We start from the raw sequence: 57,671 nt of genomic DNA, 5'->3' as shown, positions 1-57,671 counted from the left end.
CTCCTCACCCTTCAGCTATGCTGCGAATCCTTCGTTGATTACGGCGCTGAATGCACGCAATCTGCCGGCGAGTGGAGCGACGATCGAGGTCTACGGCGCACAGGCGAACCTGAAGACTCCGTACAGCTATGTGTATTCGCTCGAGGTGCAGCGTGAGCTGCCATGGGAGATGGTGATGACCGTGGGCTATCAGGGCAGCACGGGACGGCACTACACGCGGCTGGTGAACCAGAACTTCCTCTACGACAATACGAACACCCCGTTTTATGCCTCGTACTTTGCGCAGTCGGACTCGAACCAGTACTACAACGGGCTGAATGCGCATCTCTCGAAGCGAATGAAGTATGGCTTCCAGCTGGATGCCATTTACACCTACTCGAAGGCGATGGACCAGGTGTCGAATGGCGACCAGGCCGATGCATCGGCGAACCAGACGGACCCGGCGAATAACCGGACGGAGCTTGGTCCTTCGGACTACGACCTGCGGCACCGGGTGACAGTGTCGGGGCTATGGACGATTCCCGGCACTCACGGCGGCAACGGCTTCATCAACGCGCTCACCAATGGGTGGCAGGTCAACGGGATCTACACCTATCACACGGGCTTTCCCTTTACGCCGGTGACCTATGAGCTGCATGGGCTTTCCTCGGTGACAAATACTTCGGAGGTGACGCCGGTGCGGCCGCTGGCCTATTACGGCGGCGCGAAGACAGGCTGCAGCAATGCGCTCTTCGAACCGGGGGCGGGGAATGCTTTTGCCGCGGGCGGGTCCGCGTACTTCGACATCACGCCGCCTGCGAATGGCGCCGGGACGAACCCAGGCATCGGGCGCAACTCTTTCCGCGGTCCCTGCTACCAGGACACGGATATGAGCTTTGCCAAGGAGCAGAAGATTCGCTGGCTGGGTTCGAACGGCATGCTGCGTTTCCAGGCAAATTTCTACAACCTCTTCAACATTACGAATCTGACGCCGTTTGTCTTCTCGACCAATGCAACGACGGTGGAGAGCACGGAGTTCGGCCAGGCGCAATCGGCAGATTCGGGGCGCGTCATCGAGTTCCTCGGACGCATTCGATTCTGATTGCAACGTAAGCATCCGCGAGGCCGGGGCTATCGCCTCGGCCTCTTCTTTTGCCGCGAAGAGCAGGCGGGCATTTGTAGAAGAGCAACAGGTCACCATACGATCGGTGACGAAGAGAGAGGACGGTATCGTGCAGGGACGAGTGACGCGCAGGGGATTGCTGGCTGGATTGGGAGCTGCGGCGGCTACGGCAGGATTGCCGGGCCTGGCGATGGCGGAGAAGAGGGAATCGCGGGATGCGGCGGACTTTCGGCGCGTGCTGGGGCAGCCCGATCTTGCACGCTGCTATGGAGAGTCGCCAGAGCCGATAGGACTGAAGCGGGCGGCGGCTGGAGCGGAGTGGTCGGCCGGGGTGGTGTCCCTGAGCTGCGAGGAGAGCGCGGATGGGTTGCGGCTGAAGCTCAAAGCAGAGCGGGCACCCGTGACGCGGGTGCATCTGCGCTGGCGCCTTGCCGTGCCGGGCGCGGTGCGGGTGCTGGGCGATGCGTGGGAGCGGAGCTATGGCGACCTGGGCTGGCGAGAGATGGCGCCGGAGCGGGCGATGCCGTGGTACTTCCTCGCCTTCGATGGACGGCTTACGCATGGTGTTGGAGTCAAGACAGGCGCGGGTGCATTGGCCTTCTGGCAGTGCGATCCGGAGGGTGTCTCTTTATGGCTCGATGTGCGCAACGGCGGGCGCGGGGTTCGGCTGGGCGAGCGTGAGCTGGAACTGGCGACAGTGGTGGTGCGGCCTGGACATGCGGGCGAGACAGCATTCGCGGCGGCGCGGGCCTTTTGTGCGGTGATGTCTCCGCAGCCGCGCCTGACGACGCCGGTCTACGGCAGCAATGACTGGTATTACGCCTATGGAAAGAGCTCGGCCGAGGATATTTTGCGCGATGCGGATCTGATGGCGGAGCTGTCTCCTGCCGGCGGTGTGCGGCCGTTTACGGTGATGGACGAGGGCTGGGAGCAGAATGCGAAGTTTCCTTCGATGGACGGGCTGGCGAAACAGATCAAGGCGAAGAGCGTGCGGCCGGGAATCTGGGTGCGTCCGTTGCGGGCACGGGCTCTGGATGGTTCCTGGGAGAGCGATCAGCAATTGCTGTTGCCGGTGGAGCGCTTTGGCGCGGGCGTGAAGGCCGAGGATGTGACGGCGGCGTGGGACCCGACGATTCCGGATGCGCGGGAGAAAGTATTGACGACAATTCGTAATCCGGTGAGCTGGGGGTACGAGCTGATCAAGCACGACTTCTCAACCTATGACCTGCTGGGGCAGTGGGGATCGGGGATGGGTGCATCGCCGACGCGCGAGGGATGGAGTTTTCACGACCGGACGCATACGAATGCGGAGATTGTGCGCAGCCTGTATGAGGACATCCGCAAGGAAGCTGGAGATAAGACCGTGCTGGTGGGCTGCAATGTGATCGGGCATCTGAGCGCGGGACTCTTCGAGTTGCAGCGTACGGGCGATGACGTGAGCGGCCATGACTGGGAGCGGACGCGGCGGATGGGCGTGAACACACTGGCCTTCCGGCTGCCGCAGCATGGGACGTTCTTCGCCATGGACCCGGATTGTGTACCTGTCACCGATGCCGTGCCGTGGGAGCAGACGGAGGCGTGGATGAAGGCTGTCGCGACGAGCGGGGCATCGCTGGTGGTGTCGCCGAGCGGAGATGCCCTGGATGAGGACGGGAAAGCGGCCATCAAGCGGGCCTTTGCGATTGCGGCTGCGAATGGGCAGAGCGCGGAACCGGAGGACTGGATGGATTCGCCGTCTCCGGCGGTGTGGAAGAGCAAAGCGGGCGAGACAAGGTATGCATGGCTGCTGCCAGGCGGCGCTTCGCCATTCGGAATTTAAAAGATAAGCAGGCAATGAGAGTGGTTGAGACAGAGATTGTCGTAGTCGGAGCGGGGATGGCCGGACTGGCCGCGGCGCGGCGGCTGGCGGAAGCGGGGCATCACGTCGTGCTGGTGGAGGCGCGGGAGCGTGTAGGCGGGCGGCTGCTGACGGTGCGTCCTGCGGCAGCGGGACTGCCTGTGGAGCTGGGTGCGGAGTTCGTACATGGCAAGCCGGCGGAGCTGATGGCGCTGATCGAGGAAGCGGGGCTGACGCTCTTCGAGCGCGAGGGGGAATTTCTCTCCCACGACGGAGCGCAGTTTACGGATGGCGGACTGGGGGCGCAGTTCGAGGTGCTGGGCGCATTGCCGGAGGAAGGCGATCGCAGCTTCGATGCCTTTCTTGCCGGGGCCGATCTGCCGGAGAAGGTTGCGGCGCAGGCGCGACAGTATGTGGAGGGCTTCAACGCGGCGGATGCGTCGCGCATTGGCACGGCATCGTTGCGAAGACAGCAGGAGGCGGAAGAGGAGATTGAGGGAGATCGCCTGTTCCGCGTGCGCGAGGGGTATGACCGGCTGGCGGAGTTTGTGCGAGAGCGGTTTGAGGCAGCGGGTGGAGAGTTGCGATTGAGCTCACCCGTGGAGGAGATTGCCTGGGAGCGCGGCGCGGTGCAGTTGCGGCTGAAGGGCGGCGAAGAGCTGCGGGCGCAGAAGGCGGTGCTCACTCTGCCGCTCGGTGTACTGCAGGCAGGGACGGTGCGGTTTGTGCCGGAGGTGATGACGGAGCCGGTCGCTGCCATGGCCATGGGCGCGGCTGCGCGGCTGACGCTGGTCTTTGGTAAGCGTTTCTGGGATGCGGAGATGAGCTTTCTGCTGACGGAAGAGCGGCCGCTGCGCGTGTGGTGGACGGCGTTTCCAGATGAGTCGCCGTGCCTGACCGGCTGGGTCGGCGGTCCGCGGACGCTGGAGGTTCCGGTTGACGATATGACGCTGGCGATGGTGGCGCTCGAAAGCCTGGGACGGGTGTTTCAACGGGAGGACCTCGAAGGATTGCTGGTGAGTGCGCATCGCCACGACTGGCTTGGCGATCCGTGGAGCCGCGGAGCATACAGCTATGCCCCGGCGGGCGCGTTGGGCGCAAGCGCGGCGATGGCTGAGCCGGTAGAGGCAACGCTCTACTTTGCCGGTGAGCACACGGATACGACCGGGCACTGGGGGACGGTGCATGGCGCACTGCGCTCGGGGCTGCGGGCGGCAGAGCAGATTCTGCGCGGAGAGTGATCGGGCATGGGCTGCGCATGGCAGTGTAATCTGCGATTGCAATGAGGACGCAGAGTAAGTGGTTGGGCGCGGTGTTGCTGGCACTGCCGATGCACGGTGTGCTTTGGGCCCAGGGGGATGCGAAGTCGCTCGATGAGCAGGGCATGGCGCAGATGCGGGATGGGAAGTTCTTTGCGGCGCAGGAGCTGTTTGAGCAGGCTCTGCGGGCCGGGTTGCCGGATGATGCGGCAAAGGCCATGGTCGAGGCGCATCTGGGCGAGTCGCTTGCGGCACAACGTCTATACGACGATGCGATCAGAGCCTTCGAGTCGGCTCTGGCGCTCGACGCGGGGAATCGAGAGGCGCAGGCGGGCGAGGTGCGGTCGATTGTGCAATCGGCTCTGGCGCTGCGCGCCGCGGGAGATCGGGACGGCGCGCTGGCGAAGCTGGTCGAGGGACGCAAGGCGGTGCCTGCAAGTGTGGAACTGATGCTGGACTTCGGCATTCAGGCCGAAGAGATGCGCATCTACAAGGATGCAGACGCGGCGTTGGCGCAAGCGCACACCCTTGAGCCTGCGAACCTCACCGTGCTGTATGCGCTGGCGCGCGTGGAGCTGGATGAGCAGAAGATGCCACAGGCAGAGACGCATTTCCGCGAGTACCTGAAGGCGAAGCCGGAGGATGCCTCGGCGCATTACGGGCTTGGTCATCTGCTGCACATGGAAATCAAGGACGATGAGGCGAAGGTGGAGCTGGAGCGCTCTGTAACGTTGCAGCCGCGACAGACCGAGGCTTATTACCAGCTGGGGGAGATTGCTCTGGCCATGCATCAGGATGCGGAGGCAAAGGCGGATTATGAGAAGGTGCTGGCCGAAGATCCGCATCATGGAGGAGCCGTGACCGGAATGGGCATTCTCGCCTTTCGAGCGAAGGATAATGCCGCGGCGGAGAAATATCTGAAGCAGGCGGTGGTGGACGCGTCGGATTATCCGACGGCGCATCGTTATTACGCAATGCTGCTGGACCGGCTGGGGGAGCACACGCAGGCGGAGCAGGAGATGACTCTGGCCAGGCAGTTGACCGAGGAGCAGAACCGGCTGGCGCACGGATACGAGATTCAGTCTCCGCAATAAGGCGGCAAGGAAGACGATCCAGAGATCGGTGATGTAGACTTCGCGTGGTCTCTGTTCCGGCATCCGGGACACATCCATTCAGACAGGGAGATGGTGAGTGAAAACGTGGAATCGCAGGCGGATTACTGTGGCGCTGTTTGTAAGCGTTTGCTTTTTGGGGATGCAAGCTGAGGCGCAGACGCCGGGCTCCGCGTCCACCGGTCTTGCGGCCACCCCTCCGATGGGCTGGAACAGCTGGAATCACTTCGCCGGCAAGGTGACGGATGCGGATGTACGGGCCGCTGCCGATGCGCTGGTCGCGAGCGGGATGCGCGACGCGGGCTACGTCTACGTGAACATCGACGATACCTGGGAAGGCGAGCGCGATGCGCAGGGCGTGATTCATACCAACAGCAAGTTTCCGGATATGAAGGCACTCGCCGATTATGTGCACTCGAAGGGGCTGAAGCTGGGGATTTATTCGTCGCCCGGACCGAAGACCTGCGCCGGCTACGAGGGCAGCTACGGGCACGAGGCGCAGGATGCGAAGAGCTACGCCGACTGGGGGATCGATTACCTGAAGTACGACAAGTGCAGCTTCGGCGATGTGATCCGGAAAGAGGCGGGGAACGATCATGCGAAGGCGTTCGCGATGGAGAAGGCTGCTTACAAGAAGATGCATGACGCGCTGGCGGCGACCGGACGGCCCATTGTCTTCAGCTTGTGCCAGTACGGCGACAACGATGTGTGGGAGTGGGGCGCAAGTGTCGGCGGTAACCTTTGGCGCACGACCGGGGATATCAATGACAGCTATCAGCGGATGGCGGAGATCGGTTTTGGGCAGCTGGTGCAGGCGCGGTATGCGGGGCCTGGGCACTGGAACGATCCGGACATGCTGGAGATCGGCAATGGCGGCATGACGGAGGAGGAGTATCGCCAGCACATGACGCTGTGGGTGATGCTGGCGGCTCCGCTGCTCGCGGGTAACGACCTGAGCAAGATGTCAAAGGAGACGCTGGCGCTGCTGACGAACAAGGATGTGATTGCCGTCGACCAGGATGCAGCAGGGATACAGGGCGTGAGGGCCTGGGCGCAGGGGCCACTGGAGGTCTGGCGGAAGCCGCTGAGCGGCGGAGCGATGGCGGTGGCGCTGTTCAATCGTTCTGCGAAGCCGCAAAGCATCACGTTCGACCTGAAGACGGTGTTTCTGGATGAGAATGCGAAGCTGCGCAACCTGTGGACGGGCGAGAACGTCGTGATCTCGGGCGATAAGTATGTAACGACGATACCGGGGCATGGAGCGGTGCTGCTCAAGGGAACGCCGGCGAAGATTCCAGAGGTGGCATGTTCCTCGGGGCCGTGGAACGAGCACCTCGGTCTTCCCTGCGGGCATGCGGCTGGTTCCCGGGCGCAGTAAACGTGAGGGGCACGGCGCCGCGTTGGTTGGGAGTGATGCCGATTGAGGTGCGGATGAACGTAGATGTCGTCTTCATTGGAGCATCGCGTGAATCCGGAGTCTGATCCGTCTTGCAGTATGGACACACAGGCGGTGCTGCGCCGTGTCTCGTGGCGACTGATGCCGTTTCTGTTTGCGCTATACGTGTTTGCGTACCTGGATCGCGTAAACCTGAGCTTTGCGGCGCTATCGATTCGTCGCGAGCTCGGGTTTTCCGACTCGGTGTACGGCGCAGGCGCGGGATTGTTCTTCCTGAGCTATGCGCTGTTCGAGGTGCCGGCAAATCTGGCTCTGCTACGGATAGGGCCACGCCGCTGGATTGCGCTCATCATGACGGTGTGGGGCCTGCTTTCGACGGCGATGGCCCTTGTGCATTCGGCAGAGAGCTTTTATCTCCTGCGCTTCCTGCTTGGCGCGGCAGAGGCGGGGTTCTTTCCGGGGATTCTGCTCTACCTGACCTACTGGTTTCCGTTGCAGCAGCGGGCGCGGGCGGTGGCTCGTTTTATGACGGCGACGGCGGTGGCAGGCATTGTGGGCGCTCCGCTTTCGACCGTGTTGTTGCGGCTGAATGGAGTGGCACACATCGCCGGATGGAAGTGGCTGTTTATTGGCGAAGGACTGCCGTCCATTGTGCTGGGACTGTGCGTGCTGGGTGTTCTCACCGATAAGCCGGAAGAGGCTCCGTGGCTTGCGGAGGACGAGAAGCTCTGGCTACTGGCGGAGGTGCGGGCTCATGAGTCCGGTGCGGCTGCCGGCCACGAAGCCCATTGGCTGCATGCTTTTGGGAATGCGACGGTGTGGGTGCTGGCTTCGATCTACTTCGCCATCTCTGTGGGGCTCTATGGGCTGAGCCTGTGGCTGCCGGTGCTGGTGAAGAGCTTTTCTCATGCGTCGGACCTGAGGGTGGTGCTGCTGACGGCGATCCCTTATGCGCTGGCAGCGGTGACGATGCTTCTTGTCGCGCGGAGCTCGGACCGGACAGGAGAGTGGCGGTCGGAGCGATCTTTGTTTCCGCGGCGGGAGTATGGGGCGGATTCGGGCCGTTCTGGGCGATGCCGACTACCCGGCTACGCGGCGAGGCTGCGGCCGGCGGCATTGCGCTGATCAACTCGGTGGGGGCGGTTGGCGGATTTTGCGGGCCATATCTGATGGGGCGGGTGAGCGATGCCACGCACAGTTTCCGGGCCGGTCTGCTGACCTGCGGCGGTCTGATGGCCGTGGCGGCGGTGATCGCTTTCGGGTTGCGGGAGCGGGCCGATTCAGGGCGGGAAGATCGGCTCCGGCCCTGAATGGGCCGATCGCAAGCCGCTGCCCGTAACAGAATCGATACATCTGCTGATTCGGCAAGAGTTGGGGACCAACCTGTGGCCGCGAGAGTAGAATTGTAGTCGCGATGCAGGACGCGGGCGATTTCGCGTCAGGGCTGGATGATTCCGACGCGCTGTGCGTTCCTGCCAAAGAATCCTATGACTCCGACGAATCTCTCCTCCGACGCTCCTAGTACGCAACCCGGTTCTCAATCTTTTTCGCAACGCCAATACATCTTCGACTCCTTCCGCCGGTGGGGGTACCTCAAGGCCCAGCTTGACCCGCTGGGCCAATATCTTGCTCCGGAAACAGTTGCGGAGCTGGATTTTACCGGTCCCGATGCCGAGGAAGCTGCAGGCTACTACTGCTCGACGGTGGGCGCTGAGTGTATGCATATTCCTTCTGCGGAGCGCCGTCAGTGGCTGGCAGAGCGGCTGGAGACTAACCCGCTGGCGGTGGACGAGGCCGCGCAGCAGCGCATTCTCGAGCTGCTGACCCGCGCAGATATTTTTGAGCAGACAATCCAGTCGCGCTACCTGGGCACCAAGCGGTTCTCGCTGGAAGGTGTGACGGCTCTGATTCCGTTCCTCGATGAGCTGTTCAACCGGGCTGCGGAGTTCGGCGCGCAGAAGTCGGTGATGGGCATGAGCCATCGCGGACGCCTGAGCGTGATGGTGAATACCTTCGGCAAGTCGGCGGCGGATATCTTCTCAAAGTTTGAGGATGTGGACCCACGCAGCATCCTGGGCGGCGGCGATGTGAAGTATCACGTCGGCGCGACGGGGACATTCCTGGCGCGCAACGGAGAGACGGTATCGCTGCACCTGGTCTCCAATCCGAGCCATCTTGAGGCGGTCGATCCGGTGGCGATGGGACGCGCCAAGGCCAAGCAGGCTCGCTATGGCGCGGACGGCGTGTCGCGGGTGCTGCCGGTGATCATTCACGGCGATGCGGCCTTCGCTGGACAGGGCATCTGGGCAGAGACGATGAACCTGGCCTCGATCGAGGGCTATTCGGTGGGCGGCTCGATCCAGATTGTGGTGAACAACCTGATCGGGTTTACGGCGGAACCGGAGGAGTCGAACTCGACGCGCTTTGCGACTGATCTGGCCAAGCGGCTCGACGTGCCGATCTTCCATGTGAACGCGGAAGACGCCGAAGCCGTGGTGCGGATTGCGGCGCTGGCCGCGGAGTACCGGCATACCTTCCACAGCGATGTGGTCGTGGATCTTATCGGCTACCGGAGGCATGGTCATTCGGAGGTGGACGACCCCACCATCACGCAGCCGCTGCGTTATGCGCGGATCAAGAATCATCCGCCGCTTTACGAGATCTATGCGAAGAAGATCGGCGTGGATATTGCTGCACGTGTGAAGGAACTGCAGGCCGAGTTCGGCGACGCGCAGAAGCAGGCCCAGACCATGCAGAAGATGCCGACGCTGGCCAAGATGCCGGAATACTGGTCGGCGTACAAGGGCGGTCCGTTCAAGGCGGAGTATGAAGCTGAGACCGGTATTTCGCGCGAAGAGATTGGCGCACTGACCGCCGGGCTGACGAAGTATCCGTCGGACTTCCATATTCATCCGAAGATTGCGAAGCTGCTCGAGCAGCGTGCCGAGATGGGCCAGGGTAAGCGTCCCTTCGACTATGGCATGGCCGAGGCGCTGGCCTTTGGTTCACTGGTGAAGGGCGGCACACCGGTTCGCCTGAGCGGGCAGGACTCGCAGCGCGGCACCTTCAACCAGCGTCATTCGGTGTTGATCGATATTGAGAACGAGCAGGGCTTTGTGCCGCTGAATCATCTGGCGGAAGATCAGGCTCCATATGAGGCTTATAACTCGATGCTCTCCGAGGCCGGCGTGATGGGCTTCGAGTACGGCTACAGCCGCGACTATCCCGAGACGCTGGTGCTGTGGGAGGCGCAGTTCGGCGATTTTGCCAACGGTGCGCAGATCGTCATCGACCAGTTCCTCTCGGCTGCCGAAGACAAGTGGGGTCTGCTGAGCGGTTTGACGCTGCTCTTGCCGCACGGCTACGAGGGTCAGGGGCCGGAGCACTCGAGCGCGCGCATCGAGCGCTATCTGCAACTGACTGCGCATGACAACATCCAGGTCTGCCAGCCTTCGACGGCCGCGCAGTATTTCCATCTGCTGCGGCGGCAGGCGCTGCGCAAGTGGCGCAAGCCGCTGGTGGTCTTTACGCCGAAGAGCATGCTGCGGCATCCGGATGCGATCTCGCCGATCGAGGCATTCTCGGTGCAGTACTTCCAGAATGTGCTGCCGGAGACGGAGATTAAGGACGCGAAGCGGCTGCTGGTGTGCACTGGTAAGATCGGTCACGAGCTGCGCGTGGAGCGGGCCAAGCGCAAGGACGGAACGACGGGCATCGTCTTCCTTGAACAGCTTTATCCTTTCCCGGAAGCGGAGCTGATCGCGGCGATCGAGGCGCATCCGAATGCGCACGAGATTGTCTGGGTGCAGGAAGAGCCGCAGAACATGGGCGCACATTCGTACGTGATGCCGCGGCTTCGCCGGCTGGCGCGGAATCGCCAGGTGCTCAGTGTGAAGCGTTCCGAGGCGGCAAGCCCGGCGACGGGTTCGGGTAAGGCGCATGAGATGGAGCAGAAGACGCTGATTGAACTGGCGTTGAGCTCGGGGCTGCAGGACAAGGTAGCGAAGTAGCGGTTTCGCGCAGGGCGGCTCACCTTCGCCATATGCTCCCTTTGGTCGCGGTTTGGGTATGTTTCTCTACCCAGGCCGCGACCATTGTCGTTTAGCCTGTTGGTTTGCTGGAGGAACGCGCGTGGGCACGCGCTCGCACGCCTGCAAGGAAGGCCTGCTGCACGCGATTGAAGCTGCGTCCGTGCAGGGCTGCGATGACGATGCTGCGCGTCGCCTGCTTGTCGCTGAGCCGCACATAGCTGCACGCTGCATTTTTATCGATAGCCATCTCGGGAACAAGCGTGATGCCGACGCCTGCGGCTACCATGCCGAGGAGGCTGCTGAACTGGCCGCTTTCAAATGCGATGTTGGGTGTGATGCGCGCGTGCGTGCAGGCTGCAATGCTGAGATCGCGGAAGCAGTGGCCATCGCGCAGCATGACGAAGGACTCCTTGCGAAGTTCCTTGATGGTGAGTGATTCCGCCGCGGCGTGAGGGTGGTCCTTGGGCAGCACCGCGAAGAGCGGTTCGGTGCGGATGGGGTACCAATCCAGATCCTTATGCCGAAGCGGGAGAGCAAGGATCGCGAGATCGATGGAGAGATCGCGCAGGCTCTCGACAAGGACGGGAGTAGTTTCTTCGACGATGCGCAGCTTCGCATCGGGATATTTCTTTGCGAACGCCGCGGCATACCGGGGCATCAGATAAGGCGCAATGGTCGGGATCACGCCGATCGAGACGCTGCCGCGCACATCCGAGCCTTTATCCGCCACGCTCGATCGCGCTGCCTCCATCTGTTCCAGAATCGATCGCGCATGGGGAAGAAAGGCCCGTCCGGATTCGGTAAGGCGAATGCTGCGGCCGAGGCGGTCGAAGAGCTTGGTGCCCAGATTTTCTTCCAGCTTGAGCACCTGCTGCGAGAGCGAGGGTTGGGCGACCTGGCAGCGTTCGGCCGCACGGCTGAAGCTGCCTGTGTCCGCGATTGCACAGACGTAGCGGAGTTGATGGAATTCCATAGGAAAAGACTATACGAAGAATGGGAAATAGGTATTGGAACTATCTATCGCCGCGGTGCTACATTCTGTCTGGTTGAAAGAAATGTCTGGATTCCGTGTGGAATCTCTTCATCGGATTGAAACAAACCGGAGGAACGATGGCAACCGAAGCAAAGTGCCCATTTCATCATGGCGAGAGCGCCCCGCGTACGAATAACGATTGGTGGCCGAACCAGTTGAACCTTAACCTGCTGCATCAGCATTCCTCGTTGTCGAACCCGATGGGAGAGGAATTCGACTATGCCGAGGAGTTCAAGACTCTCGATTATGACGCGTTGAAGAAGGACCTGGTAGCGCTGATGACAGACTCGCAGGACTGGTGGCCTGCAGACTTTGGTCATTATGGCCCGCTGTTTATCCGCATGGCGTGGCATAGCGCGGGTACTTATCGCACCTTTGACGGCCGTGGCGGTGGCGGCCGCGGACAGCAGCGTTTTGCTCCGCTCAACAGCTGGCCGGACAACGTGAACCTGGACCGCGCGCGCCGTTTGCTGTGGCCGATCAAGCAGAAGTACGGCAGAAAGATTTCGTGGGCGGATCTGATGATTCTCGCGGGGAACGTCGCGCTGGAATCGATGGGATTCAAGACCTTCGGCTTTGCCGGCGGGCGGGCGGATGTGTGGGAGCCTGATCTCGATGTGAACTGGGGACTTGAGAACACGTGGATGGGAACGGATAAGCGCTATTCCGGTGAGCGCGATCTTGCGAAACCATTCGGCGCGACGACGATGGGCCTGATCTATGTGAACCCGGAGGGTCCCGAAGGCGTGCCCGATCCGGTTGCTGCGGCTCGCGACATCCGCGAGACCTTTGGCCGGATGGCGATGAACGACGAGGAGACGGTGGCTCTTATCGCTGGTGGGCATACCTTTGGCAAGACGCACGGCGCGGGTGCTGGAACCCATCTGGGGCGTGAGCCCGAGGGTTCAACGATTGAAGAACAGGGCCTCGGCTGGACGAGTGCGTATGCTTCGGGCATCGCAGGCGATGCGATCACCAGCGGTCTTGAGGTGACCTGGACGAGCACGCCGACGAAGTGGAGCAGCAACTTCTTCTGGAATCTCTTCGGTTACGAATGGGAGTTGACGAAGAGCCCCGGCGGCGCGCACCAGTGGAAGCCTAAGGGTGATGCAGGAGCGAACACGGTGCCCGACGCGCACGACCCGTCGAAGCGCCATGCTCCGGCCATGCTGACTACCGATCTCGCGCTGCGCGTCGATCCGATCTATGAGAAAATTTCGCGCCGCTTCTATGAGAATCCCGATGCGTTTGCCGATGCCTTTGCCCGCGCGTGGTTCAAGTTGACGCATCGCGATATGGGACCGCGAGCGCGATATCTTGGACCGGAAGCTCCGCAGGAAGTGCTCATCTGGCAGGACCCTGTTCCGGCTGTGGATCATGCGCTGGTGGATGAGAAGGATGTCGCTGCGCTCAAGGAGAAGATTCTTGCGTCGGGACTCAGCGTTTCGCAGCTGGTTTCAACTGCGTGGGCTTCAGCCTCGACCTTCCGCGGCTCGGATAAGCGTGGCGGGGCAAATGGAGCGCGCATCCGCCTGGCGCCACAGAAGGACTGGGAGGTCAATCAGCCTGAGCAGTTGAAGACGGTGTTGCATGCGCTCGAGAAGATTCAGAGTGAGTTCAACGGTGCTCAGTCGAACGGTAAGAAGATTTCGCTCGCGGACCTGATTGTTCTCGCGGGGAATGCGGGCGTGGAGCAGGCAGCGAAGAATGCCGGCATCAAGGTTACGGTGCCGTTTGCACCCGGGCGCACGGATGCATCGCAGGCGCAGACCGATGTGGACTCCATTGCCGTGCTCGAGCCGGCCGCGGATGGCTTCCGTTCCTATACCAACAGCAATGGGCACTCGCCTGCTGCACCGGCCGAGGTCACGCTGCTCGACAAGGCGCAGTTGCTTACGCTGACCGCACCGGAGCTGACGGTGCTGGTTGGCGGCATGCGGGTGCTCAACACCAACTTCGGGCAGACGAAATATGGTGCCTTTACCAATCGTCCGGAGGCTCTGACGAATGATTTCTTCCTCAACCTGCTTGATATGCGCACGGTGTGGAAGGCGGACTCGGAGGCGAAGGATACGTTCGAAGGACGCGACCGCACGACAGGCGAAGTGAAGTGGAAGGCAACGCGTGCGGATCTTATCTTCGGCTCAAATGCGCAGCTGCGGGCGCTGTCCGAGGTCTACGGAAGCACGGATGCACATGCGAAGTTTGTCGATGATTTCGTGGCAGTCTGGAATAAGGTGATGAACCTCGACCGCTTCGATCTGATCGCCTCTTAGCGATAGAACCAGTCTCTCTCCTGCGTCTCCTCTGGCCTGCTGCTCGTCCTAACGAGCGGGGCCAGAGGAGCGCATTTTTGTTTGCGCTTCTTGCCGTTGCAAACTTATGTCCGTACTCGCGACTGCATATGCGGGGCAGATCATGGAGAATAGAAGTGAGGGAGAGTGCGCATGAATGATGAGGGCCGCAGAGCCTTCCTGAAGTCTTCCGTGGCTGCGGCGTTTGCGGCCGCAGTTCCAGCCTCCACCGCCATGGCCCAGGTACCGGCCACAAGCACTGCACCGCGGCAGAAACCGAATATCATCCTCTATCTGTCGGACCAGTTTCGCTGGGATTTTGTAGGTGCGAATGGTCATAACGGCTCTACGCACACACCGAATATCGATGCGCTGGCTGCGCGCGGCAAAAACTTTACTCACACGGTTACAAATCAGCCGGTCTGCGCGCCGTCACGGTCGGTGCTGTTTACCAGCCGCTATGCGACAGAGACAGGAGTATGGCGCAACGGCAAGGGGCTCGATGAGACTCTGCCCACGCTTGCGACGGAGCTGCGCAAGGCCGGCTATAGCGCAAACCTGATCGGCAAGTGGCACCTTGCGCCGGGTACCGAAGCCGAGGGCGGCGGCCGCGGAGCGGTGAAGGCCGAGCACCGGGGCGGCTTTCTCGATCTGTGGGAGGGTGCAAATTCGATTGAGAACACTTCGCATCCGTATGAGGGAACGATCTGGGATCGCGATAACAAGCCAATTGAATATAAAGATGAATACCGCGTCGATTTTCTGACCGATCGCGCGGAGAAGTTTCTTCGTCAGAAGCAGGACAAGCCGTTTCTGCTCTTTATCTCTCAGCTGGAGCCGCATCAGCAGAACGATATGGGGCAGCCGATTGCTCCGAAGGGGGCGGCGCAGCGCTTTCTCAATGGAACGGTGCCTGAGGATCTGCGCGCCTTTCCGGGCACGTGGCAGGCACAGCTGCCCGACTACTACGGTTGCATCGAGGCGATCGATAACTCGGTGGGCCGCATCCGCAAGGTACTCGAAGAAGAGCATCTGGCCGAGAATACGATCTTTGTCTTTCTCAGCGATCACGGCTGCCACTTCATGACGCGGAACCAGGAGTACAAGCGCAGCACGCATAACAGCTCACTGCGTGTGCCGCTGATCATCGATGGCCCCGGCTTTCGCGGTACGCAGCAGATTCCCGAGCTCGTGGGGCTGATCGATGTGGCTCCGACATTGCTGGAAGCTGCTGGTGTCCCGGTACCTTCGAGCTGGAAGGGGCGCAGCGTGTTGCCGCTGGTCAACGATCCGGAAGCGAGACAGGGCTGGGTAAACGAGCAGTTCATTCAGATCAGCGAATCGATGACAGGGCGCGCGATTCGCACGAAAGACTGGACGTATTGTGTTGCCGATCCGAGCGGCGATGCTACTCAACCGGCTGCGTCGAGCTATCACGAGTACCAGATGTACGATCAGCGCGCCGATCCGCATGAGCTGGTGAATCTGGCCGGACGCAAGGAGTATCGTGCCAAGGCGGATGAGCTGCGTGAGCAGTTGAAGAAGCTGGCCGTTGCGGCTGGAGAGCCGGAGCCGGAGATCGTGGAAGCAAAACTCTATCCGTAACCGTGTTGGTTACAGGATTGTATTGTTGCAAGAAGAAGCCCGGCGATCGCATCGATTGCCGGGCTTCATCTTGTGAATTGCGTTCTTACTTCGTGTATTCATCCCGCAGGCGGGTCTGGCGCGAGACCATGGGGATGGCGTGGCCTTCGATATAGACCTGTTTGACGTCGGTACGGACATCGAGCGGGTCTCCGTTTGCGATGACGACGTTAGCGGTTTTGCCTACATCGAGCGAGCCGAGTTTGTCGGCGACACCGAACATCTCTGCGGGGTTAATGGTGATGGCCTTCAATGCTTCGTCGTAGGGCAGGCCGTAGGCTACGGCGTATCCGGCGGCGTAGGGCAGGTTGCGATCGAAGCCGCCGCTCGGGCCACCGCCCGCGCCTGAGGACGAGAAGGCGATCTTGACGCCACGTTTGTAGAGCTCGGCGGGCAGCGAGTAGACGGCGTCATAGCGTTCGTTCGCGTCGGGGAAGTCGTAGATCGGCCCGACAATGACCGGCACCTTGTAGGAGGCGACCTTGTCGATCACATCCTGCGTGTGCGTGAGGTGGTTGAGTACGACCTTGAGGTGGAACTGCTGCGCGAGCTGCATGGCGACCTCGACCTCATAACCCTGGTCCGCTCCAAGGACAACAGGTTTTTCGCCGCGCAGATAGGGAAGCAGCGCTTCGGACTTCATGTCGATCTTGGGCTCGGTGGGCTTGGGGTCTTTCTTGTCGCCTTTCTCCCACTTGGCGAGCTTGGCCTCGTAATCGGACTTTGAAGCTGCATATTCCTGCGCGTCGATGAGCGTCTGGCGGAGCTGTTCGGCGAGGCCCATACGCGTAGAAGGGAACTTGCCGCGGCGGCGCTGGTCGCCGGAAAAATTGACGGGCAGCGCGACATCCTTGCCGAGGATCATCTGGTCGCGGTCGCGGCCAGCGAGCTGGATGAAGATGTCCTGGCCGGGCATCGAGTCTTCTGAGGCGGGCGCGACGATGGCATTGGTGATGCCATTGAGACGGGTGATGGGGATGTGCTCGGTCTCGGCGTGGAAGGCGTCGTAGACGTGCATGTTGGGGAAGATTTCGTCGCTGGTTTCGACAAGATCGTTCGAGGCTTCATCGGCTTCGATCTCGGAAAGGCCGAGATTCGTCTCGGCGTCAATGAGGCCGGGGTAGACGGTCATGCCGCGTGCGTCGATGACCTGCGCGTTGGAAGGAATCTGCACCGAGGCAAACGGTCCTACGGCTGCGATCTTGCCGTCGGTGAGGATGATAGTTCCGTCGTCGATGGTGCCGTGGGTGATGGTGAGCAATTTGCCGTGAGTGATGGCGACGGCGGGCGCGGGTGTGGCGAGATCGACGACCGGCGCAGACTGGGCATAAAGATGCCCAAACGAGAAGGCCGTTGAAATTGTAACCGTGGCGATGACAGAAAGGCGGTTCCGCATTAGTTGCCTCCTTCGTCGTCGACATTGGCGCCGTCTTCGCCGCCGAAGCCGTGGGCCTCATGCATGGCGCCGGAGAAGTGCGTGGTGCCGAAGCCGGGGAGCGAGTCATCGAAGAAGAGATCGCCGTCGATGTAGACTTTTTCGGCGCGGGCGTAGGTGGAGAGCGGGTCCATGTTCCAGAGGACGAGATCGGCGTCCTTGCCGGTATCGATGGAGCCGACCTTGTCGTCGACGCCGATGATCCAGGCGGGGTTCAGGGTGATCATCTTGAGCGCGTCTTCCTCGCTGACACCGCCGTAGCGGATCATTTTGCCGGCCTCCTGGTTGAGGCGGCGGATGTGGTCGTTGGAGTCGCTCTTGAGGGCGACGCGGATGCCGGCCTTTTCGCTCATGGCGGCATTCCACGGGATCGCGTCCCAGGCCTCGTCCTTGTAGCCCCACCAGTCGGCAAAGGTGGCGATGGCGGTGCCGGTGGGAGCGATCTGGTCGGCGACCTTGTACATCTCAAGCGCGTGGTGGAAGGCGCGAATCTTGAAGCCGTACTCCTTGGCGATGGCCTCTTCGGTGAGGAACTCGTCGGCGCGGTAGCAGTGGATCTGCACGTAGAGCTTGCCGCGCAGCACATCCGCAAGCGCTTCGAGCTTCAGGTCCTTCGCAGGCGGAGTCACGTCCTTATCGCCTTTGGCGACCTTGGCGTTGTACTCGTCCCATTTGGCCATGTAGGCCTTTGCGTCCTCGAAGGACTGGCGCATGACTTCGAAGTTGCCCATGCGGGTGGAAGGCAACTGGCCGCGGCCTCCATAGACGCGCTTGGGGTTTTCTCCGCTGGCGAACTTGATGGAGCGTGGCGCGTCGGGGAAGAGCATCTGGTCGCGCGAGAGGCCGAACTTGTTCTTGATGACGACGGCCTGGCCGCCGATTACATTGGCCGAGCCGTGCAGCAGCAACTCGGTGGTGACGCCGCCGGCGAGGGCCTGGTAGAGGGCTTTGTCGCGATTGTCGAAGGCGTCGATCATCATCATGCTCGGAGTGACCGGGCTGGTCATCTCATTGACGTCGTTGCTGAGCGCGGAGTGCGAGTGCGGATCGACGATGCCGGGGGTGAGGTACTTGCCGGTGGCGTCGATCTTTACGACGTCAGATGGGGCGTTGACTGTGGCGCCGTAGCCGGCGATCTTGCCGTCGTGGACCCAGACGCTGCCGTGCTCGATGGTGCCGTGGGTGACGGTCATCACCGTGGCGTTGGTGATGACGAAATCATGCGGCGGTGGTGTGGGTGGGGTCGCGGACTGGGCGAAGGCTGTAGCGGTTGCAGCTAAGCCTAATGCGAGTGGGAATTTCATCGACGGAGGAATGGGACGTTCCCCTTTGCGATTGGATTGGGTAGCCGGAAAGGCGAGTATAGCGGGGAGTGGGTTGCGGGAGGTAGGGATTTTTTAGGGTATGGGGTGTAAGGAGCAGGGTGTAGATGGGATGTGCTGGTGTGGGCCGTGCATTCGTAACGGAACTGGTTACGAATCCTATTTGCGGCGGCGTCTCCAGCCCAGAACGATGCCGAGGGCGATGCCCGCGGCGGCGACGGTGGCGAGCTTGTTGCGGCTGGTGATGGGGACGAAGGTGGTGCCGTGGTCGCTGACATCGATGACGCCGACGGGGATGGCGCGAACGCCGCAGCCTCCTCCTCCGCCCTCACCCTGCGCGCTGGAGTTGCCGACGCCTCCGGTGCCTGCGCCGGCTCCGTATCCATAAGCGACCTTGGCGACGGGGATGACAGTGTGTCCCTGCGCGGTGATGGGATCGCCGTAGATGGTCTTTACGCCGGCCTGGCCGAGGATGTTTTCCTTGAGGGACTGCAGGAGGGCGACGCTGCTCATGGGCAAAAGCTCCTTCGGCAGCCATTATGCACCCGCTGCTGCGCGCAGGGCGAATCGCCTTCGGCCTCCGCCGGCATATGCTTGATGGGGTTCGTTTCTCCCACCCAAGCGGAGCTTGGGTGGGGCACCCGGGCTTCTGCGAACCCACGTCTCAGGATCGAGACGTGGGGCACCCGTTGTTTACTCGTGACCGAGGACTTCGGCGGAGATTTTGCGCAGCTCGGGGAGGACGTCGCCGAGAGCTACCGGTGCGGCGTCCTTGGTGCCGAGGCCAAAGTAGACCTTCCGGTAGAGGGCGAAAAGGCGGTCATAGATGGCCGCGGCTTCGGGGTTCGGGGTGTAGGTGATGTAGTCGAGACACATGGCCTTCTGCGCCTCCTCAATCGAGGAGAAAATGCCGGCGGCCAGCTGTGCGAAGATGCCGGAGCCGAGGCTGGTGGGGATGCCGGCGGGCACGAGGACCGGCTTGTTGAAAACGTCGGCGTAGATCTGGTTGAGCACCTTGTTGTGCTGCGGGATGCCGCCTGCATTGATGACGCGCTCGACGGGCACGCCGTTCTCGGCCATGCGCTCGAGGATGATGCGGGTGTGAAAGGCGGTGCCTTCGATGGCAGCGAAGAGCTCGTCCTGCGCGGTGTGGATGAGGTTCCAGCCGAGGGTGACGCCGCCCAGTTCGGAGTTGACGAGCACGGTGCGGTCGCCGTTGTCCCAGCTGAGGCGGAGCAGTCCGGTCTGGCCGGGGCGATAGGCTTCGAGGCCCTTCGAGAGTTCGGCGACCTTAGTACCTGCACGGCGTGCGATGGCTTCGAAGATGTCGCCCGTGGCGGAGAGTCCCGCCTCGACGCCGGTGTACTGCGGGTGCACGGAGCCGGGCACCACGCCGCAGACGCCAGGCACGAGCACGGTGCGCTTCTCCATGGCGATGATGCAGGTGGAGGTGCCGACGACGTTGACCACGTCGCCCTCGCGGCAGCCTGCGCCGATGGCGTCCCAGTGCGCGTCAAACGCGCCGACAGGGATAGGGATGCCGGCCTTGAGGCCCATGCGCTCGGCCCAGTGCGGCGCGAGGTGGCCTGCAACCTTGTCCGAGGTGAGGTATTCACCGTCAAAGCGCTCGCGGATGCCGTCGAAGAGGGGATCGAGCCTGGAGAGGAACTCCTGCGGTGGCAGGCCGCCCCACTTGGGGTTCCAGAGCCATTTGTGGCCCATGGCGCAGACGCTGCGCTTCACCCTGGTCGCGTCGTCGATGCCGGCGAGGGTGGCGGCGACCATGTCGCAGTGCTCGAAGGCGGTGTAGAACTGTGCGCGCTTATCGGGGTTGTGGCGCAGCCAGTGGAGGAGCTTGGCGAAGCCCCACTCATGGGAGTAGACGCCGCCGCACCAGTCGATTGCCTCGAGCTTTTGTGCATGGGCGAGCGCGGTGATTTCCTGCGCCTCACGCTTGGCGCGGTGATCGCACCAGAGGTAGTAGTCGTCGAGCGGCTGGACCTGCTTGTCGACGAAGATGACGGAGGAGCCGGTGGTGTCGAGGGCGATGGACTCGATCAGCGAACCGTCGATGCCTGCTTCGGCGATAGCCTTCTGCGTGGCCTTTACCAGGGCTTCCATCTGGTCGAAGTGCGACTGCGTGGCGTAGTCGGGGTCTTCACGCTTGCGGTGGAGGGGATATTCTGCGGAGGCGGTGCTGAGCCGGCCTTTGGTGCTGTCAAGCAGGGTAACGCGAACGCTGAGGGTTCCGAAATCGACGCCGGCGACGATGGCCACGGTGGTTCTCCTTGAGGTGCAAGTGCTCCAGAAAACGTTTTATCACGCGGCGGGGTGAAAGGGCGAGAGGCAGCGATTCGGAGACGTAAGGAAGGGTTGAGCCCCGCTATTTGCTCTCCTGCCTGCGTTTCAGGAAGGCTCCCGATCAGGCACACGCTTCCCAAAAGGAAATAGCTGGCTGAAAGCCTGGAGGCTTCGGAGGGACTTCACGGTACTGCGCGAGTAAGGCCATCTTAAGCTGATTGCACCTATGTCGACCGTGCCAGTCGAGAAGCAGATCGAAACGCGTGCCACGGCGCGCCCGGTGACTGCAGCATTGGAATCAGCCGCCAGCTTTCATCGCTCAGGCGATGCGGCTGCTGCCGAGGCTCTTTATCGCGAGATCTTGGCGGCAGACCCCAGACACTCCGAGGCAAACCACAATCTCGGGGTTCTGCTGATACAGCTTCGGCGCGCCTGCGAGGCATTGCCGCACTTGAAGGCGGCCCTGGATGGAGAGCCGGAGCGACCACTGTATTGGCGCAGCTGTGTCGAGGGCCTGATGCAGGCTGGCGGCCCGACTGAGGCTCTACGGTTCATGCGCGAGGCAGGCGACCGTGGAGTGCCGAAGGAATTCGCGGCAGCGATGATTGGCCGGCTTGAGGTGCTGGTGAAGCGGATCGGTGAGCGTCCGGGAGCGTGGATGCCCGATCTCCATGGCGAGGTGTACACGCGGGTACTCAAGCGCCTGCACGAAACGCTTCGTCCGCAAACGTACCTGGAGATCGGGGTCGAAACCGGCGCGACCCTGGCGCTGGCGCGGTGCGCTTCGATCGGCATCGATCCCAGGTTCCAGTTCTCGAATATGGACGTGGTGCGGCAGATCGTCGCCAAGCCCAGCCTGATGCTTTACCAGATGGCGAGCGACGCATTTTTCGACCGCTGGCATCCGGCCGAGCTGCTGGGTAGTCCGATCGACTTCGCCTTTCTCGATGGCATGCACCATTGCGAATACCTGTTGCGCGACTTCCTGAACACCGAACGGTATTGTCTCCCCGGTTCGGTGATAGCGCTGCATGATTGCCTGCCGCTGGAGCTGCCGATGGCGGAGCGGGCGCGGAACCTTGAGGCGCTGGACCCGCAGCGCCAGACCATGTGGGCGGGGGACGTCTGGCGGACGGCGCTGCTTTTGAAACGCCGCCGGCCGGAGCTGCGGATGACGGTCCTGGATGCGGCACCCACCGGGCTGGTGCTGGTCTCGAATCTCGATCCGCAATATCAGCCAATTGTGAGCTGCGAGGACTGGGTGGAGGAGATGCTCAGCTGGTCGCTCGAGGAGATCACTCTTGCCGGTTACTACCGGGAGATGGGGGTAGAGCCGGAGATTCACCTGCGAAGTCCCGAGCAGCTGTTGGCCCGGGTGCGAGCGGACGGCTCGTCTGATCGCTCGTCTCATGTGGGATGACGATTAGGGGTAGTGCTCTCCCATGTCTCAACATCGAGACATGGGCACCCACGTTTGTACGGGAACCGCAGGTCTCTCTACTTCGCTCTGCTCGCTGCGGTCGGGATGACAGTTCTTAATAAGAAAAGAAGATTTAAGCAGAAGGCCCGCAGTTTTGTGGCTGCGGGCCCTCTGTGACTGTTTGGGTTACGTTTTTGTGGACTACTCTTCCGGCTGCGCGTGGTAGTGCATATCCCAGCCGAGGTATTTGGTCGCGGCCTCGTAGACCGGGCTGGCGACGGTCGAGAAGTTGGCCGCGACATGATGCTCGAAGCCCTGCTCGCAGATGTAGCGGAGCAGCTTCTGCATCTTGGGAATCTCAACGACGCCCGCGCCGCCGAAGGTCTCGAGCGGATCATTGGTGAACTGGCCTTCGCCGACGTAGCCGCGGATCTTGCCGGTGTAGTCGTCGGTCGAGAAGCGCAGGTAGGACATGGCACCGGCCTTAACGCGGCCGACGCAGGTGCCGAAGGTGTTCTCAATGCCCACGGTGCCGGCGATGATGGCCTGATAGTCCATCGTCACTTCGGTGAAGAAGTGCTTGGGCAGGTTGGAGCAGTGGAAGCAGACGGCCTTGTTCGGGTTATCGCCGTAGTTGTTGTTCCAGTCGAGCAGGGCGCTCGGGGTCTCGGAGGCGAGCGCGAGGCCGTACATGCTGAGCACGCCGACGACGTCGACTTCGCAGGCCGAGGAGAAAAGGTTCTCGCTCATCATGCTCATGACGGTGCAGGGCACGACGCCGAAGTACTCTTCGAGCGAGGTCCAGCACTGTATGGCGCTGATGGTGCAGTAAGTCTCCTTCATCCAGGTGTCGATGACGGCGCCGAGCTTGGACATCTTGAGCAGTGCGGCTTCAGGTACCGAGCCGGTGGGCACATAGGCCTTGATGGCGGCGAGCTTGGCCTGCGTGACGTCGTCGGTGTCCTTCAGGCGGTCGATGCGGCCAAGGACTTCTGACAGATCGAGGGTTTCGACCGAGATGCCGGCGCGCTCGAGCTGCTTTTCGCTGTAGCGGACGGTGTTGAAGGCCGCGGGACGCGCGCCGAGAGCGCCGATGCGGAGGTTCTTGAAGCCGCCGACCACGCGGCAGACCGCGGAGAACCATGCCAGGTCCTTCTTGAAGGCTTCCGAACTGGGCGAGACGGTGTGCGTCGCCGTAAGCGAGTACGGAATGCCGTACTGCATGAGGTTGTTACAGGCCGACATTTTGCCGCAGAAGCTGTCGCGGCGGTTGGCGATCTTCATGATGTCGGTGCGGTCGGGCGTGGCCTGCACCAGCACCGGCACCTTGAGGCCGGAGAGGCGGATGGCGTCAACGATGGCACGCTCTTCGCCGAAGTTGGGCAGGGTGACGATGATGCCATCGATCTCTTCGGCATGCTTCTTGAAGAGCTCGGCGCAATGGCGTGCGTCCTCAGGGGTCTGGACGGCGCCGTGCTGGGTCTGCTCAGGCGTCAGAACGATGGATTTGTAACCGTTAGCGTCAAGAACCTGGATGATCTCTTCGCGGCCTTCCTTGGCGAGGTGGTGAGGGAAGAATCCGCGGCTGCCGACGATGACTCCGAACGTAAGTTGCTTTTTCATAAAGTCCGATCTCTTTGTTTGTTTGTCGCTGATCCCCGTTTCCGAGGGGATCAGGGTAATGGGAGTGGAAAATCAATCAGCCTAGCTTCTTGGGCCAGAATTTGATGGTGTAGATCAGGCCGGCGATGAACATGAAGGCGCCCCACCAGACGGCTGGGTGGAGGGAGTTGAGAACGGGAGGATGGGCCAGTGGATGGCCGAGCTCCCAGAGACCTTCGATGGTGATGACCAGGCCGTAGGCTCCGAAGAGGATACCGGCAAAGAACCAGATGGAGAGGGTTTCACGCATGCTCTCTGCTCCTTCTTACCAGAAAATGATGTTGGCGATGATGAAGAGCATGGCGATGACGCCGGCCCAGAAGATTGGCTTCTGGTACCAGTGCTCATCATGCTCCTGAGGCAGAGGGGATACGCCGTAGACCAGGCCCTCGAGCTCGGCGACCGGGCGGGGCTTGGTCATGTAGCTGACGACGACGGTGACGATGACGCAGACCAGCCACGACCAGAGGGCGCGGTAGAGGTCTTCTGCCATGGCCTTGGCATCGGGCGAGAGGGCGACATAGCGCAGCGCCTTGGGATCGTTGTGAACCCAGGCCCAGAGACCCACAGCCGTGGCTGTTCCGGAGAGCAGACCCCAGAAGCCGCCGGCCTTTGTCGCGCGCTTCCAGAGCATGCCCAGGATGACGGTGCCGAAGAGCGGGGCAATGAAGAAGCTGAACAGGCTCTGCACGTAGTCCATGATGGAGGCTGCGTGCTGCACCAGATACGCGGTGCCGACAGAGATGAGCACGCCGATGAAGGTGCACCAGCGGCCCATGGAGACATAGTGGCGGTCGGTGGCCTTCTTGTTGATGAAAGCGCCGTAGATGTCATACGTCCAAACCGTTGAGAAGGCGCTGACGTTGCCTGCCATGCCGGACATGAAGCCGGCAATGAGAGCGGTGACGCCGAGGCCGAGCAGGCCGGGTCCGCAGTAGCGGACGAGCATCAGAGGCAGAACCTCGTTGTAGCTGTGGCCTCCGGTGGCGACGGCCTGGGATTCACCGACGAGGTGGAAGGGCAGCACGGAGAGTGCGAGCAGGCCGGGCAGGATGACGATGAAGGGCACGGCCATCTTGAAGCCTGCGCCGATGATCGGAGCCATACGCGCGGCGCGCAGGTTGTGCGCGGAGAGGACGCGCTGCACAACGAGGAAGTCGGTGGTCCAGTAGCCGAAGCTGATGACCAGGCCAAGGCCGAAGACGATGCCAGTCCAGTGCACGCCCATTGGGTTGTCGTTGAAGTGGCCGAGACCGCTCCACATGTGGACGTACTGTGTGTTGCCGACGTTGTGCAGGATCTGGTGCTTGAGATTGGTCCAGCCGCCAGCCTCAACGAGGCCGAGGATGGGGACCAGGAGCGCACCGAGCCAGATGAGGAGGAACTGGAGAACCTCGTTGAAGATGGCCGAGCGCAGGCCGCCCAGCGCGACGTAGAGGGCGACGGTGATCGACGAAACCCAGATGGAGAAGTTGAGATTCCAGCCGAGAACGACCTTCATCACCAACGCCATGGAATACATGTTGATGCCGCTCATGAGCACGGTCATGAAGGCGAAGCTGATGGCCGAGAGCGCGCGTGCTCCATCGCCGAAGCGCAGATGCAGGTAGCCGGGGACCGAGTGGGTCTTCGAGATGTAGTAGAAGGGCATCATGATGATGCCGAGGAAGAGCATCGCCGGAATGGCGCCGATCCAGTACCAGTGCGTGGCGAGGATGCCGTACTGATAGGCGGAACCGGCCCAGCCCATCAACTCAAGTGAGCCGAGGTTGGCGGAGACGAAGCTGAGGCCAGCAATCCACGCGGTCATCTCGCGTCCGGCCATGAAGAACTCTTCGCTGGTATTCGCGGAGCCCTTCAGGTAGAAGCCGATGAAGATGACAATGGCGAAATAAATGGCGATGACAGCAATGTCGACCGCGTTGAGGCGCGCGAGCTGATGAGTGACTGGTCCGTCGAACAGAGCCAGGAGCGAAGCGGGAGATGCGTGCATCTGTATTGTTCCTTAACTGTTACAAAATGCGATGCGGTGGTGCCGGTGCAGCGCGCGAGCCATTCTACTTGCCCTGTCCGTAGGTGGCCTTGGCGCCGTGCTTGCGCTGGTAGTGGCGGTCCAGCAGGGCCTGGGAAACGCCGGTGCAGGTGGGGTTGAGCGCGACTGTGAACCAGGCCATGCGGGCAACGGCTTCGAGAACCGTGGCGTGGTAGGCAGCGTCGGCTGCATCCTTGCCCCAGGCAAAGGGGGCGTGGCCGCGGACCAGAACGCCGGGGATTGCGTTCGGATCGAGCCCCTTGAAGCGATTCGTGATGTTGATGCCGGTATTCAGCACATAATCGCCGTTGATTTCCTCGGGCGTGAGTTCGTCGGTGACCGGAACGGGGCCGTAGAAGTAATCGGCGTGGGTGGTGCCGAATGCCGGGATCTCGCGGCCGGCCTGAGCCCAGGCGGTGGCGTACTCGGAGTGGGTGTGGACGACGCCGCCGATGGTGGGGAATTCCTTGTACAGATGGAGGTGGGTGGCAAGATCGGAGGAAGGACGAAGCTTGCCTTCGACGATATTGCCATCAAGGTCGGTAATGACCAGGTCCTCGGGGGTCATGGATTCGTAAGGGACGCCGGAGGGCTTGATGGCGACGAGGCCGGAAGCGCGGTCAATACCGGAGGCATTCCCGAAGGTGTACAGTACGAGACCACGGCGAACGATTTCGAGATTGGCCTCGAGAACGTCGCGGCGAAGCTGTTCGAGCATGATGAAGAATCCTTCCCGAGAAATGATGACAGTTGCTAAAGCGGTTTACCAGTTTTAGTTCGGCAAACGTTTACTGGAAGTTTGAAGGTACGCGCTTTAAACTGGGCCAGTCAAGATAGGAGTGCAAGTTTGGCGACGAGAAAACGACCCCGGCAGGGAAACCAGGAAAAGCGTCTGGATATTCGCGATGTGGCGCAGCATGCAAAGGTGTCGATCGCCACAGTTTCACGCACAATTAACGGAGTTCCGACCGTTGATAAGGAACTGGCCCGACGTGTGTGGGCGGCGATCGAGGAGCTGAATTATTTTCCGAATACGCAGGCGCGGGCGCTCGTCTCCGGACGGACACGTCTTTTCGGTCTGCTGGTTTCGGAAATCACCAACCCATTCTTTCCCGAACTGATTCAGGGATTCGAAGAAGTCGCGGTCGAGAATGGCTACGAGATCCTGATCGGGTCGACGAACTACGATCCGGAACGGATGAGCCTGTGCGTGAGGCGCATGATCGAGCGCAGCGTGGAAGGCGTAGCGGTGATGACCTTCGGCGTGGAGCAGCCGCTCCTCGAAGAGCTGGCCTCGCGACGGGTGCCGATGGTCTTTGTCGATGCCGGACCGCCTGGTGAACTGGTGCGGCCGCTGCTGGTGGATTACCGCAAGGGAATTCACGAAGGCGTGCAGCACCTGGCGGTGCTGGGACACCGGGAGTTCGGCTACATCAGCGGGCCGCTGCGGCACCGCTCCTCCCAGTTGCGAAAGGCTGCATTCCTGGAGGCTTTGGAGACGATCGGCGTCACGCCGCGGAAGGACTGGATTGTCGAGGGCGATCACACGCTCGAGGGAGGAATGCAGTGCATGGACGCGATGCTGGCTGCTGGATCGCTGCCGACTGCGCTGCTGTGCTCGAATGACATGACGGCAATTGGCGCGTTGCGGGTGCTGAACAAGGCTGGGCTGCGAGTGCCGGAAGACGTGTCGCTGATCGGTTTTGACGATATTCACCTGGCCGAGTTCGTGAACCCGCCTCTGACCACGGTGCGGATGTCGCGCAACGATCTCGCGCGTGCTGCGTTTAACGCGTTGCGCTCGATTGCTGAAGGGCAGGAGTTGTCCGGGCAGCCGAGAACATGGAGGGTGCCGACGGCGCTGACGGTGCGTCAGTCGACGGGGTATCCGCGCGGGACTGACGCGGTGGGGAAGAAAAAGAGAGTGAAGAAATAGGAGATAGGGTTTAGGGGATAGGGTGTAGTCGGGTTCTTTGCCTGTGCTCTCCCATGTCCCGTTAACGTCCTGCCAAAACAGACAAGGCCCTCGCATCATGCGAGGGCCTTGTCGTTGGTGCTGGGGGAGGGAGTGGTTAATTCTTCCGGTTGGGGAAGAGCCCCATGCGGAAGGTGACCATGTAGCTGCGTGCCGCAGTCAGGCTGAGCTGATCGAGAGGCGAGATCGCAGTGGTGGCGATGTAGCTGGATCCGTTGACGGCGACCGCACTGTTGCTGGCGGCGACATCGAGGATGTCTTCGCTGTTGAAGAGGTTGTTGATGCTGAAGCCGATCTTCGACTCGTCGAAGATCGAGTGCTTGCGGATGGTGTAGTTGAGGAACAGGTTCACGTTGTTGAAAGGTGCATCGTAAACCTGGTTGTGATAGGTGCCGTTGTCGTTGTAGTGAGCGCCGACGCGCTTCTCGATGATGCCGAGGTCGAAGCCGTGGTCCTGGTAGGTGACAGCCAGCGACTGGGTGTAGCCCGGAGTATCGGCTACATTCAGACCGGAGGGCACGCCCTTGCCGGTGTACGTGGCCTTGTTCACGGTGCCGTTGGCGTACGCATGGAAACCATAGCCGAGGGCCACGTTCGTCTCCGCCTCGAAGCCCTTGGTGACGGAGTCAGGCCCGAGGTAGTACTCGTTGAGGTCGTAGGCAGAGTCGTTAGGGTTGGCAACGGCATTCGAGACGTAGTTGTTCTGGAACTTCACACGGAAGACATCGGCGTCGAGCGTGAAGCGGTTGGCCTTGAGAACGGTTCCAGCCTGGTAGGTGGTCGTCTCGGTCGGCTTGGGCAATGTGCTGACTTCCTGTCCGCCGCCGGCGACGTCGAAGGTAGAGCTGGGCGGAATCTGCGCGCCCTTGCCGAACTGCGCGTAGGCCGACCAGTTGTTCAGGATGCGGTAGTTGCCTTCGGCCGAAGGCAGATTGCTGCCGAAGCCGCCTGAAGAGGTGGTGTAGGCCGCACCGTTGAGATCGCCGACGATCTTGCCGTCATCCGCATACTGCTTGAGGTTCATCGTGTAATAGGCTTCCTTGTCGCCGCCGGTGAGGGTCAGGCGCTTGGTGGGGTGCCATTCATACTCGATGAACGGGTTGTAGGAGTTGGTCCAGAAGTTCTCGTGGAAGTTGGGGAGGGTCTGATCTTCGTGGGTGAGGGGATTGGACGGGAACTGGTAGCGGTTGGTTGTAGCCCACTCATACCAGAGGCCAGTGCGGAAGACACCGTACTTCGAGATCTGGCTGGCGGTGGCGGTCTCGCCGTATTTGCGATAGCTGTTCAGCTTGTCGACGGCGCAGGGCAGGTAGTAATAGGACTTCTTCTTCTTTTGCGTGGAGCAGGTGGTTTCGTTGATGAAGCCCGTGGAGCTGTCCTTGCCCGTGGCGAGACCGGTGGTGTCGTTCGGGTTGTCGTTCGCGTAGTACTGGGCGTTGTTGTAGCTGTAGGTGTACGGCTTGGCGTCGATCAGCCAGCCGCGGCCCAGGAATGAGTGAATGCCGACGTACTCGAAGTCGGTGGGCACGCGGTAGGTGTTGTAGGGCTGGTAGAAGCCGCTGGTCGGGTCGTTTTTCTGCAGCAGGTAGTTCCAGCCGTAGTTTTCGATCTGGGCGCGGAGCGGCGGGTTATTCGGCGTGTTGGCGTAGAGGCGGACCACGCCGCTGTAGCCGGTGACAGTCGTCTTATCGGAGGCGTTCCACTGCACCTTGATGTCGCCGGCATCGCGTTCCTGATCGTTGTAGGTCTCAAAGCCGTCGGAGGTCATGCGGTGGATGTCGAGGTTCAGGCCGATATTCTTCTTCGGTCCGAGCATCCCAGTGGCGTACTTGCCGTCGAGGAGCAGCGTGTTGAAAGAGCCGTAAGAGACCTGCCCCTGTACGTTCTGTTCCTGGGAGACTTCCGGGGATTGCAGGTTGATCGAACCGCCAAAGGTGCTGGGGCCGATCGTCGAGGCGGTGCCGGGGCTGCGGTCGAAGTCGACGCTGCCGATCCAGAGGCCGGGGAAGAAGGCCCAGGAGTGATGCGTGGGGGTGTTGGTGTCATCAAAGGGGATGCCGTCCCAGGTGATGTCGTAATCGCCGTCCGGGAAGCCGCGGAAGTAGGTAGTGCCCTGGCCGAGTCCGATGCCGTTGGAGTTGTAGCTGAAGGTGCCGGGGGCGATCTGGATGATTTCGGTGTAGTCGGAGGTGGGCGGCGTGAATTCGCGGATGAACTTGCTGCCGATTTCAGACTTGGGTGCTTCGGTATCGAGCGAACCCTGAGAGAGCCCTTCCTGGGCGGCGAGCGAGTCGCCGGCGAGGGCGCGGACCTCGACGTTCTCCGAGGAAGATGCAACCTGGAGCTGTACGGGCAGATGCAGGGACTTGCCGCCGCTCAGCGACACCTGGCTCTGGGTAACGGTCTGGAAGCCAGTTGAGGCGATGGTGATGTCATAGCTGCCATCCGCCAGTCCGGTTGCGTAGAAACGGCCCTGATCGTCGGTGGCCAGCTTCTGGTCGACGCCTGTGGCCCGGTTCCGGATATGCACTTCTGCCTTTTGAATGGCATTGCCGCGGGAATCCATCACGGAGCCGGTAATGGAGCCACCTGCCGCGGTCTGGGCCATCAGCAGGGACGAGGCAGTGAGCAGCGTTGCCGCTGTTCCGGTCCAAGTGAAGGATCTGCGTCCAATGGTGTGTAACAAGTCTTCCTCCAGAAATGTCCAGTAAAGGACTAAGGTCTGGGCACACCGTAACTGCCGCATGTAAATAACCCGTTACAGCGCGGGTTCAGGCAACCTCTTCAGGATGAGCGGATGCAGAGGCGCAGCGGGGAAATGCGGGATTTTCCCGGAAACACTGCGGAAGTCTGCCTGGATCAAGCATTTCCGCGTTGAGGTGGGAACCGTAGAGTGGGTCATGCTGCGAAGAAAAGAAACGGATGTGAAGGAAGCGCCTTAAGATTTCGGCAGCGGTTCTTAAGAACTCTTTCAGGAATTGCATTGCGTTCATTCTGGCGGTTGCGCGGTTACGCGGCCTCGTGTCAGGCTGATGCTCGTATGCGCCTGTTCTCGCGTTCGCTCCTGTCTGCCTTTATTTTTTGCGCTGCTGCTACCGCGGTAGCGCAGAACCAGCTTGCCAACACCACCGTGCTGATCGTCCGGCATGCGGAGAAGCCTCCGGAGGGCGCGAGCCTGACGCCGCAGGGCTTTGCGCGCGCGGAGGCTTATGCCCAGTACTTTGCGCCGTTTCATCTCGATGGCGAGAGCATCGCAATCAACGCGCTCTATGCGGGACACGACTCGAAGAACAGCATGCGTCCGCGGCTGACGCTCGAGCCGCTGAGCCATGCGTTGCATCTGCCGCTGAATACGGATTTCACCACCGAGGATCCCGAGGCGCTGGCTGAAAATCTGAAACAGACAGCGCATGGCGACCACGTGTTGATTGCATGGCGGCATGGAAAGATTCCTGCGCTGGTGACGGCGCTGGGCGGCGATCCTTCGCAACTGATTCCGGGCAGCAAGTGGCCGGATGATGTGTATGACTGGGTCGTGGTACTGCGCTACGATGCAGGCGGTAAGCTGGCCCATGAGCAGCTGATCCATGAGCCGAAGCTGGTCAAGGGGCAGGAGTAGGTGATTCGCCTTCGGCACGCGCTCCCGATGGTCGCATGCGTGGGTATGTACTCCGCTGAAGTAGAAAAGGCTGGAATGGGTACTCGTGGTTTGAGTACCCTGCCGCTTTTATGGCACCGTTGCTGTGACGTGTTCGGTTTCTTCGCGGAGCGCGCGCGGCATGCGGATGGTGAAGACCGAGCCCTTTTGCGGCATGCTTTCGACCGTGAGCTCGGCACGATGGGCATCGGCGATCCAGCGTGCGATGGAGAGACCGAGGCCAAGGCCGGCCTTGGTGCGACGCTCGCGCAGATCGGCCTGATAGTAGCGATCGAAGATCTGACGGCGCGTGTCGAGCGACATGCCGATGCCGGTGTCGCGCACATGGAGCAACGCGTGGTGCTTTTCAGCGCCTAATTCGACGCGCACCTCGCCATATTCCGGCGTGAACTTGATGGCATTGTCGAGCAGGATGCCGAGCAGCCGCTGCAGGAGCAGGCTGTCGCCCTCGATATACACCTGTTCGTCTGGCAGGCTCCAGTCGAGCAGGATGTGATTGGCTTCTGCGACGTCCTCGACGCGGCGGCAGCCGCTGACGATGAGTTCGCAGAGATCGAGACGCTCAAGAGACATTTCATGGACGAAGTTGTCGCTGCGAGCCATCGACAGCAGGGCATCGAGCAGCGTGGTTGCGGTGCGGCACTCGGTGGCAATGCGGTCGAGATCTTCGCGATATTCCACATCGGAGCGATTGCGGTTCAAAGAGAGCTGCGCGGTGGCAAGCATCACCGTGATCGAGGTGCGAAGGTCGTGCGATGCATCAGCGGAGAACTGGCTGAGGCGCTTGACCGCTGCTTCGAGACGCGCAAGAAGCTGATTCCATGCCACGGCAAGCTGCTGGACTTCATCCGTTGCAGGCGGAACCGGCAGGCGTGCAGAGAGATTGCCGATGCCGATGCCGACTGCGGCGCGCGTCATGCGGTCGATGGGCTCCATGGCTCGCCGGCTGAGGAAATATCCGCAGAGAAGCGCGAGCAGGAAGATCACGGGCATGAGCAGCAGAAGCGCTCGCTGATAGGCAGCGAGAACATCGAACTCTTCTTCGAGCGAGCTGCCGACGTAGAGCGTCATGGGCTGGCCGGCGATCATGGCCTGATGACACATGATGAGCGCGGCAGTTCCGTCGACGGATCTGGGAAAGAAAGAGCGCTTGAGGCAGGGATGCTCGTAGGGCGCGGCCCACGCAGCCTGCTGCTCGGATTGGGGAAAGAGCAGGGAATTGTCCGCGCTACGCAGCTCGAAGAGATTCCCTTCATGCGTGACCAGCGCGTATGCGGTGAGCTGATTCTCGAGTGAATCGCGCACGCCCTGCGCCCGGTTGGTCTCGAGCATGTGGAGCAGCCGGGTCTCGCGTCCGAGCAGGTGCGACTGCTTTTCGACGATAAGGGCGTGGCGCAGGATGCCGTAGGAGACGATGCCGAAGAGAACGGCTCCGAGGAAGATGACAGCCAGATACCAGAGTGTGAGCCTGGCGCGGATGGAGAGTCTCTGCAGCTTATTCCACAACGAAGATGTACCCCGTGCCATGTACTGTGCGGATGAGCGGTTTGGTCTCGGAGCGGTCCTCGAGTTTAGTGCGCAGGCTGTGGATGTAAACGTCGAGCGTGTTTTCCTTGACGCCGTTGGCGTCGTCCCATGCGGCTTCGATGAGCTCTTCGCGCGAGGTGACGAGGCCGCTGCGCCGCATGAGGACATCCAGCAGCTCTGTCTGTTTGCGGGTCAGCGGAATCTGCCGGCCGTTGCGGATGGCGAGGCGCCGCTGACTGTCGAGCGTGACGCCGGCAGCCTGCAGCAGCGGGCTTTGCACCGGCTGGGCCCGGCGGGCGATGGCGCCGATGCGCGCCAGGAGAATCTTGAGCAGAAACGGCTTGACGAGATAATCGTCGGCGCCCAGATCGAAGGCTTTGAGCACTTTGGGGACGGCATCGACGGCGGTCAGCATGAGAATGGGCGTGCGGCAGTGGCGGGCACGCACGGTTTCGAGGACCTGGAAGCCATCCATGCCGGGCAGATACACGTCGAGCAGAGCGGCGTCATACTCGCCGCCCAGCATCATAGCCGCGCCTTCGATGCCGTCATAGGAGGTAGAGACGCTGTGGCCCTCTTCGCGCAGGCCGCGTTCGACCAGGCCTGCAATGCGTTTGTCATCTTCGATCAACAGAACATTCATGGTGCGCTCCAGACAGTAAGCCACCGGATTGTTGCAGTCAGGTAAAAGCCGGATTGCTGGAGCCAGGGAAGGGACGGGGAGGGGGGCGCGCGGGGTGATGGGGAGGGGCAAAGCAAAGGATGGGGCAAACGTGACAAAATGATGAGAAATCAGCATGAACAGCGAATCCGTGCCCTCTATTCCGTCCTCCGAAGCCAGCCTGAACCCTGAAACCGCAGAGACCTCCTCTGTTGCGGCCGAATCTTTCGGCGAAGTGCTTTCCCAGTTCGAAGGGGAAAACCGCCTCGCAGGCAAGGACCGCTCGGAAATGGAAGGGATTGTCGTTTCCATCACCCCGGAGCTGGTCGTGCTCGACATCGGCCTGAAGGTCGAGGGAGCGCTGCCGCGCACCGCGTTTGAGAATGATGCCGCTGAAGTAAAGGTCGGCGACCGCTTCCCGGTGTCGGTGAAGGGACGAACCGAAGAGGGGTATTACGATCTTTCGCGCAAAAAAGTGGCGCGGGTGACGGACTGGTCGTCACTGGAAGAGGCTTTTGCGAATAAGACCTCCGTGGTGGGCGTGGTGACGGCGGCCAACAAGGGCGGCCTGACTGTGGATATCGGCGTGCGGGCCTTTCTGCCGGCCTCGCGGAGCGGCGCACGGGATGCGGAGTCGCTCGAGAAGCTGGTCGGCCAGGAGATTCGCTGCCGGATCACGAAGCTCGATGTGGCCGAGGAAGATGTCGTCGTGGACCGCAGGGCGGTGCTCGAAGAAGAGGCAGCGGAAGCCCGCGCCGGACGCTTTGCCGCGCTGGGCGAGGGCTCGATCGTAACCGGAACGGTGCGCACCCTTGCGCCGTACGGCGCGTTCCTCGACCTGGGCGGCGTGGATGGCCTGCTGCATATCAGCGACCTGGCCTGGACCCGAGTCGAGAAGCTGGAAGACCTGCTGACAGTTGGGCAGGAGCTCGAAGTGGTGGTGCTGAAGATCGACGGCGAGTCGAACCGTATCTCGCTGGGGCGTAAGCAGTTGACGGCACAGCCGTGGGATACGGCGGCGGAGCGCTACATCGCCGGTCAGAAGGTTTCCGGCACCGTGCGGCGGCTTACGGATTTCGGCGCGTTTGTGGAAGTGGAGCCGGGCATCGAGGGGCTCATCCATGTTTCGGAGATGTCGTGGATCAAGCGTGTGCGCAAGCCTTCGAATGTGCTGAAGGTGGGCGACACGGTGGACGCGATCATCCTTGGCCTGCAGTCCCAGGAGCGCAAGCTGTCGCTGGGGCTGAAGCAGGTGCTCGATAATCCCTGGGCCGCGGTACAGCAGAAGTATCCGGCGGGCACGGTCATCAAGGGTTCCGTGGTCCGGCTGGTGCCGTTCGGCGCGTTTGTTGAGATTGAGCCGGGTATTGAAGGCCTGGTGCACGTGAGCGAGATCGTCGCCGACAAACGCATTGCGCACCCGCAGGATGTGCTGCGTGTGGGCGAGGTGGTGACGGCACAGGTGATGGCCGTGGACGCTGAGAAGCGGCAGGTGAAGCTGAGCATGAAGCAGCTGATTCCGACCGGTCTGGATGAGTACCTGGCGGAGCATGCAGTCGGCAATGTCGTTTCCGGACGAGTGGCCGATGCCGGCGATGGTTCGGCGAAGGTGGAGCTGGGCGAGGGTGTCTTTGCGATGTGCCGCGGCGCGGCTCCTGCGAACACGGCGGAGAATAGTGAAGCTGCGGGTGCGGCGAATCTTTCATCGCTGACGGCGATGCTGCAGGCGCGGTGGAAGGGCTCGGTGAAGGCTCCGGCGACGGATACTGGCCTCAAGGTTGGCCAGGTACGTTCGTTCCGCATCACGGTGCTGGATGCGGCGCAGAAGCGCGTGGAAGTGGAGCCTGCGTAAGGACCGGCTGTCCAGGCCTTCGTCTTTTGCCACTTCGCCTTCGGTACTCGCTCCCGCTGGTCGCGGAGGATGTGTCCCACGTCTCAGAATCGAGACGTGGGGTACCTGGCTGCCGTCCCTCCGATGAAATGCTCTAGGCGCGCTGGCGTTCGAGAGCGACGCGGACGAGCTGGCTTCGCGTACGTACTCCGGTTTTCTCGAAGAGTTGCTGCAGCAGTGCCTTGACGTAGCTTTCCGAGATGGACATGCGCGCGGCAATTTCCTTATTAGTCAGTCCTTCGAAGACACCGTTGAGCACATCTTGCTCGCGCGGAGTGAGCTCCAGCGTGGGCCGTGTCTCCTGCCGTTGCACGGGCGGAGCCGGCGCAGTGAGCTTGTTCAGGATGCTGCTGTCGATCCACGAGCCGCCGCGGATGATCATCAGAATGGCCTGAATCAGATCGGTAGGCGCGCTGTGCTTGAGGAAAATGCCGGAAGCGCCTTCGCATAGAAGCTGGCGGATGGCAGCCTGGTCGAGGCCGGCGGTCACCATGAGGATTTTGAGCTCGGGATGGCGGCTGCGCATGGCGCGGAGCAGTTGCAGACCGTTCGATTCGCCGAGATCGTAGTCGAGCAGGACGATGTCTGTTTTTGCGAGCGCGCTGGAGGCAAGGGCGTCATGCGGCGAGGCGAAATGCGCGATCAGTTGCAGACGATCTTCGGCTTCGAGCAGGCGGGCGATGCCCTCACGAAAGAGCGTGTGGTCATCGACGAGGAGGAGGCGAACGGGTTCATGCATCAGGCTTGGTTCTCCGGATCGGCGGCAAGATCAACGATAAAAAGTGCGCCTTCGGAAGACGGTTCATAGCGTAGATTGCCGTGGAAAGAACGTAACAGCGCGCGTGACAAATATAGCCCCAGGCCGGTGGACTTTGCCGAGTGTTCGAAGGGGCGGAAGAGATGGGCGGGGTTCTCCACGCCGGGACCGTTGTCGGCCACCGCAATCTGGACGCGTCCCGCAGAGGCCTGAGCGGAGAGAGAAAAGAGTGCTCCCTCATGACCGGCGAGCGCGCGGCGGCTGTTCTGCGCGAGGTTGAGGAAGACCTGCATCAGGCTGTGATGATCGGCAAGCACAGCGGGAAGACCTTCGGGAAGAGTCCAGATCGCGCGGATCTCTTCATCCTGTAGAGAAGGGCGCAGCAGGATCATCAGCTCTTCAAAAAAGGAGTGTAGGTCGATCGAAGTAATGACGGCGCTGCGGTCGCGCAGATCCATGGCGGCGATGCGCTTCAGCGCCTGGGTGAGCGTTCCGAGAGCTTCAAAGTCGGAATGATGCGCGAGCGTGCTGTCGCGTGAAAGATTTTCATGCACGACGGAGATGGCGCCGCAGATGTTGCGGATTTCATGCGAGACGGCGCTGACCAGGATGCGGGAGCCGAGCAGAAGCTGCTCGAGGCTGGTTTGCTCGCGGTCGCGAAAGTCTTCCGAGGCATCGACGATCATGGCTGCCATGCGCGGTCCGGCGGATGTGGGGTAGGTGGAGAACCAGACGTCGGCGAGGAAGGCCTCGCCATCCCGGCGCATGCCTTTACACTGCATCATCGTGCGGAAGGACTGGCGGCCTTCGCCAGGGTGAGGCACATTGGCCAGCAGGGGAAGATAGGGTGTGATGCCGGTTCCGGTCAGCGTGCCGGCGGGAAGGCCGAAGAGCCGATGAGCTGCATCATTCGCGAGCAGGATGGAGCCTTCGGCATCGAGCGTTACAATGGCGACGGGGCTGCTCTCGACGAGGTGCTCGAGTTGTTCTTCCGCTTCACGGCGGGCATGATTCTCACGGTTAAGATTGCGTAAATGTGCCGCGGCAGCTTTACGGCGCGCCGTGACTTCCGCAGCGAAGAGGCCGATGCCGGTGAAGGCGGTGACGTAGAGGAAGTCTCGTGTGATGCCGGATGGCATCGACCAGGTGAGGCCATCGAAGAGTTCAGCCAGCAGGGCGCACAGCGCTGCAATCAGTACGACGTACCAGCGGTTTAACAGACCACCGGCAAGTACGATCGGCAGCAGGTAGGCAAAGCCAAAGGGTACATCCGCATTTACTTTCCAGTCTGCAAGGGCGATGCCGACGATGAGAGTCATCACCAGCGCCAGCCGCGCAGCGCGACTGTGAAAGATAAACTCAAAAGGCATCCGTTTTAATCATTCCTCCCTACGATGCAATACCAGCGTACGCGTGTTTTGCGCTGAAAATGTGGTTGTCCGGCCCCGGTAAAGTACCCGAAAGATAGACTAAAAGATAGTTTGCATCGTCTAGAATCTTTAGGAATCCGTGTAGTTTCTTTACGATTTTCCGACTAGGGTGTGATTCAGGCGGCGCCATATCCGGCGCACCGTGGAGGCTTGTGTACAAGGCAACAAACCGGACATTCGTTCTTTTTCCGCTTCTGGGAACACTTCTGCTCTCAGCCTGCGGGAAGAAGCAGGGCGATCCTGCCTTGGAGGCGCCTCCGACGGCGACCGTCGTTCATGACGAAGGCATGGGACTGATCCATGTGGACCGCCCCGAGCGCTTTCAGCTCGTGAGCGCGGTATCCCATCAGGCAACCTCGACGCTGAATGTGACTGGAACGGTGAATCCGGATATTTCCCGTGAGATTCCGGTGGTTTCGATTGCCTCCGGCCGCGTGGTGGCACTGCATGTGCGGCTTGGTGACTATGTGCGCAAGGGGCAGCTGCTCATGGAAGTACAGAGCACCGATATCTCGAATGGGTATGACCAGTATCTGAAAGCGGTCAACGACGAGCACCTGGCGAACACACAGCTGGAGCGGGCGAAGATTCTTTTCGACAAGGGCGCGATTGCCCGCAGCCAGCTCGAAATTGCGCAGGATGGCGAGGATGACGCCAAGGCGGACCTTACCGCTGCGGATCAGCAATTAAAGGTGTTGGGCGTAGACCCCAGCCATCCGGGGGCGACCGTGAAGGTGTATGCTCCGGCCTCCGGCTACATCATTCAGCAGAATGTGACCGAGGCAGCAACTGCCGGTATGACCTACTCCGGTTCGGCCAACGCGCTGACCATCGCCGATCTCTCCCACGTATGGATTCTTTGCGACGTATACGAGAATGACCTCTCCACGGTGCACCTGGGAGAGGCGGCAGACATCAAGCTGAACGCGTATCCAGACCATGCTCTCAGCGGCACGATCAGCGACATTGGAGCGGTGCTCGATCCTTCGATCCGCACGGCCAAGGTTCGTATCCAGGTAAACAATCCTGGCAACTTGATGAAGATCGGCATGTTCGCCACGGCGACCTTCCATGGACACACCGCGGAAGAGAAGGCGGCGGTACCGGCTTCGGCAGTGCTGCATCTGCATGATCGCGACTGGGTCTATGAGCCTGCGGGAGACGGCAGCTTCCGGCGCCTTGCCGTGCAGGCCGGTCCGATGCTCCCCGGGAATCTGCAGGAAATTGAATCCGGGCTGAACGCCGGGCAGCAGGTTGTCTCCAACGCTCTCGAACTCCAGAATACGGCCGAACAATAAATGATTCGCGGACTTGTTGATTTTGCACTGAATAACCGCTGGCTTATGCTCGGCGCCGCGATTTTGCTGTTCGCGTGGGGCATTGTCTCCTTTCATAATCTGCCGGTCGAGGCGTATCCGGACGTAGCCAACAACTACGTCGAAGTGATTACGCAGTGGCCCGGGCAGGCAGCCGAAGAGGTTGAGCAGCAGGTAAGCATTCCGATCGAAATTCAGATGGCGGGTATCCCGCACATGAGCCATCTGCGTTCGTTCTCGCTGGCCGGCCTTTCCGACGTGATGATGATCTTCGATGACGATTCAGTGAATGACTGGAATCGCGAGAAGGTTCTTGAGCGCCTGAGCCAGGTGAATCTGCCCGCAGGTCTGCAACCGCAGATGGGCACCGACTGGAGCCCGGTTGGTCAGATCTTCTGGTACACGGTGACCAGCACCAACCCCATGTACGACAACATGGAGTTGAAGTCGATCGAAGACTGGACGCTGGAGAAGCAGTTCAAGTCCGTGCCGGGCGTGGTCGATGTCTCGAGCTTCGGCGGCATGACCCGCGAGTACCAGGTGCAGGTCGATCCGGACAAGTTGATTTCGTATGGGCTGAGCATCAGCCAGGTAGAACAGCAGCTGGCTGCGAACAATATCAACTCCGGCGGCGAGTTCATCGAGCAGGGGCAGCAGCAGGTCAACGTGCGCGAAGTGGGCCTGGTTCGCAGCGTTGAGGACATCGAAAACACCGTTCTTAAGACGCAGTCGGGCACGGCGCTGCGGGTGCGCGATATCGCCACCGTGGTGCAGGGACCGAAGATCCGCCTGGGGCAGATCGGCAAGTCGACGCACCGCCCGGATGGAACCATCGTCGACAACAACGACACCGTGGAAGGCATCGCGTTGCTGCAGAAGGGCGACGACTCCGACCATGTGCTCGATGGGATTCATGCCAAGGTCGATGAGTTGAATCATCGCATTCTGCCCAAGGGTGTGAAGGTGGTGCCGTTTCTGGATCGCAGCGACCTGCTGCATTACACGACGCACACCGTGCTCCACAACCTGACTGAGGGCATTGTCCTCGTTGTGGTGATCCTGTTTCTCTTCCTCGGTAACGTGCGCGGCGCGCTGATTGTCTCGATTACTATCCCGTTTGCGCTGCTGTTCGCATCCATCTGCCTGGACCTGCGGCACATTCCGGCGAACCTGTTGTCGCTCGGAGCGCTGGATTTCGGCATGGTGGTGGACGGTGCGGTGGTGATGGTGGAGAACATCGTGCGCCATCTGGGACATCGCACCAAGGATCACCCGACGACGGTGCTCGAGCAGATCCGCGAGGCCGCGCATGAAGTGCAGAGGCCGGTGTTCTATGCCATCGGCATCATCATCACTGCGTATCTTCCGATCTTCACGTTGCAGGCCGTCGAGGGACGGCTCTTCCGTCCGATGGCGTGGACGGTGGCCTTCGCGCTGCTCGGCGCGCTGCTGTTCTCGATGATCCTGGCGCCGGTGCTTTCGAGCATCCTGTTTACCAAGGGCGCCAAGGAATGGCACAACCCGGTGATGACGTGGCTGACGAAGCGTTACCGGGCGTCGGCGACGTGGGCGGTGGAACATCGCTATGTGACGGTGGGTACCGCTGTGGTGGCGCTGTGCGTGACGGCCTTCCTGGCCTTCAGCGGCGTGATCGGATCGGAATTCCTTCCGCACCTCGATGAAGGCGCGATCTGGGTACGCGGCACGCTGGCTCCCAGCACGGGTCCGAGCGAAGGCGTGCAGGTTGTAGACAAGGCCCGTATCGTCCTGGCGGCGTTTCCGGAAGTGACGCAGGTGGTGAGCCAGGTTGGGCGACCGGATGATGGTACGGATACGACCGGCTTCTTTAACACCGAATACTTCGTCGACCTGAAGCCGAAGGATCAGTGGCGCCCGGTCTTCCACCAAAATAAGGAAGAGTTGATCGGCGCGATGGACCGCGAGCTCGAGAAGATGCCGGGTGTGATCTGGAACTTCTCGCAGCCGATTTCGGACAACGTGGAAGAAGCGGTCTCGGGCGTAAAGGGCGAGCTGGCAGTGAAAATCTACGGCGATGACCTGAAGACGCTCGAAGCGCTGGGCGATCAGGTGGTGAGCGTGATGAGCCAGGTGCGCGGTGTGGCCGACCTCGGCCTCTTCCGCGTGATTGGACAGCCGAACCTGAACTACACCGTGAATCGTGAGGCTGCGGCGCGTTTCGGCATCAATGTGGCCGATGTGCAGGATGCGATTCAGACCGCGGTGGGCGGCAACGCAGTGAGCCAGGTGCTGCGTGGCGAGGCTCGCTATGATCTCGTCGTTCGCTATCAGCCAAAGTATCGCGATACGCGTGAGGCCATCAATAATATCCGGCTCCTTTCGCCTTCGGGAGAACGGGTTTCTCTGGCGCAGCTGACCAACGTGAAAACAGAGGATGGCGCGGAGGAGATCTATCGCGAAGAAGGCCAGCGGTATGTGGCCATCAAGTATAGTGTGCGCGGCCGCGACCTGGGCAGCACGGTGGAAGAGGCGATCGACAAGGTCAACAAGCAGGTGAAGCTGCCGCTGGGCTACAAGTACGACTGGGCGGGTGAATACGAGAGCCAGAAGCGCTCGTCGAAGCGGCTGATGCTGGTGCTGCCGATCACGATCCTGTTGATCTTCATCATTCTGTACACGATGTTCAAGTCGGGCAAATGGGCGCTGCTCATCATGGGCAACGTGGCCATGGCTCCGCTTGGCGGCATGCTGGCGCTGTTGCTCACGCATACGAACTTCAGTGTCTCGTCCGGCGTTGGCTTCCTCGCGCTCTTCGGTGTCTCGGTGCAGACGGGTGTGATCATGCTCGAATACATCAACCAGCTGCGCGTGCGCGGACGGAGTATTGAAGAATCGGCCGTGGAAGGCGCGGTGCTGCGGCTTCGTCCCATCATGATGACGATGCTGGTGGCCACCCTGGGCCTGCTGCCTGCCGCCATGTCGCACGGTATCGGTTCCGATTCACAGAGGCCTTTTGCCATTGTGATTGTGGGCGGCCTGATTGCGGCGCTGGCGATCAACGTCTTCCTGCTGCCAACGCTGTACGTGTGGATTGCGCGCGACGGCGACGTGCTGCCGAATCCGGAAACGGAGTTCGAGAACTGAGGATGGGAATGCAGGAACGCAGGACAAATCGTCGCGCAGGGAAGACGGCGCAGAGACTTACCGCGGTAGCCGGCATGGCTCTGCTGACATCAGGGTTGGCGATAGCGCAGTCAGCCGCAGCATCGCCTGTGACGCCTATGACCATGCAGCAGGTCGTGGATGTTGCGAAGTCGAAGAACCCCAACCTGTTGTCGGCAGAGCAGAATCTGCTCTCGGTGAAGGCGCAGGAGATTCAGGCCGGCGTGCGGCAGAATCCGACATTCGCCATCGCGGGTCAGGATGTGACGTTGGATGCCAATTCGTCGAACCCGTATACGTATAGTGCGCAGGTATCGCGCTTGTTCGAGCGTGGGCAGAAGCGCCGGTGGCGGTTGGATAGCGCGCGCTCGACGACCGACCAGACCCGAGACCAGTATGCTCTGCAGGAGCAGCAGACGATCCTCGCCGTGAAGCAGGCCTTCACCAACCTGGTGCTGGCCAAGGCTTCTTTGAAGCTGGCGCAGGACAACCTGAAGGACTACCAGCACGAGCTCGATATCAATGAGACACGCTACAAGGCCGGCGATATCGGAAAGCTTGACTATGAGCGGCTGGAGCTGCAGTTGGCGCAGTTCGAATCGGATGAGACGAATGCCGAGATGAATGTCAAGCAGAGCAGCTATCAATTGCAGACGCTGATGGGCTACCAGAAGGTCAGCGATAACTTCGATGTGGCGGGCGACATCATTCCTCCTGCCTTCAATCTGACGATGGAAGAGCTGGAGCAGCGGGCGCTGCAGGCTCGGCCGGACTACAAGGCGGCGATGGATGCGGTGCGCGTGGCGGACGCCAATGTGAAGCTGGCCTATGCGAACGGCACGACAGATCCAACGCTCGAGGGCGAATACGATCGTGCGGGCACGGACAGCTCGGTCGGTTTCAACATCAGCATCCCGCTGCGCATCTTCGATCGCAACCAGGGCAATAAGGAAACCAGCAAATATCAGGCGCAGGCCAGCCGTTTTGCCGTGGATGCGGCGCGTGCACAGGTGTACTCGGATGTGGACCAGGCGTGGGCGGGATATGTGGCTGCGAAGGTGCTCTCGGACCGCTACAACGGGCATTACACCGATCTGGCCAAGGATGTGCTCGATATCGCGCAGTTTGCGTATGAGCATGGCGGTATCGGGCTGCTGGATTATCTGAATGCGCTGCAGGATAACCGTGCGACACAGCTGAATGCGCTGACGGCCTATGCGCAGACGTGGCTGGCGATCCACCAGCTGAGCTATGTTACGGCGACAGAGGTTGCGCCGTAGGTGCTTGTATCCTCCTAAGAATGATGGCCGCGGGTTCTTCTCGCGGCCATTCTCTTTTTGCGTGAGTATCGATATGGTTTGGAGTCAGTGAGATAGAAGTGGGTTCCTTGGGGGCATGAATCTTTTTGTTCGATATCGAATCAATTGATAGCGAAGGAGTGAGTTATGCCGAAACCAATTGCAGGTCTGCACCACGTAACAGCTATTGCTTCTCAACCGCAGCAGAATCTGGATTTCTACCGCGAGGTGCTGGGTCTGCGTCTGGTGAAGCGCACCGTAAACTTCGATGATCCGGGGACGTATCACTTTTATTTCGGAGACGATACGGGCACGCCGGGGACCATCCTGACGTTTTTCCCGTGGCCGAGAGCGGCTCGCGGACAGGCCGGAGCGGGCGAAGTCTCGCATACTGCTTTCTCTGTGCCGGTGGGTTCGCTGAGCTACTGGAGGGAGCGGCTTGCCACGAAGGGGCAGTTCTTTGAGGAAGAGACGCGCTTCGGCAGCGGCGTGCTGGTCTTTCCCGATCCGGATGGCATGAGGATCGAGATCGTGGAGGACCCCGAAGCGCCGGAAGCGAGAGCCTCACGCGACGCGGATGTTCCGGCAGAGCATGCGCTGCGCGGCTTCTTCGGCGTGACTCTGCTGGAGCGGAACCTGGAAGCCACGAGCCGTCTGCTGGAGCAAATGGGATTTGCGAAGGCGGCAACAGAGGGCGACCGGGTGCGGTTTACTGCGCCAGGCCATGCGCTGGGACGGCATATCGATCTGAAGCGTGATCCGAATGCGAACTATGGACACATGGGTGCAGGGACGGTGCACCACATCGCCTTTCGGACGCGCGATGACGAGGATGAGCTGGTATGGCGCGGCGAGTTAGCCCGGGACTACAACGTGACGCCGGTGCTCGACCGCACGTACTTCCACTCGATCTATTTCCGCGAGCCGGGTGGTGTGCTCTTCGAGCTGGCGACGGACCCGCCGGGCTTCCTGTCGGATGAGCCGGTGGAGACGCTGGGGCAGACGTTGAAGCTGCCGGAGTGGCTGGAGAAGCATCGCGAGGAGATCGAGCAGCGGCTGCCGGCAATCAAGCTCGGAACAGCGAAGGAGGTGCGGGCGTGAGCACGCAGACATGGCATGGAGGCGCGCCGGTGTTGACCGCCGGCGCGCGGCTCGCTTCGGCGAAGGGCGCGCTGATTCTGCTGCATGGCAGGGGCGCGAGCGCCGAAGATATTCTGGGACTGGGGGCGGCGATAGGAAAAGCGTCGCTGGCGATGATTGCGCCGCAGGCAGCGAATCACACCTGGTATCCCTATTCGTTTCTTGCCCCGCGGGCGCAGAATGAGCCGTGGCTTTCCTCCGCTCTGGAGAAATTGGCAGCTATCGTCGAGGAAGTGAAGCGCGGCGGCATCGGCGAGGACCGGATTGTGATTGCGGGCTTTTCGCAGGGTGCGTGCCTGGCGACAGAGTTTGTCGCCAGCCATCCGGCGCGGTATGCGGGACTGATCGCCTTCACTGGAGGCCTGATCGGCGAGCCGGGCAGTGATCTGCGTCATGCGGGATCGCTTGCCGGGACGCCTGCTCTGCTGCTGAGCGGCGATCCCGACCCGCATGTGCCGTGGAGCCGGGTGGAAGAGTCGGCCGCGGTGCTCAGTGAGATGGGCGCGGCGGTCACGGCGCAGCGTTTTCCTGGGCGTTCGCACACGGTGTCGGCTGCCGAGATTGGTTTGGCGCAGGAGTTTCTGGAGGCAGGGTACAGGGATAGGGTGTAGTTTGTTGTCAACGTCTCACATGCGAGACGTGGGATGCCCGTTACTTTGCCTGTGCGCGAATCCGTTCCGTTGCTGCCTGTGCGCTGAACCCTACTTTCTTCAGCGAGGCGCGCAGGCGGGTCTTTTCCGTGGTGCTTAACACGTTCATGACCTCTTCGAGCTCTTCGCTGTGGCGGCGGAAAAGCTTCTGGATGAAGCCGCGGCCTTTTCCTGTGAGTTCGATGCGGCGGATGCGGCGGTCTTCTTCGGAGTTTCTGCGTTCGACGTAGCCTTCGCGCTCGAGCCGGTCGATGGCGGCAGTCATCGACGGAGCGGCGAGCAGCACGCGGGAGCCGATCTGCGAGATGGTCATGGGCCCCTTGTGCAGAAGGACCTCCAAAACCATGAAGTCGGTAAGTCCGAGGCCTTCCTTTTCCACCGCACTTTGAACAAAGGCGGCAAGAGCACCGTAGGCACGGGCGAGGTTCACCCAGAGGCGCGGCGCGCTGACTTCTTCCTTCTTGCTGGCTGTTGCGTCGGACATCGTTTTCAGTTTCTCTGCGCGGGTGCGCTTAAAGCGTGTTGTAGACCACGGTGACGAACATTTCTGGCGTCATCATGCCTTTGTTCCAGGTGGCGTCGAGATCGGCAGTCGGATGCTGGGCAATGACCTGCGCGAGCGACTGGCCGGCGAGTTTGAGCTTTTCAATGCGATTGGCAACGGTGGCGAGCATGTCGCGATATGCGGAGAGCGCGGACTGATCACCCGGCGCGCCGTGACCGGGGATGATCTTCGTCTTCTCGTCCACGATCTGGAGAAGCTGATCGACGCCGCGGATCATGCCGTTGATGGAGCCGCCGCTATTGGCATCGATGAGCGGGTACATGCCGTTGAACCAGAGGTCGCCGGTCTGGACGACGTTGCTGTTACGGAAGTGGAGAAAGATATCCGAGTCCGTGTGGGCATTCGGAGCGTGGACGAGGTCGATGGGCTCGTTGTCGAAGTAGAGCGTTTCGCGATCCCCGAAGGTCTCCTGGGGAAGAGCACTGTTGGGCGCGGGGGGAAATGTCGTGTTGAGAATCTCTACGCGCTGTGCGGAGGAGAGCCGTACCCGGGTGTTCTCATGCGCGAGGATGAAGGCTCCCGCATCGTGCATGGCGGCGTTGCCGTCGGTGTGGTCGAAGTGCCAGTGCGTATTGACGAGCAGGCGTAGCGGATGCGGATCGAACTTTGCGAGCTGTTCCTTGAGCTGGGGCGTGGCGGTGGCGATGCCGGAGTCCACGAGCAGCTTGCCATCCGGGCCGAGGTGCACGAGCATGTTGCCGCCTACGCCCTGCAGCAGGTAGATCGTGTCAGTGAGGCGGGTGCTGTGAATCGGTGTGGTGCGCGCGTTGGTACGCATGGTGGCGATAAGGCCGGCAGCCGCGGCTCCGGTGTTCGCTGCCGGATTGGCCGGCGGATGGCCTGCTCCGGATTGCTGCGGCCATGCGCGCGACGCCGCGAAGGCAAGGCCTCCGGTGGTAATCGCGGTCTGGATGAGGAAGTGGCGTCGTGTCGTCATCGGCTTCAGCTCTCTCGTGCGCACACTCTCTGGGCAGATAGATGCGTTTCCGGGCGGAAGTGGCGATCAGAAAAGTCCAGGAGGAAGATTGAGACCGCCGAGCATGCCCGACATACTGGATTTGAGAATCTCTTCGGCCTTGCGGCCGGCCTCGTTGAAGGCGGCGGTGATGAGGTCTTCGAGCATCTCGATATCGGCTGCGCTGCCCAGTCCGGCGACGGCAGAGGGGTCGATGGAGAGTTTGAGGACTTCTTTCTTGCCGTTCATGCGGACAGTCACGGCTCCGCCGCCCGAGGAGCCTTCGACCACGGACTGGGCAAGCTTCTGCTGCATCTGTTCCTGCATTTCCTTGGCCTGGCCAAGCATTTCCTGGAGCTTGAAGGGGTTCACTGCGTTTTGCCTCTTTTACTTTCCTGGGCGCAGGTCAAGGACGCTGCGCACCTCTGCGTTGAAGAGTTCCTGCGCCCGTTTGACGAGCGGGTTCTCGAGAGCGATGGACTGGATGCTGCCCCTTGCGGCCGAGGCCGTGGATGCGGGGCGTGGGCCGGAGCCGGGCGCCTTCGCCTCGCCGTGGATAAAGGTCAGCTTGTGGTTGATGCCGATGGCGCGAAGCGCGGCTTTACAGATCTTTTCTGCTTCGGCATTCATGGTGAGGCCAAGCATTGTCTTCTTGATGCCGACTTCGACCTCGATGGTGTCGCCTTTTTCACGCCACTGGCCGGAGGAGAGCAGCACGGATGCGGTGCTGTGTCCCTGGGCGTCGAGCGCGGAGCAGACCGTGTCCTGAATAAGGGCCATGTCTACTGAGGAAGACGGTTCCTGCGCCAGGGCAAGGGCTCCATTGGTCAGAGGGGACTCTACTTCCGCTTTGCCGACAGGGGCGCGGCCGGGCTCGTCTTCCTCCTGAAGCGCAACGGCGAAAGGTTCGGGAGCTGCGGCAACCGTGCTCACGGCGACCGGCTCCGGACGCGTTTCCAATGTGGGGCGCAGGGCTTCGATGGGGGCAGCTGTGAGCGGTTCGGGCTCCGGATCGGGCAGGACGGCGGCGATGTTGCTGACCGGTGCCGGCGCAGGTGCCATGACCGGCTCGGGGGGGGCATCGAGAATCGGCCGCGCGGGTGGTTCCGCGATAGGCCGGACCTGCGATGCGATGACAGGCTGGCTGGGAGCTTCGATAGAAGGTCCGGAGCCGGCGTCACTCGTCATTTTCCGCGAGCGGTCTGCTTCAAAGGGTGAGAAAGCGGGGCGAGCCGGCTCTTCCGGTCGTGCCGCCGCCGGTTGAGGAGCCGTTGGGCGCAGCGCAGGGGCTGGTGCCGGAGTTGCGGGCCTCGGAGCTGCAGGAGCCGGCCGCGCGGCGGCCGCGGTGCGCGGAAGGCTTGCTGTGGAGCCTGCGGGCGGCAGTTTGCTGAGGAATTCCTCGACCGGCAGCAGGCGGGTGAGATGCACCAGCTTGATGAGTCCGAGCTCGAGGTGAAACCGCTGTTCCTGCCGATAGTTGAGCTCGTCGAAGGTGCGCAGCGTGATCTGCAGGAAGCGGGTGAGGTCTTCCTCGGAGAAGAGCAGCGCGGAGCGAGCGGCGCGGGCGCGCTCGTCGGCGGAGATCTGCAGCAGTTCGGACTGCTCGCCGTCGATGCGAGCCATGAGCGTGTTGCGCAGGTAGCGGACGAACTGGCGGGCGATCTGCGCAGGGCTGTTGCCGGCGTTGAGCAGGCGATTCAGCTCTTCGATGAGCGCGGCGGTGCGGCCTTCGGCGATGGCTTCGAGAAAACCTTCAAAGATGGTGTTGGGGACCGAGCCCATCAGCTCGCGAATCTGCGCGGCATCGAGCTGCGGGCGGCCGTCGATAACGGGGGCCGAGGCGATGGCCTGGTCCATGATGGAGAGTGCGTCGCGCATGGAGCCGTCGCCGGCTTCGGCAAGCAACGCCAGCGCGGCATCCTCTACGCCAACCTCTTCGTGCACGGAGATGGCACGGAGCTGCTCGAGAATATCGTCGAAGCGGACGGCGTGGAAGCTGAAGTGCTGGCAGCGCGAGCGGATGGTCTGTGGGATGTCTTCCGGCTGCGTTGTCGCCATCATGAAGACGATGTGGTCGGGCGGCTCCTCGAGGGTTTTGAGCAGCGCGTTGAAGGCGGCATCGGTGATCTGGTGCGCCTCGTCGAGAATGTAGATCTTGTAGCGGTCGCGGGCGGGCCGATAGCGGGCGGCGTCGCGCAGCTCGCGGATTTCATCGATGCCGCGATTGGTGGCGGCGTCGATTTCGATCACGTCCACGGCGTTGCCCTGGCGAATCTCGGTGCAGGACTCGCAGGTAGAGCAAGGCTCCGGCGTCGGGCGCTCCGGCGAGCCGATTTCGCGGCGGCAGTTGAGTGCCATGGCCAGGATGCGGGCGATGGTGGTTTTGCCGATGCCGCGGTGACCCGAGAAAATATAGCCATGGGCAATGCGTCCCTGCGACAGGGCATTGAGCAGGGTACGGGTGACGTGATCCTGCCCGGCGACGTCAGAGAATCGCTGGGGGCGGTATTTGCGCGCTAGAACCTGATAAGCCATCGGGAAAAAGGTAACGGTTCATTGTATCGGGCGGGGCTGAGGAAGCAACGCCGGACGGAGCAGGGAAAGAGGACGCAATGGAGAAGAAGAGCGACAAAGGGTTTGCGATTCGCGTGGCCACGGAAGCAGATGCTCCGGCGCTCAAGGCGCTGATCGAGGCTTCTGTCCATGGGTTGCAGGCCGGGGATTACTCCCAGGCGCAGCGCGATGCGGCGGTGGGGGTGCATCTTGGCGTGGATTCGCAGCTTATCGCCGACCGGACATATTTTGTCGTCTCCCCGCAGGCGCAGCCGGAGGTGATGGCGGCGTGCGGAGGCTGGAGCCGGCGTCAGACGCTCTTCGGCGCGGATCGCCGTCCGGACCGGGATGCGAGCCTGCTCGATCCGGCGGTGGATGCGGCGCGTATCCGGGCGTTTTTCGTCCATCCGGATTGGGCGAGGCAGGGCATTGGATCACTTCTTCTGCAGTATTGCGAGGATGCGGCGCGCGCGGAAGGCTTTCGGCGTTTCGAGATGGGAGCGACGCTGACCGGGGTGCCGCTCTATCGGCGCTGGGGATATGAAGAAACAGGGCGGATAGAGCTGGAATTGGGGGATGGTTTAACGCTGCCGATTGTGAGAATGGGGAAGACAGACAGGGAATAGGGTGTAGGCGGTTGCCTGGTGCTCCAAAGATCTCTTCGGTCGCGGGATGTGTTTCTTCCCCTCGATCAGAGAAAACCCCATGTCTCAAAAGCGAGACATGGGGCACCCGGGGTTCTATCCCCTATTCCTAAACCGAAGCGTTGTTCTTCGCCGCCGCCCGCTTGGCGGCGCGGGCACGACGGCTGAGCTCTTCGTGGGAATACATGGACTTGCGGCAGGTGGGTGCGCCGCAGTTGCAGTAAGCTTCGTCCTCATCACCATCGTAGAGGTTGTAGTCGTAGGTGAGCTCTTCGCCGGAGGCGATGTCGCGGAGGGCGAAGATGTAGACGCGCCCCCTCACTTCCTTCGTCTCACAGTTGGGATCGCAGGAGTGGTTGATAAACATGGCCAGGCCAAAGCCGTCGATGACGGTTTCTCCTTTGCCCAGGCCGAAAAGATAGGTGGTCGGCGAGTTCTCGTACTTTTCGTCGGCGCGGTCTTTGGAAATGCGTGGGCCGGTGTACTCGACGATGCGGGTGCGCCTGCGGATCGGCTCGGTGGTGTAGCATCCGGCGGCATGGATAGAGGAAGAGCGGATGATCAGCGGCATGGTGATTCTGGGCCGAGTATACAGCCCTTTGCAGAGGACAAAGGTCTAAACTGAAAGAGGATGAGAAGAGAAATGAATCCATGCCTGCGAATCCGTGATGGCGTGCTGTGGTCCGCGTTGCTGGGGGTAGCTCTGGGCTCGTCAGCGTTTGCGCAACAGCAGAATCAGGATCAACAGAGCACGTCCTCCTCCTCGCAGTCCGCAAACACTCCGGCACAGACGCCGGATGCCGCCGCAAAGAAGCCGAGCACGGCGGCAGACAACCCGTTCCCTGAAGCGATCTCAAAAAAAGCTGCGGCCGAGGCCAATGCGCCGGAGAGTGCGAAAGCTCCGGTGAAGACCGATGACGGCAGTTCTTCGAGCCGCAGCGCCTTTGCCGGCGTGGCATCGCCGCTCGACAACACCAACCGCATCTCGGACGGAGCGGGGGGATTCATCCACAACCCGAAGATGGCGGAAGAAGACGTGAAAGTAGGCGGTTTCTACTTCACCCGCGGTGACTACCAGGGGGCGTACGCACGTTACAAGGAAGCCACCGAGGTGGATCCTGGCAATGCGGATGCGGTGCTCGGTCTGGCGAAATCGGCGCAGGGGCTGAAGCATACGCAGGAGGCTGTGGACAACTACCGCATCTACCTCGATGCGTTTCCGGATGGCAAGAAGGCCAGGGATGCGCGTAAGGCGCTGGCAGAGCTGGGCGCGGCGCCGAAGTAGGGCTGTATCCCTGTCAGGAAAATGCGTGCCGAATCAGCGCAACCACATAGAGTACGGAGAGCGGGGCGAGGATGAGATTCCGCAATGCCGAGGCAACGGCTTTGCGGCGCACCGGGCGTCCGCCGCGATAGCCGTTGCGGGTAAGCAGGTCCGCGGCGAGTGAAAGCAGTTGGTGGACCAGCCACATTCCTAACGCAAAGATCAGCAGCTCCCAGAGCAGGACATAGAGCGTTCCGCCCAGGTTCAGGCCGAGCTTTTGCATAGCGAGCTCGAGCTGGTCGGGCATGAAGAGACGCTCCTTGAACGTGTGCCACTGATGTCCCGTACTGATAGCCCAGATGCAGACGGCGCAGAGCAGCACACGCCACGCGGTGATAAGAGCTTCGGAAAGATTGATCTCCCAGCGCTGCGCCGGGCGGGTGCGCAGATGCAGGTAAACGCGCAGAGACGCCGGAATGATACAGAGCACCAGCAGCAGGGTGAGATGGCTCCGGACGGCGATGCCTGTTTCCTGGAGATACATCTTCGAGTGCTGCCATGCGGCTGCGAATTCCGAAGAACGTGTGACCAGCAAAACCACGGAAAGCTCCTTACCAATCGAACAGGACCAATCGAGCGGGAACGCACCGTGGGGGCGGAGTTGCCTGGAGCACCGGAACCTCGATCGTGCTTTCAGGATGATAGACGATGCGGCGGTCGACAGCCGTATCGGGAGAGCGTAGAGTCCGGGCGTGGATGCTTCGTTCGCGTGGCTAACGACACAAGTGGAAGTCAGGCTCGGCAGCCTGAGCGCGGCGGAATGTGGCATGCATGCGCCGTCGTCGGGCTGGTCCCGGCAGGAGGTGGTGGAGCATCTTCTGTTGACCTACGGAGAGACGCTCGCGCTGGTGGAAAAGTACTGCGCGCGGGAGCGGGCGACAGGGCGCAGGTCTTCGCTGCGGGAACATATCGTCAGGCGGGTGGTGCTTGGCCTGGGATGGATGCCGCGTGGTGTGCAGGCTCCGGTGTTTGTACGGCCACAATCGGTCTTGCCGGAGGCCGGTGGCAGGGAGCTGTGCAATCGCTTCCGGGAGCGGTTATTACAGCTGGATATCGGACTGACGCGCGGTGAAGCGGTCTTCGGAGATCGGGTCTTTGCACCGCATTTTATGCTCGGTCCCATGACGGCAAGGCAATGGCGGCGGTTTCACTTTGTCCATGGAAGGCATCACCTCGGGCAGCTGGACCGGATCACGCGTGCACTGCGCGGATAGCGCCCGGGCTCTACAGGAAAAGGTGCAGGTACCAGTGGATGGTGTCCGGCCCGGCGAAGATGGCATACAGGGCGGCGAGCGAGAGAAAGGCTCCGAGAGGAATGCGGGTGGTTGCATTGGCTCGCCGGCTTACGAGCAGAACGAACCCATAGATCGCCGCCATCACGACGCCAAGGAAAAGAATCAGCAGCGCACTGGCTGGACCGAGCCACGCGGCAAGCATGGCGAGCAGCTTGGCGTCGCCGATCCCCAGACCGCTGCGTCCTCGAACAGCGCGATAGCCAAGAGCAATGGCAAGAAGCAGGACGGTTGCGGCAAAGCTCCAAAGCGCAGCATGGAGCACTGTTGCCAGACGCGAGCCGGTCGGCGCGGTGACTGCGGTCCATGCAAGGCCAAGCGCGATACCCGGCAGGGTGAAGGCATCTGGCAGGCGGAGTGTCTCCGCATCCATGACTGCGAGGCCGAGAAGAAGAAAGCAGAGGACGGCCATGCCGACACCTTGCAGTGTCAGGCCGAACTGAAGAAGGCACGCGAGCCAGAGCAGGGCATTGGCCAGTTCTACCGCCGGATAGCGCCAGGAAATCGGTGTGCGGCAGGCACGGCAGCGTCCGCGCAGGATCAGGTAGCTGAGCAGGGGAATATTGTCCCTGGAGCGGATGGGGGTCTTGCAGCCCGGGCAATGCGACGGCGGGTGGACGATGGAGCGATGCCACGGGAGCCGGGCGATGCAGACGTTGAGGAAGCTGCCGAAGGCGAGGCCAAAGAGCAGGGTAAAGATCGGGACGATCGTCGGGGCGATCATTGGAACGATCGTCGAAACGATCCGGGCAGCCATCGAAAGGAAGGGAGACACCGGGGTCAGTATAGCCGTATCGCCGGAGTGGGCTGATCGCAGGCTCTGTTCCTGACAAACTCTTGAGCGTCAGCACCTCGGTTAAACTCTGGGTAATGCCTTTCCCTGAGCCTGTGGCCGGTGATCCGGCGAAGAGCGCAGACCTGGTACCGGCTCCGGCCGGAGCGGCTGGACCTGCGCAAAAGTCTGAACCGATTCCAGGCGAGAGTTTCACCGAAGCTGTCGCGATCATGGCCCGGCTCCGCGGGCCGGATGGATGTCCATGGGACCGGGAACAGAGCTTCGATTCGATCCGGAAATACACGCTGGAGGAGACCTATGAGGTCTTCGACGCGATTGAGCGGCGTGACTGGCCGTCGTTGCAGGATGAGCTCGGCGATCTGCTGCTGCAGGTGCTCTTTTATGCTCAGATGGCCTCGGAGGCAGGACACTTCTCGATTGACGACGTCATCGGCAACCTCAATCGCAAGCTGGTGCGGCGTCATCCTCACGTCTTTGGCGAAGAGGCGGCGGCGCAGGCAGGAAACCGCGCAGAGAGCCTTACGGTCGAGGGCATCGATGCAGGCGGAGTGCTGCGCAACTGGGAAGAGATCAAGAAGCGGGAGAAAAAGGATCGGCCTGCAGGGCATGGCCGCCTGGATGAGGTTCCACGCGCGATGCCGGCCTTGAGCGAAGCCGCGAAGCTGGGCAGCAAGGCGGCAAAGGTGGGCTTCGACTGGCCGGAGGTTTCCGGCCTCTTTGCCAAACTGCAGGAAGAGATGAGCGAACTGAAAGCGGAACTGGCACCTGACGGGACTCCGCAGAACAGCAACGCTGTCACGGAAGAGCTGGGAGACCTGCTCTTCACCACCGCGAACCTGGCCCGGCATCTAAAGGTAGATTCAGAGCTGGCCTTGCGCGATGCGAATGCGAAGTTCCGGCGCCGTTTTGCGGCAATGGAAACTGCAGATGGCAATGGGCTTGAGCAGCGGTCGCCGGAAGAGCTGGAGGCATTGTGGGCCAGCGCCAAGGAAGCAGAACGGAAGCCCGAATAGGGAAGGCTTTTACAACGGAAGGAAGAATGATCGGCATGCCAGGCATCCGTACATTGGCAGAAGGGTCCGAGGTCTTTGCGGCCAGGGATGGGAGAGAAATTGAGCTGCGCAGCTGTCTGGGCTTCGAGGAGCTGGATGCATGCGTAGCGTTGCAGGTGGAGACATGGGGCTATGCGGATGGCGATGTCATTCCCCGGCGTTCTTTTACCGTTGCTCAAGCTATTGGTGGTCAAGTGATTGGCGCATTTGATCTTAGCCTGACAGGGAAAGCGGAGGCGAAGAGCCTTGCCGGGTTTGCCATGGCTATGCCCGGCGTGCACCCGGACGCCTCCGGCGAGCCCGAGGCCTATCTCCACTCCCACATGTTGGCGGTACGAGCGGCCTATCGGAACGACGGGATGGGGAGGCGGCTCAAGCTCTTCCAGCGAAAAGAAGCGCTTTCGCGGGGCATTCGTAATATGGAGTGGACCTTTGATCCGCTGGAGATTAAAAACGCTTTTCTCAACATCCATAGGCTGGGTGCGATTGTTCGCCGCTATATTCCGAATTTCTATGGTGTATCCTCTTCTCGTCTCCAGGCTGGACTTCCGAGTGATCGCCTTGTTGCCGAATGGTACCTGGATTCTCCGCGCGTGATAGCGACTCTGGGCGGTGTGAACCTGCCCACAAACGACGCTGCGGAAACGATCGTGGTTCCGCGCGCCATCGGAGAGTGGAAGTCTGCGGCGGATTCTCTGGATCGTGCTCAGAAAGTGCAGGAAGAGAATCGCGGGCGGTTTCTCGATGCGTTTTCGCGCGGGCTCGCGGTGGTGGGATTTGAACGCAGCGAAAACGGTGACGGTATCTTCAGGCTAGACCCATTTCCTCAGGCTCAGGATGCAGGAAAATCCGGAGAAGCGAGACCTCTATGAGAATTGATGCCATCTATCTGCGCGAGCTCCATATCCCGCTGGTGCAGCCCTTTGAGACAAGCTTCGGCGTCACGACGGATCGTCGCGTGCTGCTGGTGGAGCTGAAATCGGAGGGGTTGACGGCCTGGGGAGAGTGCGTCGCCGGGGAGCATCCGTATTTCTCAGATGAGACTATCGATACGGCATGGCTGGTGATGACGCAGGAGCTGGCTCCGGTGCTGGCTTCGACCGAAGTGGAGCATGCGGGGAAGATCCCCTCGCTCTTCAGGCAGGTGCGTGGGCATCGTATGGCCAAGGCAGCGCTTGAGAACGCAGTATGGGATCTTGAGGCGCAGGTGCGCGGAATCGCCCTCGCGGAACTGCTTGGCGGTAGCCGGGAGACCATTCCATGTGGGGTCTCGATCGGTATTCAGCCGACGCTCGAACGGCAGTTGGCGGAGATCGAAAAAGAGCTGGCGGCTGGATATCAGCGCATCAAGCTGAAGTGCAAGCCGGGCTGGGATACGAAGGTCTTCGAGGCTGTGCGCAAGCGCTGGCCCGATATTGTGCTGAGCTGCGATGCGAACTCCGCGTATCGCCTGAAGGACGCTGACCATATTCGCGAGTGGGACAACTTCAACCTGCTGATGATCGAGCAGCCGCTCTGGTATGACGACTTCTACTTCCACTCCTTGCTACAGAAGCAGCTGAATACGGCGATCTGCCTGGACGAGTCGATTCGTAACCGGCGCGACGCACTGGCGGCGATCGAGATGGAGTCGTGCCGGATCATCAATATCAAGAATGGGCGTGTAGGCGGATTCAGCGAGGCGATTGCAGTCCATAACGCGGCGCAGGAGCGGGGTATTCCCGTCTGGTGCGGCGGCATGCTGGAGAGCGGCATCGGCCGTTCGCACAATATCGCATTGTCCTCACTGCCGAACTTCAGTCTGCCGGGCGACGTGTCGGCCTCGAAGCGTTATTGGAAGGAAGACATCATCGAGCCCGAAGTTACGGTGTCGGCGGAAGGCGAGATCGTGGTTCCTGCGGAGCCGGGCCGGGGCTTTGCCGTGCGCGAAGATCTGGTCGAGCGGCTGACCGTCCGTAAAGAAGAAATACGCGCGCTGGCATTGGCCTAAAAAGCATGGAATGAGGAGTTTTCCTCAATAAATAGGGGGTGGCAATTGACCGGAAAGCCGCTCCCCATTACACTTTAGAAAGTGCGCATCCCGAAGAGATTCGGTGAGGCGCCTCTCACAGAATTGCCCTCTCGTTCAACGGCAGGACAGCTGACTCTGACTCAGCATATCGGGGTTCGAATCCCTGGGGGGCAACCAATCTTTTTTAAGTCATAGAAAATAAATAAGATAATCTAGTCGATTCGAATCCCTGTGCGGCCTCCGCATCTGTATATACTCGCATTGGCAAGTCATTGAATTCAGGTTAGAAGTTGGGAGCGGCGTTTTCCAACGGTAATCATCTTACTGCGTTTGCCTGACTCTCAGTTTCAAGCTAGGGATGAGACGCAACTCTATCACCAAGCTGTTCGTGGCCCAATTACGCAAGGCCGATCGGAGTGGCTTGCCTGAGCAGATTCCGCCGAGCTTTCCTTCAGGGAAAGGTAGTGTCTACTTCCTGTGGAAGCTTGCTGCTTTCGATCCTCGTTCCAGTTTGCTTCCTGAAAAAAGTGCGTTGAATCGAGGGCGCCGTGATCTGCGCCATTAAAGCGCTTATTCTTCCCCAGGTTTCCCTTCGCCAAGTTGGATTTCGGTCGAAGACGAACATTGGCTCTGGTTCAGAAATACCGAGGCCGATCGCCGCTGCGCTACACGAACTATCTCTTCGGTCTAAATCAGCGGGCAAGCCATCCAGAATTTGAGCGTGCAACAGCGCATCTCGCTCGGTGCTCAGCCCTTCGGAGTTGCCGTGAATCCGCTTGTCGGCAACGTGTATGTTGCGAATTCTGTCAGCTATCCAGAGTCCGGCTCGGTCGGAGCTCTCAATCAGAGTGGGACACTCGATGCTACGATCTCAGCTGGCTATGCACCCCTCGGTATTGATGTTGACTTCGGGACCAACCTCATCTTCGTAGCGAACAGCCAGTCCAATACTGTCGGGATCATTAGCGGAAAGACCAATGCAGTGACTGCGACGCTGCCGGTCTCCAGTCTCTTCCTGGCAGTAAACCCGGTGACACAAAAGGTCTATGTAGCTCCCTCAGCAAACACTCCCATCCTGACTGTCGTAAATGAAAAGTAAGCTTCACGCAAATTAAAGAGGGAGCAATAGGAGTTGCTCCCTCTTTGACTTGCAGC

At 61.1% G+C, this 57,671-nt stretch carries 46 protein-coding genes and 1 tRNA gene (1 of these 47 running past the window's edge); 26 read left to right on the top strand and 21 right to left on the bottom strand.

The annotated features are described in order from the left end of the window. The 7 genes from ESZ00_RS00235 to ESZ00_RS00205 all read left to right on the top strand — a co-directional run. A protein-coding gene (locus ESZ00_RS00235) for a TonB-dependent receptor (RefSeq protein WP_164981257.1) crosses the window boundary here: on the top strand, positions 1-1,081 show its final stretch. Its footprint begins 2,426 nt before the window's first position; only the last 1,081 of its 3,507 coding nucleotides appear in the window; the start codon falls outside the window, past its left edge; its stop codon occupies positions 1,079-1,081. 106 nt (positions 1,082-1,187) lie between these two features. Continuing rightward, entirely contained in the window at positions 1,188-2,921 is a 1,734-nt protein-coding gene (locus ESZ00_RS00230) for an alpha-amylase family protein (RefSeq protein WP_129206180.1), read from the top strand. A gap of 14 nt (positions 2,922-2,935) precedes the next feature. Beyond that, positions 2,936-4,180 carry a flavin monoamine oxidase family protein gene (locus ESZ00_RS00225; RefSeq protein WP_164981256.1) on the top strand — a complete coding sequence of 415 codons (1,245 nt, stop codon included), beginning with the start codon at positions 2,936-2,938 and terminating at the stop codon, positions 4,178-4,180. Between the two features lie 41 nt (positions 4,181-4,221). Then, positions 4,222-5,292, top strand: a complete 1,071-nt coding sequence (locus tag ESZ00_RS00220; protein WP_129206178.1) for a tetratricopeptide repeat protein — start codon at positions 4,222-4,224, stop codon at positions 5,290-5,292. A 160-nt stretch (positions 5,293-5,452) separates the two neighbouring features. Then, entirely contained in the window at positions 5,453-6,688 is a 1,236-nt protein-coding gene (locus tag ESZ00_RS00215) for a glycoside hydrolase family 27 protein (protein WP_129206177.1), read from the top strand. A gap of 63 nt (positions 6,689-6,751) precedes the next feature. After that, positions 6,752-7,831, top strand: coding sequence for an MFS transporter (locus ESZ00_RS00210; protein ID WP_129206176.1), 1,080 nt, complete (start codon positions 6,752-6,754; stop codon positions 7,829-7,831). A gap of 362 nt (positions 7,832-8,193) precedes the next feature. Next, entirely contained in the window at positions 8,194-10,716 is a 2,523-nt protein-coding gene (locus ESZ00_RS00205; protein WP_129206175.1) for a 2-oxoglutarate dehydrogenase E1 component, read from the top strand. A 91-nt stretch (positions 10,717-10,807) separates the two neighbouring features. Here ESZ00_RS00205 and ESZ00_RS00200 read toward each other — a convergent pair whose 3' ends face one another. Then, on the bottom strand, positions 10,808-11,710 hold the full coding sequence (locus ESZ00_RS00200; protein ID WP_129206174.1) for a LysR family transcriptional regulator: 903 nt from the start codon (positions 11,708-11,710) through the stop codon (positions 10,808-10,810). Between the two features lie 137 nt (positions 11,711-11,847). Between ESZ00_RS00200 and katG the strand changes: the two genes are divergently transcribed. Together katG and ESZ00_RS00190 are read left to right on the top strand one after the other, a co-directional pair. Further along, on the top strand, positions 11,848-14,046 hold the full coding sequence (gene katG / locus ESZ00_RS00195; protein ID WP_129206173.1) for a catalase/peroxidase HPI: 2,199 nt from the start codon (positions 11,848-11,850) through the stop codon (positions 14,044-14,046). Between the two features lie 171 nt (positions 14,047-14,217). Continuing rightward, positions 14,218-15,669, top strand: a complete 1,452-nt coding sequence (locus ESZ00_RS00190) for a sulfatase family protein (protein ID WP_129206172.1) — start codon at positions 14,218-14,220, stop codon at positions 15,667-15,669. 85 nt (positions 15,670-15,754) lie between these two features. On the opposite strand, the gene ESZ00_RS00185 is transcribed toward ESZ00_RS00190, so the two are convergent. From ESZ00_RS00185 to ESZ00_RS00170, 4 genes are all read right to left on the bottom strand, one after another. After that, on the bottom strand, positions 15,755-17,104 hold the full coding sequence (locus ESZ00_RS00185) for an amidohydrolase family protein (RefSeq protein WP_129206171.1): 1,350 nt from the start codon (positions 17,102-17,104) through the stop codon (positions 15,755-15,757). Next, positions 17,104-18,447 (bottom strand): amidohydrolase, encoded by a 1,344-nt coding sequence (locus tag ESZ00_RS00180; protein WP_129206170.1) that lies wholly within the window; start codon positions 18,445-18,447, stop codon positions 17,104-17,106. The genes ESZ00_RS00185 and ESZ00_RS00180 overlap by 1 nt, the downstream gene beginning before the upstream one ends. Before the next feature lie 177 nt (positions 18,448-18,624). Further along, positions 18,625-18,978 (bottom strand): spore germination protein GerW family protein, encoded by a 354-nt coding sequence (locus tag ESZ00_RS00175; protein WP_129206169.1) that lies wholly within the window; start codon positions 18,976-18,978, stop codon positions 18,625-18,627. A gap of 180 nt (positions 18,979-19,158) precedes the next feature. Next, positions 19,159-20,742, bottom strand: coding sequence for a ribulokinase (locus ESZ00_RS00170; RefSeq protein ID WP_129206168.1), 1,584 nt, complete (start codon positions 20,740-20,742; stop codon positions 19,159-19,161). Between the two features lie 250 nt (positions 20,743-20,992). On the opposite strand from ESZ00_RS00170, the gene ESZ00_RS00165 reads away from it, so the two are divergent. Beyond that, a complete protein-coding gene (locus tag ESZ00_RS00165; RefSeq protein ID WP_129206167.1) occupies positions 20,993-22,186 on the top strand; it encodes a tetratricopeptide repeat protein in 1,194 nt (397 codons plus the stop codon). A gap of 201 nt (positions 22,187-22,387) precedes the next feature. Here ESZ00_RS00165 and ESZ00_RS00160 read toward each other — a convergent pair whose 3' ends face one another. The 4 genes from ESZ00_RS00160 to ESZ00_RS00145 all read right to left on the bottom strand — a co-directional run bounded on the left by ESZ00_RS00160 (position 22,388) and on the right by ESZ00_RS00145 (position 26,601). After that, on the bottom strand, positions 22,388-23,809 hold the full coding sequence (locus tag ESZ00_RS00160; RefSeq protein ID WP_129206166.1) for an L-fucose/L-arabinose isomerase family protein: 1,422 nt from the start codon (positions 23,807-23,809) through the stop codon (positions 22,388-22,390). Between the two features lie 76 nt (positions 23,810-23,885). Further along, a complete protein-coding gene (locus tag ESZ00_RS00155) occupies positions 23,886-24,098 on the bottom strand; it encodes a hypothetical protein (protein WP_129206165.1) in 213 nt (70 codons plus the stop codon). 15 nt (positions 24,099-24,113) lie between these two features. Continuing rightward, on the bottom strand, positions 24,114-25,841 hold the full coding sequence (locus tag ESZ00_RS00150; RefSeq protein WP_129206164.1) for a sodium:solute symporter family protein: 1,728 nt from the start codon (positions 25,839-25,841) through the stop codon (positions 24,114-24,116). A gap of 64 nt (positions 25,842-25,905) precedes the next feature. After that, positions 25,906-26,601 (bottom strand): L-ribulose-5-phosphate 4-epimerase, encoded by a 696-nt coding sequence (locus ESZ00_RS00145; RefSeq protein ID WP_275669377.1) that lies wholly within the window; start codon positions 26,599-26,601, stop codon positions 25,906-25,908. A gap of 126 nt (positions 26,602-26,727) precedes the next feature. Between ESZ00_RS00145 and ESZ00_RS00140 the strand changes: the two genes are divergently transcribed. Next, the gene (locus tag ESZ00_RS00140; RefSeq protein ID WP_229740850.1) at positions 26,728-27,816 is read left to right on the top strand and encodes a LacI family DNA-binding transcriptional regulator; all 1,089 of its coding nucleotides are present in this window, start codon (positions 26,728-26,730) and stop codon (positions 27,814-27,816) included. 136 nt (positions 27,817-27,952) lie between these two features. Here the strand turns inward: ESZ00_RS00140 and ESZ00_RS00135 are convergent, their stop codons facing one another. Further along, positions 27,953-30,541, bottom strand: coding sequence for a TonB-dependent receptor (locus ESZ00_RS00135; protein WP_164981255.1), 2,589 nt, complete (start codon positions 30,539-30,541; stop codon positions 27,953-27,955). A 354-nt stretch (positions 30,542-30,895) separates the two neighbouring features. Here ESZ00_RS00135 and ESZ00_RS00130 point away from each other — a divergent pair, with 354 nt between their 5' ends. Further along, the gene (locus tag ESZ00_RS00130) at positions 30,896-31,474 is read left to right on the top strand and encodes a flagellar basal body-associated protein FliL (RefSeq protein WP_188590825.1); all 579 of its coding nucleotides are present in this window, start codon (positions 30,896-30,898) and stop codon (positions 31,472-31,474) included. Between the two features lie 108 nt (positions 31,475-31,582). On the opposite strand, the gene ESZ00_RS00125 is transcribed toward ESZ00_RS00130, so the two are convergent. Both ESZ00_RS00125 and ESZ00_RS00120 read right to left on the bottom strand, forming a co-directional pair. Next, a complete protein-coding gene (locus tag ESZ00_RS00125; RefSeq protein WP_129206161.1) occupies positions 31,583-33,040 on the bottom strand; it encodes an ATP-binding protein in 1,458 nt (485 codons plus the stop codon). Beyond that, complete coding sequence (locus ESZ00_RS00120; protein WP_129206160.1) at positions 33,009-33,683, bottom strand: response regulator transcription factor; 675 nt, start codon at positions 33,681-33,683, stop codon at positions 33,009-33,011. Before ESZ00_RS00120 ends, ESZ00_RS00125 begins: the two co-directional genes overlap by 32 nt. A 154-nt stretch (positions 33,684-33,837) precedes the next feature. Here ESZ00_RS00120 and ESZ00_RS00115 point away from each other — a divergent pair, with 154 nt between their 5' ends. Next, positions 33,838-35,553: a S1 RNA-binding domain-containing protein gene (locus ESZ00_RS00115; RefSeq protein WP_129206159.1), complete on the top strand. Its 1,716-nt coding sequence runs from the start codon at positions 33,838-33,840 to the stop codon at positions 35,551-35,553. Between the two features lie 133 nt (positions 35,554-35,686). Here ESZ00_RS00115 and ESZ00_RS00110 read toward each other — a convergent pair whose 3' ends face one another. Both ESZ00_RS00110 and ESZ00_RS00105 read right to left on the bottom strand, forming a co-directional pair. Next, entirely contained in the window at positions 35,687-36,331 is a 645-nt protein-coding gene (locus ESZ00_RS00110) for a response regulator (protein WP_129206158.1), read from the bottom strand. Next, a complete protein-coding gene (locus ESZ00_RS00105; protein WP_129206157.1) occupies positions 36,331-37,719 on the bottom strand; it encodes an ATP-binding protein in 1,389 nt (462 codons plus the stop codon). Before ESZ00_RS00105 ends, ESZ00_RS00110 begins: the two co-directional genes overlap by 1 nt. Before the next feature lie 305 nt (positions 37,720-38,024). Here ESZ00_RS00105 and ESZ00_RS00100 point away from each other — a divergent pair, with 305 nt between their 5' ends. From ESZ00_RS00100 to ESZ00_RS00080, 5 genes are all read left to right on the top strand, one after another. Then, a complete protein-coding gene (locus tag ESZ00_RS00100) occupies positions 38,025-39,077 on the top strand; it encodes an efflux RND transporter periplasmic adaptor subunit (protein WP_229740849.1) in 1,053 nt (350 codons plus the stop codon). Next, positions 39,078-42,218, top strand: coding sequence for an efflux RND transporter permease subunit (locus tag ESZ00_RS00095; RefSeq protein WP_129206156.1), 3,141 nt, complete (start codon positions 39,078-39,080; stop codon positions 42,216-42,218). Between the two features lie 8 nt (positions 42,219-42,226). Then, the gene (locus ESZ00_RS00090) at positions 42,227-43,516 is read left to right on the top strand and encodes a TolC family protein (RefSeq protein ID WP_229740848.1); all 1,290 of its coding nucleotides are present in this window, start codon (positions 42,227-42,229) and stop codon (positions 43,514-43,516) included. Between the two features lie 165 nt (positions 43,517-43,681). Further along, positions 43,682-44,635 (top strand): ring-cleaving dioxygenase, encoded by a 954-nt coding sequence (locus tag ESZ00_RS00085; protein ID WP_129206155.1) that lies wholly within the window; start codon positions 43,682-43,684, stop codon positions 44,633-44,635. Then, the gene (locus tag ESZ00_RS00080; RefSeq protein ID WP_129206154.1) at positions 44,632-45,285 is read left to right on the top strand and encodes an alpha/beta hydrolase; all 654 of its coding nucleotides are present in this window, start codon (positions 44,632-44,634) and stop codon (positions 45,283-45,285) included. Before ESZ00_RS00085 ends, ESZ00_RS00080 begins: the two co-directional genes overlap by 4 nt. Before the next feature lie 40 nt (positions 45,286-45,325). On the opposite strand, the gene ESZ00_RS00075 is transcribed toward ESZ00_RS00080, so the two are convergent. The 4 genes from ESZ00_RS00075 to dnaX all read right to left on the bottom strand — a co-directional run bounded on the left by ESZ00_RS00075 (position 45,326) and on the right by dnaX (position 49,379). Beyond that, complete coding sequence (locus tag ESZ00_RS00075; protein WP_129206153.1) at positions 45,326-45,808, bottom strand: MarR family winged helix-turn-helix transcriptional regulator; 483 nt, start codon at positions 45,806-45,808, stop codon at positions 45,326-45,328. 28 nt (positions 45,809-45,836) lie between these two features. After that, on the bottom strand, positions 45,837-46,826 hold the full coding sequence (locus ESZ00_RS00070) for an MBL fold metallo-hydrolase (protein WP_129207828.1): 990 nt from the start codon (positions 46,824-46,826) through the stop codon (positions 45,837-45,839). Positions 46,827-46,892: 66 nt separating this feature from the next. Then, the gene (locus ESZ00_RS00065) at positions 46,893-47,216 is read right to left on the bottom strand and encodes a YbaB/EbfC family nucleoid-associated protein (RefSeq protein ID WP_129206152.1); all 324 of its coding nucleotides are present in this window, start codon (positions 47,214-47,216) and stop codon (positions 46,893-46,895) included. 15 nt (positions 47,217-47,231) lie between these two features. Continuing rightward, positions 47,232-49,379, bottom strand: a complete 2,148-nt coding sequence (gene dnaX, locus ESZ00_RS00060; RefSeq protein WP_129206151.1) for a DNA polymerase III subunit gamma/tau — start codon at positions 49,377-49,379, stop codon at positions 47,232-47,234. A 77-nt stretch (positions 49,380-49,456) separates the two neighbouring features. Between dnaX and ESZ00_RS00055 the strand changes: the two genes are divergently transcribed. Continuing rightward, positions 49,457-50,023, top strand: coding sequence for a GNAT family N-acetyltransferase (locus tag ESZ00_RS00055; RefSeq protein ID WP_129206150.1), 567 nt, complete (start codon positions 49,457-49,459; stop codon positions 50,021-50,023). Between the two features lie 127 nt (positions 50,024-50,150). Here the strand turns inward: ESZ00_RS00055 and ESZ00_RS00050 are convergent, their stop codons facing one another. Beyond that, positions 50,151-50,612 (bottom strand): SET domain-containing protein, encoded by a 462-nt coding sequence (locus ESZ00_RS00050; RefSeq protein ID WP_129206149.1) that lies wholly within the window; start codon positions 50,610-50,612, stop codon positions 50,151-50,153. A 72-nt stretch (positions 50,613-50,684) separates the two neighbouring features. Here ESZ00_RS00050 and ESZ00_RS00045 point away from each other — a divergent pair, with 72 nt between their 5' ends. After that, on the top strand, positions 50,685-51,326 hold the full coding sequence (locus ESZ00_RS00045) for a tetratricopeptide repeat protein (protein WP_164981254.1): 642 nt from the start codon (positions 50,685-50,687) through the stop codon (positions 51,324-51,326). A gap of 13 nt (positions 51,327-51,339) precedes the next feature. Here ESZ00_RS00045 and ESZ00_RS00040 read toward each other — a convergent pair whose 3' ends face one another. Further along, the gene (locus ESZ00_RS00040; RefSeq protein ID WP_129206147.1) at positions 51,340-51,906 is read right to left on the bottom strand and encodes a hypothetical protein; all 567 of its coding nucleotides are present in this window, start codon (positions 51,904-51,906) and stop codon (positions 51,340-51,342) included. A 151-nt stretch (positions 51,907-52,057) separates the two neighbouring features. On the opposite strand from ESZ00_RS00040, the gene ESZ00_RS00035 reads away from it, so the two are divergent. Continuing rightward, positions 52,058-52,579 carry a DUF1569 domain-containing protein gene (locus ESZ00_RS00035; RefSeq protein ID WP_129206146.1) on the top strand — a complete coding sequence of 174 codons (522 nt, stop codon included), beginning with the start codon at positions 52,058-52,060 and terminating at the stop codon, positions 52,577-52,579. A 10-nt stretch (positions 52,580-52,589) separates the two neighbouring features. Here the strand turns inward: ESZ00_RS00035 and ESZ00_RS00030 are convergent, their stop codons facing one another. Further along, positions 52,590-53,414, bottom strand: a complete 825-nt coding sequence (locus tag ESZ00_RS00030) for a prepilin peptidase (RefSeq protein WP_229740847.1) — start codon at positions 53,412-53,414, stop codon at positions 52,590-52,592. Positions 53,415-53,527: 113 nt separating this feature from the next. Between ESZ00_RS00030 and mazG the strand changes: the two genes are divergently transcribed. The 5 genes from mazG to ESZ00_RS00005 all read left to right on the top strand — a co-directional run bounded on the left by mazG (position 53,528) and on the right by ESZ00_RS00005 (position 57,615). Next, complete coding sequence (mazG, locus tag ESZ00_RS00025; RefSeq protein WP_129206145.1) at positions 53,528-54,466, top strand: nucleoside triphosphate pyrophosphohydrolase; 939 nt, start codon at positions 53,528-53,530, stop codon at positions 54,464-54,466. Positions 54,467-54,492: 26 nt separating this feature from the next. Next, complete coding sequence (locus ESZ00_RS00020; RefSeq protein WP_229740846.1) at positions 54,493-55,377, top strand: GNAT family N-acetyltransferase; 885 nt, start codon at positions 54,493-54,495, stop codon at positions 55,375-55,377. Next, positions 55,374-56,495: an o-succinylbenzoate synthase gene (gene menC, locus ESZ00_RS00015; protein WP_129206144.1), complete on the top strand. Its 1,122-nt coding sequence runs from the start codon at positions 55,374-55,376 to the stop codon at positions 56,493-56,495. The genes ESZ00_RS00020 and menC overlap by 4 nt, the downstream gene beginning before the upstream one ends. A gap of 124 nt (positions 56,496-56,619) precedes the next feature. Then, positions 56,620-56,693 (top strand) — tRNA-Gln (locus ESZ00_RS00010). A 544-nt stretch (positions 56,694-57,237) separates the two neighbouring features. Next, a complete protein-coding gene (locus ESZ00_RS00005) occupies positions 57,238-57,615 on the top strand; it encodes a YncE family protein (RefSeq protein WP_129206143.1) in 378 nt (125 codons plus the stop codon). Positions 57,616-57,671: the final 56 nt, after the last annotated feature.

This window comes from Silvibacterium dinghuense (assembly GCF_004123295.1).
Lineage (GTDB): Bacteria > Acidobacteriota > Terriglobia > Terriglobales > Acidobacteriaceae > Silvibacterium > Silvibacterium dinghuense.
Note: the sequence above shows the minus strand (reverse complement) of the source record. Positions and strands in the feature narration are given on the sequence as shown.

Excerpts from the sequence above, each read along its gene's own strand:
- ESZ00_RS00225 (WP_164981256.1), top strand. The coding sequence starts at position 2,936 with ATGAGAGTGGTTGAGACAGAGATTGTCGTAGTCGGAGCGGGGATGGCC.
- ESZ00_RS00220 (WP_129206178.1), top strand. The coding sequence starts at position 4,222 with ATGAGGACGCAGAGTAAGTGGTTGGGCGCGGTGTTGCTGGCACTGCCG.
- ESZ00_RS00215 (WP_129206177.1), top strand. The coding sequence starts at position 5,453 with ATGCAAGCTGAGGCGCAGACGCCGGGCTCCGCGTCCACCGGTCTTGCG.
- ESZ00_RS00210 (WP_129206176.1), top strand. The coding sequence starts at position 6,752 with ATGTCGTCTTCATTGGAGCATCGCGTGAATCCGGAGTCTGATCCGTCT.
- ESZ00_RS00205 (WP_129206175.1), top strand. The coding sequence starts at position 8,194 with ATGACTCCGACGAATCTCTCCTCCGACGCTCCTAGTACGCAACCCGGT.
- ESZ00_RS00200 (WP_129206174.1), bottom strand. The coding sequence starts at position 11,710 with ATGGAATTCCATCAACTCCGCTACGTCTGTGCAATCGCGGACACAGGC.
- katG (WP_129206173.1), top strand. The coding sequence starts at position 11,848 with ATGGCAACCGAAGCAAAGTGCCCATTTCATCATGGCGAGAGCGCCCCG.
- ESZ00_RS00190 (WP_129206172.1), top strand. The coding sequence starts at position 14,218 with ATGAATGATGAGGGCCGCAGAGCCTTCCTGAAGTCTTCCGTGGCTGCG.
- ESZ00_RS00185 (WP_129206171.1), bottom strand. The coding sequence starts at position 17,104 with ATGCGGAACCGCCTTTCTGTCATCGCCACGGTTACAATTTCAACGGCC.
- ESZ00_RS00180 (WP_129206170.1), bottom strand. The coding sequence starts at position 18,447 with ATGAAATTCCCACTCGCATTAGGCTTAGCTGCAACCGCTACAGCCTTC.
- ESZ00_RS00175 (WP_129206169.1), bottom strand. The coding sequence starts at position 18,978 with ATGAGCAGCGTCGCCCTCCTGCAGTCCCTCAAGGAAAACATCCTCGGC.
- ESZ00_RS00165 (WP_129206167.1), top strand. The coding sequence starts at position 20,993 with ATGTCGACCGTGCCAGTCGAGAAGCAGATCGAAACGCGTGCCACGGCG.
- ESZ00_RS00160 (WP_129206166.1), bottom strand. The coding sequence starts at position 23,809 with ATGAAAAAGCAACTTACGTTCGGAGTCATCGTCGGCAGCCGCGGATTC.
- ESZ00_RS00155 (WP_129206165.1), bottom strand. The coding sequence starts at position 24,098 with ATGCGTGAAACCCTCTCCATCTGGTTCTTTGCCGGTATCCTCTTCGGA.
- ESZ00_RS00150 (WP_129206164.1), bottom strand. The coding sequence starts at position 25,841 with ATGCACGCATCTCCCGCTTCGCTCCTGGCTCTGTTCGACGGACCAGTC.
- ESZ00_RS00130 (WP_188590825.1), top strand. The coding sequence starts at position 30,896 with ATGCGCCTGTTCTCGCGTTCGCTCCTGTCTGCCTTTATTTTTTGCGCT.
- ESZ00_RS00125 (WP_129206161.1), bottom strand. The coding sequence starts at position 33,040 with ATGGCACGGGGTACATCTTCGTTGTGGAATAAGCTGCAGAGACTCTCC.
- ESZ00_RS00120 (WP_129206160.1), bottom strand. The coding sequence starts at position 33,683 with ATGAATGTTCTGTTGATCGAAGATGACAAACGCATTGCAGGCCTGGTC.
- ESZ00_RS00115 (WP_129206159.1), top strand. The coding sequence starts at position 33,838 with ATGAACAGCGAATCCGTGCCCTCTATTCCGTCCTCCGAAGCCAGCCTG.
- ESZ00_RS00110 (WP_129206158.1), bottom strand. The coding sequence starts at position 36,331 with ATGCATGAACCCGTTCGCCTCCTCCTCGTCGATGACCACACGCTCTTT.
- ESZ00_RS00105 (WP_129206157.1), bottom strand. The coding sequence starts at position 37,719 with ATGCCTTTTGAGTTTATCTTTCACAGTCGCGCTGCGCGGCTGGCGCTG.
- ESZ00_RS00095 (WP_129206156.1), top strand. The coding sequence starts at position 39,078 with ATGATTCGCGGACTTGTTGATTTTGCACTGAATAACCGCTGGCTTATG.
- ESZ00_RS00090 (WP_229740848.1), top strand. The coding sequence starts at position 42,227 with ATGCAGGAACGCAGGACAAATCGTCGCGCAGGGAAGACGGCGCAGAGA.
- ESZ00_RS00085 (WP_129206155.1), top strand. The coding sequence starts at position 43,682 with ATGCCGAAACCAATTGCAGGTCTGCACCACGTAACAGCTATTGCTTCT.
- ESZ00_RS00075 (WP_129206153.1), bottom strand. The coding sequence starts at position 45,808 with ATGTCCGACGCAACAGCCAGCAAGAAGGAAGAAGTCAGCGCGCCGCGC.
- ESZ00_RS00070 (WP_129207828.1), bottom strand. The coding sequence starts at position 46,826 with ATGACGACACGACGCCACTTCCTCATCCAGACCGCGATTACCACCGGA.
- dnaX (WP_129206151.1), bottom strand. The coding sequence starts at position 49,379 with ATGGCTTATCAGGTTCTAGCGCGCAAATACCGCCCCCAGCGATTCTCT.
- ESZ00_RS00055 (WP_129206150.1), top strand. The coding sequence starts at position 49,457 with ATGGAGAAGAAGAGCGACAAAGGGTTTGCGATTCGCGTGGCCACGGAA.
- ESZ00_RS00050 (WP_129206149.1), bottom strand. The coding sequence starts at position 50,612 with ATGCCGCTGATCATCCGCTCTTCCTCTATCCATGCCGCCGGATGCTAC.
- ESZ00_RS00045 (WP_164981254.1), top strand. The coding sequence starts at position 50,685 with ATGAATCCATGCCTGCGAATCCGTGATGGCGTGCTGTGGTCCGCGTTG.
- ESZ00_RS00030 (WP_229740847.1), bottom strand. The coding sequence starts at position 53,414 with ATGGCTGCCCGGATCGTTTCGACGATCGTTCCAATGATCGCCCCGACG.
- mazG (WP_129206145.1), top strand. The coding sequence starts at position 53,528 with ATGCCTTTCCCTGAGCCTGTGGCCGGTGATCCGGCGAAGAGCGCAGAC.
- ESZ00_RS00020 (WP_229740846.1), top strand. The coding sequence starts at position 54,493 with ATGATCGGCATGCCAGGCATCCGTACATTGGCAGAAGGGTCCGAGGTC.
- menC (WP_129206144.1), top strand. The coding sequence starts at position 55,374 with ATGAGAATTGATGCCATCTATCTGCGCGAGCTCCATATCCCGCTGGTG.